49 protein-coding genes and 4 pseudogenes (1 of these 53 running past the window's edge) are annotated in these 57,671 nt (G+C 46.3%); 26 read left to right on the top strand and 27 right to left on the bottom strand.

Going from position 1 to position 57,671, the window contains the following annotated elements; all coding sequences use genetic code 11:
• Positions 1 to 1,217, bottom strand: the 5' portion of a protein-coding gene (locus M3661_RS21330; protein WP_251488372.1) for a helix-turn-helix transcriptional regulator. It extends 592 nt beyond the left edge of the window; 1,217 of the gene's 1,809 nt are visible here — the first part of the coding sequence; its start codon is at positions 1,215 to 1,217; its stop codon lies beyond the left edge, outside the window.
• Positions 1,218 to 1,374: 157 nt separating this feature from the next.
• Positions 1,375 to 2,733 carry an erythromycin esterase family protein gene (locus tag M3661_RS21325; protein WP_251488369.1) on the bottom strand — a complete coding sequence of 453 codons (1,359 nt, stop codon included), beginning with the start codon at positions 2,731 to 2,733 and terminating at the stop codon, positions 1,375 to 1,377.
• A gap of 263 nt (positions 2,734 to 2,996) precedes the next feature.
• Between M3661_RS21325 and M3661_RS21320 the strand changes: the two genes are divergently transcribed.
• From M3661_RS21320 to M3661_RS21280, 9 genes and pseudogenes are all read left to right on the top strand, one after another.
• Positions 2,997 to 3,890, top strand: coding sequence for a type II CAAX endopeptidase family protein (locus tag M3661_RS21320; RefSeq protein ID WP_251488366.1), 894 nt, complete (start codon positions 2,997 to 2,999; stop codon positions 3,888 to 3,890).
• A gap of 262 nt (positions 3,891 to 4,152) precedes the next feature.
• Positions 4,153 to 5,514 (top strand): FAD-dependent oxidoreductase, encoded by a 1,362-nt coding sequence (locus tag M3661_RS21315; protein ID WP_251488363.1) that lies wholly within the window; start codon positions 4,153 to 4,155, stop codon positions 5,512 to 5,514.
• A gap of 546 nt (positions 5,515 to 6,060) precedes the next feature.
• Positions 6,061 to 7,056: a beta-ketoacyl-ACP synthase III gene (locus M3661_RS21310; protein ID WP_251488360.1), complete on the top strand. Its 996-nt coding sequence runs from the start codon at positions 6,061 to 6,063 to the stop codon at positions 7,054 to 7,056.
• A complete protein-coding gene (locus tag M3661_RS21305) occupies positions 7,046 to 8,359 on the top strand; it encodes an ATP-grasp domain-containing protein (protein ID WP_251488358.1) in 1,314 nt (437 codons plus the stop codon). Before M3661_RS21310 ends, M3661_RS21305 begins: the two co-directional genes overlap by 11 nt.
• Positions 8,356 to 9,372, top strand: a complete 1,017-nt coding sequence (locus M3661_RS21300) for an NAD-dependent epimerase/dehydratase family protein (protein ID WP_251488356.1) — start codon at positions 8,356 to 8,358, stop codon at positions 9,370 to 9,372. Before M3661_RS21305 ends, M3661_RS21300 begins: the two co-directional genes overlap by 4 nt.
• Positions 9,363 to 10,253, top strand: a complete 891-nt coding sequence (locus M3661_RS21295) for an MBL fold metallo-hydrolase (RefSeq protein WP_251488354.1) — start codon at positions 9,363 to 9,365, stop codon at positions 10,251 to 10,253. Before M3661_RS21300 ends, M3661_RS21295 begins: the two co-directional genes overlap by 10 nt.
• Complete coding sequence (locus M3661_RS21290) at positions 10,246 to 11,565, top strand: F390 synthetase-related protein (RefSeq protein ID WP_251488352.1); 1,320 nt, start codon at positions 10,246 to 10,248, stop codon at positions 11,563 to 11,565. The genes M3661_RS21295 and M3661_RS21290 overlap by 8 nt, the downstream gene beginning before the upstream one ends.
• Complete coding sequence (locus M3661_RS21285) at positions 11,562 to 12,719, top strand: GNAT family N-acetyltransferase (RefSeq protein WP_251488350.1); 1,158 nt, start codon at positions 11,562 to 11,564, stop codon at positions 12,717 to 12,719. The genes M3661_RS21290 and M3661_RS21285 overlap by 4 nt, the downstream gene beginning before the upstream one ends.
• 25 nt (positions 12,720 to 12,744) lie before the next feature.
• Positions 12,745 to 13,525 (top strand): annotated as a pseudogene (locus M3661_RS21280) (SDR family NAD(P)-dependent oxidoreductase).
• A gap of 90 nt (positions 13,526 to 13,615) precedes the next feature.
• On the opposite strand, the gene M3661_RS21275 reads toward M3661_RS21280, so the two are convergent.
• Positions 13,616 to 14,476, bottom strand: a complete 861-nt coding sequence (locus tag M3661_RS21275) for an AraC family transcriptional regulator (protein ID WP_251488349.1) — start codon at positions 14,474 to 14,476, stop codon at positions 13,616 to 13,618.
• A 199-nt stretch (positions 14,477 to 14,675) separates the two neighbouring features.
• A complete protein-coding gene (locus tag M3661_RS21270) occupies positions 14,676 to 15,704 on the bottom strand; it encodes an alpha/beta fold hydrolase (RefSeq protein ID WP_251488346.1) in 1,029 nt (342 codons plus the stop codon).
• A gap of 553 nt (positions 15,705 to 16,257) precedes the next feature.
• Here M3661_RS21270 and M3661_RS21265 point away from each other — a divergent pair.
• Both M3661_RS21265 and M3661_RS21260 read left to right on the top strand, forming a co-directional pair.
• Positions 16,258 to 17,337: an LLM class flavin-dependent oxidoreductase gene (locus M3661_RS21265; RefSeq protein ID WP_251488344.1), complete on the top strand. Its 1,080-nt coding sequence runs from the start codon at positions 16,258 to 16,260 to the stop codon at positions 17,335 to 17,337.
• A gap of 726 nt (positions 17,338 to 18,063) precedes the next feature.
• Positions 18,064 to 18,996, top strand: a complete 933-nt coding sequence (locus tag M3661_RS21260) for an MBL fold metallo-hydrolase (protein WP_251488341.1) — start codon at positions 18,064 to 18,066, stop codon at positions 18,994 to 18,996.
• 113 nt (positions 18,997 to 19,109) lie between these two features.
• Here M3661_RS21260 and M3661_RS21255 read toward each other — a convergent pair whose 3' ends face one another.
• On the bottom strand, positions 19,110 to 19,553 hold the full coding sequence (locus tag M3661_RS21255; protein ID WP_065290004.1) for a hypothetical protein: 444 nt from the start codon (positions 19,551 to 19,553) through the stop codon (positions 19,110 to 19,112).
• Between the two features lie 205 nt (positions 19,554 to 19,758).
• On the opposite strand from M3661_RS21255, the gene M3661_RS21250 reads away from it, so the two are divergent.
• Positions 19,759 to 20,274 (top strand): RNA polymerase sigma factor, encoded by a 516-nt coding sequence (locus M3661_RS21250; RefSeq protein WP_251488338.1) that lies wholly within the window; start codon positions 19,759 to 19,761, stop codon positions 20,272 to 20,274.
• Complete coding sequence (locus tag M3661_RS21245; protein WP_251488335.1) at positions 20,255 to 21,295, top strand: hypothetical protein; 1,041 nt, start codon at positions 20,255 to 20,257, stop codon at positions 21,293 to 21,295. Before M3661_RS21250 ends, M3661_RS21245 begins: the two co-directional genes overlap by 20 nt.
• Before the next feature lie 133 nt (positions 21,296 to 21,428).
• On the opposite strand, the gene M3661_RS21240 is transcribed toward M3661_RS21245, so the two are convergent.
• Together M3661_RS21240 and M3661_RS21235 are read right to left on the bottom strand one after the other, a co-directional pair.
• Positions 21,429 to 23,024: a basic secretory protein-like protein gene (locus M3661_RS21240; RefSeq protein WP_251488332.1), complete on the bottom strand. Its 1,596-nt coding sequence runs from the start codon at positions 23,022 to 23,024 to the stop codon at positions 21,429 to 21,431.
• Between the two features lie 256 nt (positions 23,025 to 23,280).
• Entirely contained in the window at positions 23,281 to 23,802 is a 522-nt protein-coding gene (locus M3661_RS21235) for a GNAT family N-acetyltransferase (RefSeq protein ID WP_251488329.1), read from the bottom strand.
• A gap of 131 nt (positions 23,803 to 23,933) precedes the next feature.
• Between M3661_RS21235 and M3661_RS21230 the strand changes: the two genes are divergently transcribed.
• The gene (locus M3661_RS21230; protein ID WP_065290000.1) at positions 23,934 to 24,791 is read left to right on the top strand and encodes a LysR family transcriptional regulator; all 858 of its coding nucleotides are present in this window, start codon (positions 23,934 to 23,936) and stop codon (positions 24,789 to 24,791) included.
• Positions 24,792 to 24,853: 62 nt separating this feature from the next.
• Here the strand turns inward: M3661_RS21230 and M3661_RS21225 are convergent, their stop codons facing one another.
• On the bottom strand, positions 24,854 to 25,225 hold the full coding sequence (locus tag M3661_RS21225; RefSeq protein WP_065289999.1) for an iron chaperone: 372 nt from the start codon (positions 25,223 to 25,225) through the stop codon (positions 24,854 to 24,856).
• A 259-nt stretch (positions 25,226 to 25,484) separates the two neighbouring features.
• Here M3661_RS21225 and M3661_RS21220 point away from each other — a divergent pair, with 259 nt between their 5' ends.
• From M3661_RS21220 to M3661_RS21200, 5 genes are all read left to right on the top strand, one after another.
• Positions 25,485 to 25,982 carry a DinB family protein gene (locus tag M3661_RS21220; RefSeq protein ID WP_065289998.1) on the top strand — a complete coding sequence of 166 codons (498 nt, stop codon included), beginning with the start codon at positions 25,485 to 25,487 and terminating at the stop codon, positions 25,980 to 25,982.
• Between the two features lie 271 nt (positions 25,983 to 26,253).
• Entirely contained in the window at positions 26,254 to 26,484 is a 231-nt protein-coding gene (locus M3661_RS21215) for a hypothetical protein (RefSeq protein ID WP_021254037.1), read from the top strand.
• Positions 26,485 to 26,490: 6 nt separating this feature from the next.
• On the top strand, positions 26,491 to 28,098 hold the full coding sequence (gene aceB / locus M3661_RS21210; RefSeq protein ID WP_251488326.1) for a malate synthase A: 1,608 nt from the start codon (positions 26,491 to 26,493) through the stop codon (positions 28,096 to 28,098).
• Positions 28,099 to 28,117: 19 nt separating this feature from the next.
• On the top strand, positions 28,118 to 29,401 hold the full coding sequence (gene aceA / locus M3661_RS21205) for an isocitrate lyase (RefSeq protein WP_251488547.1): 1,284 nt from the start codon (positions 28,118 to 28,120) through the stop codon (positions 29,399 to 29,401).
• A gap of 636 nt (positions 29,402 to 30,037) precedes the next feature.
• Positions 30,038 to 31,327 (top strand): esterase/lipase family protein, encoded by a 1,290-nt coding sequence (locus tag M3661_RS21200; RefSeq protein ID WP_251488323.1) that lies wholly within the window; start codon positions 30,038 to 30,040, stop codon positions 31,325 to 31,327.
• Between the two features lie 296 nt (positions 31,328 to 31,623).
• Here the strand turns inward: M3661_RS21200 and mle are convergent, their stop codons facing one another.
• The 3 genes from mle to M3661_RS21185 all read right to left on the bottom strand — a co-directional run bounded on the left by mle (position 31,624) and on the right by M3661_RS21185 (position 34,510).
• Positions 31,624 to 32,478 (bottom strand): alpha/beta fold macrolide esterase, encoded by an 855-nt coding sequence (gene mle / locus M3661_RS21195; protein ID WP_065290127.1) that lies wholly within the window; start codon positions 32,476 to 32,478, stop codon positions 31,624 to 31,626.
• A 29-nt stretch (positions 32,479 to 32,507) separates the two neighbouring features.
• Entirely contained in the window at positions 32,508 to 33,953 is a 1,446-nt protein-coding gene (locus M3661_RS21190; protein WP_251488320.1) for a PQQ-dependent sugar dehydrogenase, read from the bottom strand.
• A gap of 185 nt (positions 33,954 to 34,138) precedes the next feature.
• Entirely contained in the window at positions 34,139 to 34,510 is a 372-nt protein-coding gene (locus M3661_RS21185; RefSeq protein ID WP_065289995.1) for a winged helix-turn-helix transcriptional regulator, read from the bottom strand.
• Between the two features lie 241 nt (positions 34,511 to 34,751).
• On the opposite strand from M3661_RS21185, the gene M3661_RS21180 reads away from it, so the two are divergent.
• Entirely contained in the window at positions 34,752 to 35,945 is a 1,194-nt protein-coding gene (locus tag M3661_RS21180; protein WP_251488318.1) for an MFS transporter, read from the top strand.
• Between the two features lie 24 nt (positions 35,946 to 35,969).
• Positions 35,970 to 36,356, top strand: a pseudogene (locus M3661_RS21175) (aldo/keto reductase); the annotation flags it as partial.
• Between the two features lie 131 nt (positions 36,357 to 36,487).
• On the opposite strand, the gene M3661_RS21170 reads toward M3661_RS21175, so the two are convergent.
• From M3661_RS21170 to zwf, 10 genes and pseudogenes are all read right to left on the bottom strand, one after another.
• Positions 36,488 to 36,907 (bottom strand): hypothetical protein, encoded by a 420-nt coding sequence (locus M3661_RS21170; protein ID WP_251488315.1) that lies wholly within the window; start codon positions 36,905 to 36,907, stop codon positions 36,488 to 36,490.
• 7 nt (positions 36,908 to 36,914) lie between these two features.
• Positions 36,915 to 37,202, bottom strand: a complete 288-nt coding sequence (locus M3661_RS21165) for a hypothetical protein (RefSeq protein WP_065293949.1) — start codon at positions 37,200 to 37,202, stop codon at positions 36,915 to 36,917.
• 229 nt (positions 37,203 to 37,431) lie between these two features.
• Positions 37,432 to 38,706 carry an L-lactate MFS transporter gene (locus tag M3661_RS21160; RefSeq protein ID WP_251488312.1) on the bottom strand — a complete coding sequence of 425 codons (1,275 nt, stop codon included), beginning with the start codon at positions 38,704 to 38,706 and terminating at the stop codon, positions 37,432 to 37,434.
• Positions 38,707 to 38,867: 161 nt separating this feature from the next.
• On the bottom strand, positions 38,868 to 39,614 hold the full coding sequence (locus tag M3661_RS21155; RefSeq protein WP_021259317.1) for a LytR/AlgR family response regulator transcription factor: 747 nt from the start codon (positions 39,612 to 39,614) through the stop codon (positions 38,868 to 38,870).
• Positions 39,611 to 41,254: a sensor histidine kinase gene (locus M3661_RS21150; protein ID WP_065293947.1), complete on the bottom strand. Its 1,644-nt coding sequence runs from the start codon at positions 41,252 to 41,254 to the stop codon at positions 39,611 to 39,613. Before M3661_RS21150 ends, M3661_RS21155 begins: the two co-directional genes overlap by 4 nt.
• Before the next feature lie 202 nt (positions 41,255 to 41,456).
• Positions 41,457 to 42,875, bottom strand: a complete 1,419-nt coding sequence (gene gndA, locus M3661_RS21145) for an NADP-dependent phosphogluconate dehydrogenase (RefSeq protein WP_251488309.1) — start codon at positions 42,873 to 42,875, stop codon at positions 41,457 to 41,459.
• A gap of 16 nt (positions 42,876 to 42,891) precedes the next feature.
• Positions 42,892 to 42,996 (bottom strand): annotated as a pseudogene (locus M3661_RS21140) (hypothetical protein); the annotation flags it as partial.
• A gap of 6 nt (positions 42,997 to 43,002) precedes the next feature.
• Positions 43,003 to 43,671, bottom strand: a complete 669-nt coding sequence (fsa, locus tag M3661_RS21135; RefSeq protein WP_065293945.1) for a fructose-6-phosphate aldolase — start codon at positions 43,669 to 43,671, stop codon at positions 43,003 to 43,005.
• Positions 43,672 to 43,708: 37 nt separating this feature from the next.
• Positions 43,709 to 45,703: a transketolase gene (gene tkt / locus M3661_RS21130; RefSeq protein WP_251488307.1), complete on the bottom strand. Its 1,995-nt coding sequence runs from the start codon at positions 45,701 to 45,703 to the stop codon at positions 43,709 to 43,711.
• On the bottom strand, positions 45,681 to 47,204 hold the full coding sequence (gene zwf / locus M3661_RS21125) for a glucose-6-phosphate dehydrogenase (protein ID WP_065293943.1): 1,524 nt from the start codon (positions 47,202 to 47,204) through the stop codon (positions 45,681 to 45,683). Before zwf ends, tkt begins: the two co-directional genes overlap by 23 nt.
• Before the next feature lie 126 nt (positions 47,205 to 47,330).
• On the opposite strand from zwf, the gene M3661_RS21120 reads away from it, so the two are divergent.
• A complete protein-coding gene (locus M3661_RS21120; protein ID WP_065293942.1) occupies positions 47,331 to 48,227 on the top strand; it encodes a LysR family transcriptional regulator in 897 nt (298 codons plus the stop codon).
• 95 nt (positions 48,228 to 48,322) lie between these two features.
• Positions 48,323 to 48,943 (top strand): NAD(P)-dependent oxidoreductase, encoded by a 621-nt coding sequence (locus M3661_RS21115; RefSeq protein WP_251488305.1) that lies wholly within the window; start codon positions 48,323 to 48,325, stop codon positions 48,941 to 48,943.
• Between the two features lie 343 nt (positions 48,944 to 49,286).
• On the opposite strand, the gene M3661_RS21110 is transcribed toward M3661_RS21115, so the two are convergent.
• The 4 genes from M3661_RS21110 to M3661_RS21095 form a co-directional block, all read right to left on the bottom strand.
• The gene (locus M3661_RS21110; RefSeq protein WP_138188322.1) at positions 49,287 to 50,762 is read right to left on the bottom strand and encodes an aminotransferase class I/II-fold pyridoxal phosphate-dependent enzyme; all 1,476 of its coding nucleotides are present in this window, start codon (positions 50,760 to 50,762) and stop codon (positions 49,287 to 49,289) included.
• Between the two features lie 145 nt (positions 50,763 to 50,907).
• Positions 50,908 to 52,035: a carboxynorspermidine decarboxylase gene (nspC, locus tag M3661_RS21105; RefSeq protein WP_251488303.1), complete on the bottom strand. Its 1,128-nt coding sequence runs from the start codon at positions 52,033 to 52,035 to the stop codon at positions 50,908 to 50,910.
• Position 52,036: 1 nt separating this feature from the next.
• Positions 52,037 to 53,275 (bottom strand): saccharopine dehydrogenase family protein, encoded by a 1,239-nt coding sequence (locus M3661_RS21100; protein ID WP_065293939.1) that lies wholly within the window; start codon positions 53,273 to 53,275, stop codon positions 52,037 to 52,039.
• 573 nt (positions 53,276 to 53,848) lie between these two features.
• Positions 53,849 to 54,055: a hypothetical protein gene (locus M3661_RS21095; RefSeq protein ID WP_251488302.1), complete on the bottom strand. Its 207-nt coding sequence runs from the start codon at positions 54,053 to 54,055 to the stop codon at positions 53,849 to 53,851.
• Between the two features lie 504 nt (positions 54,056 to 54,559).
• On the opposite strand from M3661_RS21095, the gene M3661_RS21090 reads away from it, so the two are divergent.
• A complete protein-coding gene (locus M3661_RS21090; RefSeq protein WP_251488300.1) occupies positions 54,560 to 54,874 on the top strand; it encodes a hypothetical protein in 315 nt (104 codons plus the stop codon).
• On the opposite strand, the gene M3661_RS21085 is transcribed toward M3661_RS21090, so the two are convergent.
• The gene (locus M3661_RS21085) at positions 54,842 to 55,108 is read right to left on the bottom strand and encodes a TnsA endonuclease C-terminal domain-containing protein (protein ID WP_251488297.1); all 267 of its coding nucleotides are present in this window, start codon (positions 55,106 to 55,108) and stop codon (positions 54,842 to 54,844) included. The genes M3661_RS21090 and M3661_RS21085 overlap by 33 nt on opposite strands.
• A gap of 47 nt (positions 55,109 to 55,155) precedes the next feature.
• Between M3661_RS21085 and M3661_RS21080 the strand changes: the two are divergent.
• Positions 55,156 to 56,347: pseudogene (locus M3661_RS21080) on the top strand (IS110 family RNA-guided transposase).
• A gap of 432 nt (positions 56,348 to 56,779) precedes the next feature.
• Complete coding sequence (locus M3661_RS21075; RefSeq protein WP_251488295.1) at positions 56,780 to 57,016, top strand: hypothetical protein; 237 nt, start codon at positions 56,780 to 56,782, stop codon at positions 57,014 to 57,016.
• A 156-nt stretch (positions 57,017 to 57,172) separates the two neighbouring features.
• Here M3661_RS21075 and M3661_RS21070 read toward each other — a convergent pair whose 3' ends face one another.
• Positions 57,173 to 57,442, bottom strand: coding sequence for a hypothetical protein (locus M3661_RS21070; RefSeq protein ID WP_251488292.1), 270 nt, complete (start codon positions 57,440 to 57,442; stop codon positions 57,173 to 57,175).
• Positions 57,443 to 57,671 lie beyond the last annotated feature (229 nt).

Here is a 57,671-nt window from a genome sequence, read left to right as displayed (position 1 = left end):
TTATCAAGTATCATGCTAAGACTATCGACAATCAACTGCTGATCGTCGACGATAACAAGCCGTATTTTGCTTTGCACAATTTCATATCTAGGCACTGTACAGAGCACGACCGTCCCTTCATCACGATGAGAGTGGACTGATAAGTGGCCTGACAACTCTAGCAAGCGCTCCTTCATCGTAGAAAGCCCAAAGCCTGGCTGCAGCTGCTCATTACCTACCCCATTATCTTGAATTTGCAAACGCAATTGATTCGCTTCGAAATGCAAATGAACCTCGATGGCCGTTGCTTGTCCGTGACGAGCCGCATTCGTCAATGCCTCTTGTAGACAACGGTACAATGTTAATTTGATCGGATTAGGCACGGCATACTCCTCACCTAATGTTCGATACTTAACTTCAATCCTTGTTGTATCTTTGAATTTGCTAACCAGCTTTTGTAGAGAAGTCGTAAAAGATGCAGGTAGGGTAGATGACGACATTTGATGCAAGTGAGTTCGAACTTCTTCTAGTCCACTGCGGGCAGAGCGCAGAAGAGCATCAATGCGTTCAGTTTGATCGCCTGTTGCCGCCTGACGCAGCGACTCCATTCCCATAATGAGTGAAGTCAACGTATGGCCGATCGTATCGTGCAGTTCCTTAGATAGTCGATTTCGCTCCTCGACTAACGTCATCTGTTCAACCTGAGTCACATGTTGTTCCAAAATCCGATTTTGCTCCTTGATCACTTGCCCTTGCCTATGCGTAAGTACCGCTAATTGAAAGGCATATCCCAAGGCAAATACAATCCCATAATGCAAAATGACGTCTACAATAATATCAATCCAACTTATTTTACTTACCCAGCCGAGAATAAACGGGATGACACCAGAAGATAGAATCGCTGTCCATCGGTAAGTAGGATTACTGCTTAGAAAGCCAATGACAAATACAATCGGGGCATATTGCCATACATTCGATATCCCATACAGATTTAAGAAAATAACAAAACTCCCCGACAACACAATTTCAGCAATCAAATACCACTGCAAATGATACTGTTGAAGCCAAAGCGGGATGAATAATGGAACAAAGGAGAGCCCCATAGCTGCCCAAAGTGGTATCGGCAATCCTCGCTCATGCAATATGCATAGACTAATCACGAGCGTGATCCACCATGAGATCCGTATACATAACATGACCCAATCTGACCACAACCATCGCTTCATCCATTCTTTCATAGGAATACCTCAATCCTTCATCAGATATCTACAAGTTACACCACATACATCCTAATTGAGAACCATTAATTTCTGAAATGATTGAACCTTCGTGCGGAGTAAGGTCTAGTATAAGAAGAAAGAGCAACCGTATCCCGATTGCTCTAGAAATGATTTCCTACTTTTGTACTTGTAACATATGGGATGGGCTTGTGTTACGAATATGGACAAGAATGTCAAACCGTTCCCGCAGGGGCACATTGAAATATGGCGGCAGGCCCGGTATTATCCGCGCCCCTAAGCTGAGGAACGGCTGCTTTTCCTTCACCCATCGCCCTGCCTCTCCCTTCAGATGGCGAGCGTCCAATAGGAACCTCTCGTAAGATACTTTTCCGAACATATCGTTCGTACTGTTTTTCTGCTGCGGTATTGCATCTGTCTTAATCTTTCCGCCGCCACTCATGTCAAACTCGTATGTTGTAAAATGTCCTTCCGTCATCGAGGTTCCTATAACGACGTATTGATCACCTACACGTTCCTTCAGGAACTCCCCAGCTGGCTTCGGATACCATTCTTTATCGATAACACCCTTAGCTACGTGAATATTATGGCCCCAGACCATCGTTTTCCCACCAAGTGTTTCTTTCGCCCATATGGCAAGGTCTGCCAAATATTGATCGTGGAGGGTGACCAAAGACGGATACTCTTCAGGAATCATCATGGTTGTATAATGCTTGATTGCCTTCGCCGTCCCTTTCACCCACGTAAGCTCATTTGAATTAGCCTTCTTCTTGTCTTTTACGGCTACTTTCTCAAGCAATTGGACAACTCTCTCCGCATTCGCTTGGAACCGGGCTTTCTCCTCATGAGTCAGCTTCATATACTCCTGCAAATTGACAGTTACCGCTGGCATATCTTTATAGTTCTGCACGACTTCAGACAGCATATCGGGATGATGCTTCTTCACATAGTTAATGACTGTATCGTAGACGTCTTTATCCAATGACTTTAGATCGAGCCCGATAAATTGAATCTTTTTCTTGTTCTTTGGATTAGCATTGTAATCCTTCATCCACTCCACCATAGTGACGATCTCATCAGTTGGATATAACAGCTTCAAAAATTGCTTGGGATCTCCTTTGCCTGTGTGGATATATTCATTTAATTTCAAACCATTCCCCCAATCCTCCTCCATCCCGAAGTTCGTAAATCCCATCTCCGTAACCAAATATTTCACGAGGCGAAATTTCATCGTAAAAAGTTCAGAACTACCGTGAGTTTCCTCCCCTAATCCTACATAATTGGCTTTCCCGATCATCTTCTTAAGCGGCTTTACATCCGCAAACGATTGAGTCGGATCAATTGTCTTCAATGGAAAAACCTGTGATTCAAAGGACTTCACAATACTATTTTGCGACGTCTGCACGGAACGAGTCACTTCTGTTGACTGAGCACCAGCATTCGAAGCTCCCCCAGCAACCAACAGCGCTGTGCTAACTACTGCAGCCATGCCACTAACCATCATTTTCTTATTCATCTTATTCCACCTCAATTGAGTTATTTGATGAGCGCAATGAACCGCAAGCAAGGCTATGCGTCAATCGCTCAACCCGATTGTCATTCATCCCATATCACTTTTCCTAGTTACTCTCTGTCACCATTTTTGATGACACATACCTCATGTCATTTCGTTACAAGCCTCACTATGAATAATGACGCCCCATTGGCCATACTGAGTTTGCGAAAGATTGAGGGCATCAATATAAAACATTTCTATGAATCGAAAGGAAGGATGTAATTTTGAAATCGCGTGGAAACAAAAACGCTTCGGATTTTGGGGAGGTGAAAGTACAACATGCCAGAAAAGGCCTTACGTTCTTTCTTGGTTTCTTATTCGTGTTGTCACTGATCATGAATACGGCTGTCATCATGTCGGGAAATATTATGCTTATTGTTGTGTACATGTTCGTACCGGCAATCGCTTCGATTCTAACCCGTCTCCTCTTGCGGGAAGGTTTTGCAGATGTATCCTTTCAGTTGGGCAGTGTAAAAGTATGGAGAGGGATCGGACTGGGCCTGCTCATTCCTATGCTCATCTGCGGAATCACCTACTCCACTGCCTGGATGAGTGGTATAGCCTCGTTCCAGCTTCCTGTGGGAGGTACCTTCGAAACGTACTATCATGCTCTTGGTCTGCAGTACTTGCCTACGCCGCTGAGCTTCGTGCTTATGGTCGTAGTGGCTGGCATTGCAGGAAGTATCATCAACCTCATCCCCGTTATGGGGGAAGAAGTCGGCTGGCGGGGATATATGTTGACACGTTTAGTTGAGGCCAAGGCTCCGCGTCCTATTTTGCTTAGCGGATTGATCTGGGCAACTTGGCATATTCCGATTGTCATATCTGGTATGTATGTGGCTGGACCATCTGTCCTTCTCTCTGTCCTAGGCATCTACCTGTGTATCATTCCGTTCAGTTATATTACCGCCCAATTGCGATTAGCCACTGGCAGCGTCTGGCCTTCTGTCATTATCCATACCTCATGGAACTCTGTAATCCAAGGTCCTTTCACTCGTGCAACAACAGGGGAGTTTTCCGATGTCTGGATCGGTGAGTCGGGTCTCCTTACGGCATTTATCATTATCATTGCAGCAATTATAGTGTCACGAACAGAAAAAGTCCGAGAGTTGACGTGACTAGAAATGAAGCTCTCTAATCATTCTCATTGACGAAAAAGAGAGTAACGAATTGGATTGATCATAAAATCCTCCTTAGCACTTAGGGGGATTTTATGTTGTGTCCAGCCGACATCTACTATTTTTGTGAAAAAAAGAACAAGTAGCTATTGACTTGTGAAATAAATCACAGTACACTGTGGTTGTGAAATAAGTCACATTTAACACATTGAAATTAAACCATTTGGTTTACCTATATTTTGCCCTTCGAGGAGGAATTACGATGAAAATTGCAGTGATTGGTTGTACGCATGCAGGAACAGCAGCAGTGGTTAATGCCGCCAAGCTATACCCCGAAGCCCAGATTACCGTTTACGAACGCAACGACAATATATCGTTCTTATCTTGCGGGATCGCATTGTATGTGGGCGGTGTCGTGAAAGAGCCGGAAGGACTCTTCTACTCCTCGCCGCAGCACTTGGCGAATTTAGGTGTCATTACTCACATGCGCCACGAGGTTCTCACCGTTGATACGGATGCGAAAACGATGCAGGTGCGCAACCTGCTGACCGGAGAAGAATTCAATGATTGCTTCGATAAGCTGATTGTCACGACGGGATCTTGGCCGATCATTCCACAGCTTCCAGGCATGGAGCTGGACAACATTCTGCTGTGCAAAAATTACGAACATGCGAACAACATCATCGACAAAGCTAAACAGGCAAACCGCATCACAGTGGTCGGTGCGGGATATATCGGTGTAGAGCTTGTGGAGGCGTTCCAGCAGAGCGGTAAGCAGGTAACGTTAATTGATAGCGAAGACCGGATTTTGAACCGTTACCTGGATGCTGATTTCAGTAGTCAAATTGAGGAAGCGTTCCGCGGCAAAGGCATCGAGCTTGCGCTTGGGCAGACCGTTCAAGCTTTTGAAGGCATGGACGGCACAGTCAATAAAGTCATCACTGACAAGGGTGAAGTAGAAACGGATATGGTCATTCTTTGTATCGGTTTCCGCCCGAATACCCAACTGCTTAAGGGTCAAGTGGATATGCTGCCAAATGGCGCGATCATCGTTGATTCATATATGCAAACCAGCAAGCAGGACGTGTTCGCCGCCGGCGACAGCTGTGCTGTGCATTACAATCCGACCGGCAGAGCTGCCTACATTCCGCTGGCTACCAATGCGGTACGGATGGGGATGCTGGTAGCCCGCAATCTGATGGGACCAACGACAAAATATGTAGGCACCCAAGGGACATCGGGCCTCAAAATATACGATATCAATCTAGCTTCGACGGGTCTTACCGAGGTTGCATGCGCAGATGAGAATATCGATGCCGAAGCAGTTACGGTAATCGACGCCTACCGGCCTGAATTTATGCCATCGGCAGAGACCGTAACTTTGAAGGTTGTGTATGAGAAAGAAAGCCGCCGCCTGTTGGGAGCGCAAATCATGTCCAAAGTTGACTTGACCCAAGCGATGAACACCTTGTCGGTATGCATTCAAAATGGGATGACCATCGACGAGTTGGCCTTCATCGACTTCTTCTTCCAGCCTCACTTTAACAAGCCTTGGAACTTTTTGAATACGGCCGGCATTGCCGCACTTCCCCAGTTCGTAGACGGAGAACTGCAGCACGCTTAAAAGCACTGCCATGAAGGGAGTGTCCCAATAGTCATTGAATATGACGAAGGATACTCCCCTTTCATGGGATTTACCTTCATGACCACCTTTGTTTCTGACATCTGTATGAAATGAAACAAGGAGGCTATTGATTCTCTATCAATAGTTTCTCCTATATGCATCACTCCTCTTATTAAACAAACACTTCGGTTAGTATCCTTTTGAGAATAGCGATAGTTTGGCTACTCTCCCCTTTTTGCCAGATCTTCTTGAGCCCAACCTTTTTTCGCTCAACAAACTACATTTTTATTACGTAACAACAGCAACACATCTGGATAGGAACGTAATGGCATTTTTAATCGTAAGGTTTTTTTACAATTTTTTTTGCAAGACAGATTATCACGCCAATGTAAAAGTACTCCGATATAATAGAAGAATCAACCGAACGAGTAAATTGATGGAACCACCAAGAGAATGTGCATTACAATAGAGGGAGCTTTTGGGTAATAAGCAAGAGCTTCACGTCATGATCGAAATAATCAACAAGAGGAACGAGGCCATGGGAGTATGGAGAGAAAAGTGAAAATTATCGGCACGGGGGTATATTTACCGAAGCAGCGCGTTACCTCGGATGAAATGGATCGGAAGCTTGGCGTACCCGCCGGGTGGTCCCTGAAAAAGTCGGAGGTTCGAGTACGATATTTTGTTGAAAATGAAACAGCCGCCGAGATGGGGGCATTCGCTGCACAAGCCGCACTGCAGGATGCGGGACTTACCTTCGCTGACATCGACTGCATCGTATGCGCAAGCGGTACAATGCAGCAGCCGATTCCATGCACAGCGGCTTTGATACAACAAGCAATGGGGAAAGGGAACTCCGGGGTGCCGTCTTTTGACATTAATTCGACCTGCCTTAGCTTCCTAGCCGCGCTCGACGTCATGTCATATCTGATTGCCGCTGGACGCTATCAGCGTATCCTCATCGTCTCGACTGAGGTTGCCTCAGTCGGCCTGAACTGGGAGCATAAAGAAAGCGCGGTTCTATTCGGCGATGGCGCCGCTGCCGTGATCGTAGGCCAAGCAGCAGCATACGAGCAATCTCGTATCGAAGCCTCATTAATAGAAACCTATAGTACCGGAGCCTCATACTCCGAGATACGTGGTGGAGGTACGGGGCTGCACGCTAAATATTACGATGATGCTCGAATGAGCGACTATATGTTCCATATGGATGGTCAGCCGATTTATAAAATGGCGTCCAAGCTGCTACCTGACTTCCTTGAACGGCTGCTTGGATCGGGAAATACGGCAATGTCGCAATTCCCGCTTATCATTCCGCACCAAGGCAGCGCTATGGCAATGCGCCTGATTAGCCGCAAGCTGGGCATTGCTCCAGAGCAGCTCATGAACATTACATCGGATCACGGCAATACGATTGCCGCCTCGATTCCGATGGGATTGCATGAGGCCATTCACCAAGGGCGGGTGCAGCGGGGAGACCGTATTCTGCTGCTTGGAACTTCTGCCGGGCTGTCATTGGGAGGGCTGGTGCTTGAATATTAGCAGTTCTAGCAGTTCTAGCAGTCCGTCCAACGATATACCGCCGGATGGGAGGCGAACTGTCCTAATTACCGGCAGCCGCGCCCCCGTCTCCTTGGAACTGGCGCGGCTATTGGGGGGTGCTGGGCACCGGATCATCATGGCAGATAGCTTGCTCGTCACAATAGGCTCGGCCTCCCGCTTTGTCACCCGCCATTACTGTTATCCGCCTCCTCGCCATGAACCAGAGCGGTTCCTAGCTATGATAGAGCGTATTGTGATAGACGAGCAGGTGGATTGCATAATTCCGACCTGCGAGGAAGTGTTCTATCTGGCACAGAGACAGCGGACATGGCCCAATGGATGCGAGCTATTTGCTCCTCTATGGGAGCTGCTTAAGCAGCTTCATCATAAGGGGAAATTCATCGAATTGGTCCGGCAAGCTGGCTTACACGCACCATCGACACAGCTGTTGACAACACGAGCGGAAGCATACGACTACATACGGACGCTTGGGGCGGATGCTGCCATACTGAAGCCGGCCTACTCGCGCTTCGCGAGCCGTGTATTATTCGTACGGGCTGACTATGCCCTGCCGGACGACATCCTAATCACCCCGGACTATCCTTGGGTCGGGCAGCAATATATTCGCGGCACATTGTACTGCACGTACAGCATTGTCCGCGATGGCGCCGTACGTGCTCATGCCTGCTACCCCTCCGAATTCACGGCGAGTGAAGGGGCAAGCATCGCCTTCAAGCATGAGGCACGGGGCGATCTGCTGGCATGGGTCCAGCGATTTGTCGCCCCGCTTCGATATACGGGGCAGATTGCGTTTGACTTTATCGTCACGCCGGAACGGAACATCTACCCTATCGAGTGCAATCCTCGCGCAACAAGCGGCGTCCATTGCTTTGCAGTATCCGATCAGTTGGACAAGGCGTTCTTCGAGATGAATGGCGGGATAAATGGCGACACAGAGGTCGGCATAGACGGCTGCACAATTAACACTGCTAATCAAGATACATATCTTGATGCAAATCTTGGCGCGCATCATGCGAGAGCCTACCCCATCGAGCCAACATCCACCCGCCCTGCCATGTTGACGCTCGCCATGCTGGCGTACGGCTGGAGGAGTCCTCGACGGGGCTATTGGCTGAGGGAGCTATGGAAAGGACGAGATGCCATCTTCCGCTGGCAGGATCCGAAGCCGTTTGTCGCGCAGGCCGTTATGCTATACCGCTTCTGGCGAGAGAGCAAAAAGCGCTCCATCTCACTAATAGAGGCCACTACATCAGATATAGAATGGAATGGTGAATCATCATGAGCCGACGAGCATTAGTGACGGGAGGAACCGGATTTCTAGGGCAGCGTTTGGCATTAAGATTGGTCGAACAAGGCTATACCGTCAGCGCCATTGGCCGCAATACGCATGTAGGCCATGAACTGGAACGGATGGGTGTCCGATTTATTCCGCTTGAATTAGGCGATACTGAGCGGATCAAGGAGATATGCCACGGTCGAGATACCGTCTTCCACTGTGCTGCACTGTCTGCTCCATGGGGCGATTATGCTGACTTCTACGCCAGCAACGTCATCGGCACACGCCATGTCGTGCAAGGATGCGTAAGCGGAGGAGCGCGGCTCGTGCATGTGTCAACGCCGAGCATTTACTGGAATTGGCGTGATCGACTGAATATTAAAGAATCCGATCCGCTGCCTTCCAAACAAGCGAATGCCTACGCCGCCACCAAGCTGCTCGCTGAGCGGGAGGTGGATCAGGCCGTAGAAGAGGCTGGGCTGCACGCCATTACGCTGCGGCCCCGCGCGATCTACGGTCCGAGTGATCGCGCTATTCTCCCGCGCCTCATAGAGGCGAACCGAGGCGGCTATATGCCGCTCATTCGCAGCGGCCGGTCGATGCTCGACGTTACATATGTCGACAACGTGGTCGATGCGCTGCTGCTAGCCGCCGAAGCTGACCCGGCTTCGCTTGGCGGCAAGTACAATATTACGAACGGCGAGCCTAGGCTGCTGAGCGATTTGCTGGCTAGGCTGTTTGCCCTGCTCGAAATGCCGTTCCGCCCCATCCCGCTCGCTTACCCGATCGCTTCGGCTGCGGCCGGGATGCTAGAGCTTAACGCCCGCTGGTTTGCCAGAGGCAAGGAGGCTAAGCTGACCCGGTATACGGTTGGACTAATCGGACGGAGTCAGACGCTCGACATTACGGCTGCACGCCAGATGTTAGGTTATAAGCCTAGAATCGGTACCGAGGAAGGCATGAAACGATTCGCTGAAGCATGGATACAGGAAGGAGGCTCGTCAGCTCCATGGACGTGAACAAAGGAGCCATAACAGAAGTTTCCGTGAACTTGATGACCGCAGGGTACTGCACGCACCGGGAATGGCTTACGATTCAAGGCGGGAGCGGCGCTTCCGTGCGCTTTCCGGCCATGTTCGCCTATATCGAGCACCCGCGACTCGGACCAGTCCTGTTCGACACCGGCTATTCCACGCGTTTCTTTCAGGCTACATCGTCCTTTCCCGCGAGGCTGTATCGGTGGACAACGCCGGTTTATATCGGCGAAGAAGAGAGTGCAGCCAATCAGCTGCGCAATCTTGGCGTAATGCCGGAGGACGTGCGGACGATTATTTTGTCGCACTTTCACGCAGATCATATCGGCGGTGTGCACGATTTCGAGAATGCCGAGTTTTATTATTTGCGCGAGGCTTATCGTCCTCTGCAGGACATGTCTCCTTTCCAAGCTACGAAAGCCGGCTTTCTGCCCGGGCTATTGCCGAATCGATTCGGTGATCGCTCCCGTCTTATCGAGGAGACGTGCAGTACCATAAGCTTGGACGAGGGATATGCGCCCTTCACAGAGGGATACGATCTGTTCGGGGACGGTAGCATCATCGGCATCGACCTATCGGGGCATGCGCTGGGTCAGCTTGGCCTGCTTCTGCGCTCTGCAGGGCAAGAATACTTCCTCTGCGCCGACGCTGCTTGGTCAACGGCAGCCTATGCATCGCATCGGCTGCCGAAGTCCATCGTCAAATTGATCAAAGCAGATTGGCAGCAATATAAGGACAACCTTAACCGATTACACCTCCTGCATCGTAGGCGACCGGATCTTCGCATCATCCCAACGCACTGCCGGGAGGCCGAACAGAGATACGTAACAAGCCCTAAGGTTCAAGGAGGTGCTCAGCGTGGATAAAGGAACGATGATCGCTGCCTGGGAATATATCCGCACAAAGTACGGACGAAGTTGGAGTAGCAGGGAAGCACTGGAGCAGTGGCAACATCGTCAAGTGATGAAGCATCTGGGGCGAATCAGGCAGTGCTCCCCCTTCCTCCGCGAACGCATGGGCGAGCTCCCCATTGAGCAATGGCGCGACATGCCAGTCATGGACAAGTCGCTGATGATGGAGCATTTCGATGCCCTTAATACCGCTGGCGTACGAAAGGAGGAAGCGTTCGCCATGGCACTGGCAGCTGAGGAGAGCCGCGACTTCACTCCTGAATGGAATGATATTACCGTCGGTATGTCCTCGGGGACGTCAGGCAATCGCGGCCTCTTCCTCGTCAGCCCACAGGAGAGCATGGCATGGGCCGGAGCGATGCTCGCCAAGGCCCTGCCTGGATCCGTACTGGCACGGGAGCGCATTGCGCTCTTCCTGCGTGCCAACAGTAACCTGTACGGGAGCGTGAGCAAGCGGCTGCTGCAATTCGCCTACTTCGACCTGCTCGACCCGTTGGAGGAGCAGGTCAAGCGACTGAACACTTACGCCCCTACCCTGCTCGTCGCACCGCCGTCTATGCTTCGCATGCTTGCAGAACAGCTGGAGCAGGGCCTGCTCGCGATACGTCCGCGAAAGATTTTTTCCGTGGCTGAAGTCCTTGATCCGCTCGATGAAGCGATAATTAGCGCGGCGTTCCAGCAGCCCGTGCACCAAATCTATCAATGCACGGAAGGCTTTCTCGGCATTACGTGCATACACGGGACGCTCCACTTGAACGAAGACCTCGTCTTCATAGAGAAAGAGTGGCTAGACAAGCGGGAACGAAAATTCACACCGATTATTACTGACTTCCGGCGTATGACCCAGCCGATCATTCGTTATCGGCTGGACGATGTCTTGACAGAGAGAAACGAGCCTTGTCCGTGCGGTTCTCCCTTCACTGCGCTGGAGCGCATCGAAGGGCGGCACGATGATATGTTCTATATGCCCTCACTAAGAGACGGCACACTTACGACTGTATTTCCCGATTTTATTCGCCGTGCAATTCTGTCCGCCTCATCGAAGATTGAACACTATGCGGCGGTGCAGTATTCGCCAACGCACATCACGGTGGCGCTGCAAGTGCCTACGCAATATCGGGCAGCATGTGAACAGGACATTATGCTCGAACTGCATAAGCTGTGTGCAATCGTTCAGTGTGCAGCGCCTGACATTCAATTTACCGAGTGGAAGCCGCAGCCTGCCGGGCACAAGCTGCGCCGGATCGAGAGGAAGTTTACGGTATGAGTATCGCAGTTCTATATGATGCAGCTAATATCGATCGGCTGCCTTGGCCGAACGATGAGGAAGGACAGGCGGCTAAGGCATGGATAGAGCCATGGATACGACATGGGCCGGAACGCGACGTGGATAATATTCAGACCCGGATGATGGTGATCGTCATCGACGACCAATATGTGCTGCCGATTACCGTTAATGAACAAGAGTACGACAACGCATATGTATGCTCGCCTTATACGCACTATGTTACTTATGCGAAGCAAGAGCTCGGCATGCTGAAGCAGCCGCTGCTGGAACGGCCGCTTGCGTGGCTGTTAAGCGGAATCGGATTCGGAATGAAGCTTGCGCGGTGCAATCGCGTCGTGCATGTGAGCAATTATCTGCTGTCTACGAATCTGTATCCACGTATGACGGCAGAGCACGTATCAGCCATCATCGCCCTGCTGCAAGCTCGGTTCCCCGATCACTCGATCGTGTTCCGTTCGTTAAATCGCCATTATTACCCGGAGCTGTGCCGCAGCTTGGAGAAGGCCGGATGCGCACTTGTGCCTAGCCGCCAAATCTATTGCTTGGATACCCGCGATTCCAGAACTCAGAATGCCAAGGCGAGATGGTTAATCAAGCGTGATGAAGGACTGCTTGCGAAGCATGAATACGAGATCGTTCGGCATGAAGAGCTGGTACCGGCCGATGTTCCCCGCATGGTTCAACTGTACAACTTGCTCTATATCGATAAATATTCACCGTGCAATCCGCAGTTTAATGAGCGCTTCTTCGAACATGCACTGGCGGCGAAGACACTGCGCTTCGTCGCTCTGCGCACATCGAGGGGACGAATAGACGGAATCATGGGTTACTTCTGCCGCAACGGTATACTGACGACGCCAATTTTCGGTTACGACACCGCACTTCCGCTGGAAACAGGCCTGTACCGCATGCTCTCTGCTGTCCTGTTCCGTGAGGTGCAGCGACTTGGCATGCAATGGAATGAGAGCTCGGGCGCAGCGCAGTTCAAACGCAACCGGGGAGCTACCGGGCATTGGGAATATTCCGCCATCATGGATCGGCATCTGCCTGTGTACCGCCGTAGCTGCTGGTCATTCATTTCCTTGGCCGCCAATCGAATCGGCGTTCCGCTAATGGAACGACATAAATTATGAGGATACAGACGAGAAAGGAGGATTCATGTTGACATCACCACATACGAAGCCGCAGCATTCTATTGCTTCTCCTTCGCGGCCAATCGCCGTCGTGACCGGTACGTCCAGCGGCTTCGGGCTCTACACGAGTGTCGCGCTGGCGAGCGCAGGATATGATGTCGTAGCGACGATGCGTAATACGGCCAAGCAAGGGAAGCTGCTTGCTGAAGCACAGACATGCGGCGTCTCCGCATACATTCATGTGCTCTGCAGGTGGATACGTCGAGGAAGTGGACATGGACGCTTGGCGCGCCCAACTGGAGACAAATTTTTTCGGCACGGTCGCCGTGACGCGCACAGCGCTGCCTATTATGCGGGAACAAGGCAGTGGAACCATCGTGAATGTGAGCAGCATTAGCGGTCGATATGCTTTTCCAGGCTATGCCCCATATGCCGCCTCCAAGTTCGCCGTCGAAGGCTTTACAGAGGCACTGCGGCTTGAGATGCTGCCATTTGGCGTATATGCCGTACTGATCGAACCCGGCTCCTACAAAACGGATATATGGGAAAAGGGATTCTCTTCTATCCAAAAACGCGAGAATTCGCCGTACAGCAAACTGCTTCAAGCGGTTCTGCAATTCTCGAAGCGAAGCTCTGAAACAGCTCCTCCTCCGCAGGAGGTGGCGCGTCACATCGTCAAGATTTCGCGCACGCCAAGACCGAAGCTACGCTATTTCATGGGTCGAGGGGCGATGCCCCTGCGCCTTATCCGTCTATTCCCGTGGAAGTGGTATGAGAAGCTCGTACTGTGGGCTTTGCGACGATAGACAAGGAGGCTGTGCCCAGTGTGCATGTTGGGCCAGCCTCCTTTATGTTTAGTTGGTGATTGATGAACCGTCAATTCTTACTCTTCGTATTTATTTCTTTATAACCGGAATCCACACTTCGCAGCGATATTCTTCGGATGTCGTATCTCCCGGTGGATACAGCTCGAAATCAGGGATTTCGGCTTGCTCATAATCTGTAGCTGGGAACCACTCCTGATAGATGCGGTTCCATACTTCTTGAATGGCACCAGGCATCGGACCAATAGAGGTAAATACGGCCCACGTCGCAGCTGGAACTTGAATAAATTCAAACCCATCTTCTGATTCCGTCCGATCCGTCTCTACTGCAATCGCGTAGTTAAAGACCTCTCCACCCTGCTGCGCGCCATAGCAAACGCCTAGAATATCTCGATTTTTTCCCAGTGCAGAAATGCTTGCGCCGGTTCCATCTGCGTAAGTATCGCGCCAAAACTTCGGAATCTCGATCGAATTTTCTCCCTCTTTCGTGGTCGTCTGGATCGACTTTCCTACAACGGTAAACGCCTCTCTCTGTACAATTCTATAATCCATTTCTTTGTCTCCCTTCAATGATAGGTGGAAGGAAATGCGCGGAAAGGCCTTCAGCTGGACACCCGAATTTCGAGCCTCGGAGGGCGAGATGCCGTGCAGCTTGCGGAACGCCTTAGAGAACGATTCTGGCGAATCGTAGCAATACTTCATCGCGACATCGATCACTTTAGAGCCACTCATTGCTAACTCTTGAGCCGCCAAGGTTAAGCGCCGTTTCCGTACATACTCAGCTACTGTCATACCAGTCAGCATATAGAACATCCGCTGAAAGTGATGGGGAGAAGAATACGCTGCCTTCGCAAGCTCCGCCATATCCAATGGCTCCAGCATCTTCGCCTCGATTACGTCGAGCGCCGACTTCATTCGGTTCAGCCATTCCATTCGCAATAGCTCCTCTCTGCATACATCATATCAAGGCTGCCTCTTGCCATCCTGTCATTCTGTGCGATCGTGTGACAGACCTATCATTTGTCCGAAACATTATCCCTGCTTATCCTCATCTATAATCAACCATACAATGCCTGAATCATCGAATTAGCATCAGCTATGAACTAAAGTTCGACTATAGCCCTGCAATCCATCATTTTGCGAACGAGTCCACCATCCATTGCGAGAACTTCTCTTTTTCTTCAAATTGCGGATAGTGAGCGGATTGATCATATGTGATAAATTCCTTTTTAGCTGCATCGATTTGATCAAAATACGTTTTGGCTGCTTTCGCAGATGTCATGTAATCGTACTGCCCCATAATGAAATAGACCGGCACTTCCAGCTTGGTAACAAATGCAGGCAATGGTTTCTTCAATGCCTGCCCTATCAATACTTCTTGTGCATTCGAGACGCTGCGATAAAAACGGATGCGATCCAGCAAGTTATACTCCGGTCCGAACAAGCCTCTATCCATGTCAGCATTCACATCAATCAATCTTGCCGCACCGCCATATTTGCGCACATAATTGCGTGGAGTTAATTGTTCTCCGCTTTGCACCTTTTCCGTTAACCCTTGCAAGTACTCCACATCGGTTGTGTTGCCGCCCAATTTTGCTTGATCAATCGTAAACTGCAATGCATCCTTTTCACTTTCCGTAACGTTAGACATCTGTCCGATGCCAATATAGGCTTTATATTTCTCAGGTGCTTGCTGTGCAGCTTGTATGCCAATATAAGTTCCGAAGGAATGGCCCGCTAATATGACCTTCTCTTGATGAAAACGAGCCGATATGTAATCTGTCAAAGCCAGTACATCTTTCACTAATAAATCAGTAGACAGATTGGAATAATCCTCTCCAAAGTGATACGACTTTCCTCCAGCTCTCTGATCGTAACGAACAACCGTGAAATGCTTTTCCAATATGTCTTGGTATTTGGTTACATAGGGGATTTCCGATACAGCCGGTCCACCGTGTAAGAAAATGACAACTGGATTATTCTTATCCTGTCCCCGTATCATCAATTCATGGCCCGTTCCATTAATTTCGACTTCCTCAAGTACGCTTATGCTGTCAGCGCCGTCTATGCTCGGAGTCCATGTGGGAAAAACCAATGCTACCCCAACTAATAAAAGAATGGTAACTCCAATATAAATGAACGCTTTTCTAATCTTTTTCACAGTTTCAGCTCCCTAGTCTTGATAGACGCTCTCATTCTAACATCGATGATCCATGCGAATGATGCTCTTCCATCATTGTAGTCGAGGAAAAATTTGAGAGAGTCGTACGATCGTCGGGATTTATACTGGACTAGGGTCGGGGAAAAGGGACAACATCGGCACCCGCTTCCCCATTCCTTATATTCCACTTCAATACGACTAGGTTAGTCTAGAATTCCGTTGAAAAGGAGTCCTTCTCCTTTTATTTTTATGATTTTTAGACGCTTCGTGTTTTAAATAAATGGTTACCCTTTCATTCTAACAATAAGCACTTCTCATAATCTAGACTCAGTCTTAGATAATCCTATAGCCATGTTCGCCATTAATGAGTCGCTATCTGTAATCAAATCATAGACGGATGGGAATGCGGATGGGCGGGCAAGATTGAAATGAGCGACTGACAGAGGTAACAGGCAACCGACAAACGGGACATCTTTTTGTTGTCTTTTCAAACTAACTATAGTTATGTTACTATATATTATAAAGCGACATCTAAATAAAGGAGGCGAACACGATGACCGATGAAGCGGTTGTTGATCTGGAAATTGGAATCAGTACGTTTTTGGAGGCTTCGACGGATCCGGTGACAGGCGAGCGCATTAGCCATACCGAGCGAATTCGTCGGTCGGTAGAAGAGATTGTTCTAGCCGATCAGGTCGGACTTGACGTCTACGGCATCGGCGAGCACCACCGGTATGAGTATGCTTCTTCGGCCCCAGCGGTCATCCTGGCGGCAGCGGCTGCACAAACGAAACATATTCGGCTGACCAGCGCCGTGACTGTCCTGTCCTCGGATGATCCGGTACGCGTCTATCAACAGTTTGCGACGCTGGATGCCATCTCGAACGGACGCGCCGAGATTATGGCGGGCCGCGGCTCGTTCATTGAATCCTTCCCGCTGTTCGGCTACAACTTGAATGATTACGATCAATTGTATGAAGAGAATCTGGAGCTTCTGCTCGCTATCCGGGAGTCAGAGAAGGTAAGCTGGCGAGGCAGTCGTCATCGTGCGGCTATTGACAATCTTGGCGTGTACCCACGGGCCGTTCAGGAACCGCTTCCCGTCTGGATTGCCACCGGCGGTAACGCAGAATCTTCCGTCCGGGCCGGCAGACTCGGCTTGCCGGTTGCTTATGCGATCATTGGCGGCATGCCGGAGCGCTTTGCGCCGCTTGTCGAGCTCTATAAGAGATCCGCGGCTAAGGCTGGACACGATGTCAACAAGCTGCAAATTGCAACCCACTCACATGGCATTGTAGCCGATACCGCCGAGAAGGCGGCAGATCTTCTGTTCCCAGGGACACAAGCCATGATGAACAAGCTCGGACGTGAGCGTGGCTGGGGAGCTCAGTACACACGCGCAACCTTCGATGAGGACAGCAAGTTGCGAGGCTGTCTCTATGTCGGCGATCCAGAGCATGTCGCTGAGAAAATCGTATTACTCCACCGCAACTTGGGCGTGACGCGCTTCTTCCTGCACTGTGACATTGGTTCAATTCCGCACCGTGATATCATGCGCTCGATTGAACTGCTCGGCACCAAGGTCGCCCCGCTCGTACGGAAGGAACTGGCTCGCAGCAAGGGTAATGCATAAGACATATTTAGAGGATCCATTTACAATCTCTCTATATTGAAATAAAAACACCTCCAAAGGCAGAAATCCATCTGCGCTTTGGAGGTGTTGCATTTTCTCTTTTATGTGACAAACCATTTCACTTCGTTCCCGAAGTTGAACTGGATTTGGTATGGCCTCGTCCCCTAATCATTATGACCATAATTAACCCGCCAAATAAAGAACAAGGAACTCCCTATTCATTTCCAATCCACATCTCTCATGAGACGAAATCAGGTAATTCATAACATTTCAAAGAATTGTCTTGACGATTTTCACTAGTTGTAACTATAATGGTTACAGCCAGTGAGTGCTACAAACAGAAACCTTCCCTACGCGATTTGCATTTTTCGCTGCTTGTCCCAACCAAGGTGCACACTTTATGTTCGAACATTTTCAATATGTAATAGTAAGTCCATTTTTTTTGGAATAGTTGTAACTATTACAGTTACAACAAGAGTCTCATTTTCCACGCCCATCGTTGACGAAGTATGCAGCCAAACATAGGGAATACAGAATGTACATGAACTCATTCGGGCATACTTTACCTACTTTGGGGATCAATTTGAACTGGTGACATTAGTGGTGAAGGTCAGATTTGGAATGCGTTTAATTGCTTAGGTGAATAAGAGGGGAAGCTTGCGCTGGATAGCATTACGTTGCGGTTTCAATAATCGTAATCAATACAAGAAAGAGGGAGATTTTAAGATGTTTCAAAAAAAATCATCTATAGGAGTTATGTTATTGCTTTGTTTCACACTAGTGCTGAGTGCTTGCGCCGGTAAAGCGAACACGACAAACAACGAGAGCAAAGAAGAACCTAAGAAGCAGGCGGCTGAACTGAAGATCACGCCATTCAATCCTGGAGAAAACGGCCTCTTCTCCGTCAGTTCAAGCCTAATTGAAGGGCCGAAAGAGGTAGTACTCGTCGATGCACAGTTCGAAAAGAGCAACGCCGAAAAGCTGGTCAAAATGATCCAAGACACTGGAAAGAAGCTGACTACGGTCTATGTAAGCCATAAGGATCCAGATTTCTACTTCGGCCTGTCGGCAATCCGCAAGGCATTTCCAGACGTAAAAATCGTTGCTACTCCGGCAACCGTGGAAGGAATTAAGGCAACCATCAAGATTAAGAATGACTTCTGGAGCCCAATCCTGAAAGAAAACGCTCCGACAGAGCTGATCGTGCCTGAAGTTCTTGACGGGGATAAGCTGACAGTCGATGGTGAAACTGTGCAGGTGGTCGGTCTTAACGGTTCTGATCCGTCTCACACCGTCCTTTGGGTTCCGTCGAAAAAAACAATCTTGGGCGGCGTACCTATCTACGAGAACCTGCATGTCTGGATGGCAGACAACCAAACCCCAGAGAGCCGTGACCACTGGCGGGAGATTTTGAAGCAGATTCTTGATCTGAAGCCGGAACGGGTTATCCCGGGCCATTACCTTGGCAAGAGCTCCGAGAATACGTCCAGCGTCACATTCACTCGTGACTATATTGCAAAATTTGAAGAAGCGGCTAAACAGTCCAAAAATTCAGCTGAGCTGATTGCAGCGATGAAGAAAGACTATCCGAACTTCAAGAATACAAGTGATCTGGAAATGGGCGCCCAAGTAATAAAAGGCGAGCGTTCATGGCCTTGATTTAACGTTTGTTTCATATAATATAAGGCCGTCATGCCGTCTTCGTTCGGAGCATTCCACCATCAGGTTAGCTCCATTGCAGCGGTATGGCGGCCCTTTTTTATGTAGTCCATTCACGAATCTGTCAGTTCAAAATACCACTCGAGGAAGGAATTAAAGCTTTTCCATTGCGAATCCAGTTTACCAGCATAAAAATCCTCCATTTGCTGACCCAATCCTAAGCCTATCACTTCGTCTGTGTTCATATTATAAAAAAAACCGTATTCCCCTTCAAAGCTATCTAACGGAATATATTCTTCAGGCAGTTTTAAAACGGCATGAGCATTCTCCATTGCTAACATATAATCCGAAGAATTGATCATAAACCAACAAATCTGATAGATTTCATATCGTCTATTATAGAAAGTCGGCCCTTCCTCTGCATGCAAATAAAACGCAGCAAAATCTGAACCCAGATCAATGCCTAAATTTACTAATGCGTTTTTATACTCCTCATCAATGTCTTCAAACCACCAGTTTTTGCTTCTGCAATAATTGACCACTTTTTCCGACAGCATCTCGATCTCCTCCGATATAAAAATAAACTATCTAAAATATTCCTCCGAGTATATCATATTCCCTTTCCTTATCGTTGTTCGCGGTTACCTAGTTGTACTTCATAAGCAAGGCAGGTACAGTCGATAAAATTGATAACTGTTAAAAATTTTATCGGAATGGGATATTTTCGAGCTCCCGATCGTGTTGTATATAGGAGGCGAAAAAATGGAAAGCAATTCTTTATTGCGTACGGATAAGGAATTGGCCGAACTCTATCAACGGCATGTAGATGTAGTTTACAGGCTGAGCTATATCTATTTGAAAAATCCCGCTGATGCAGAAGACGCTGTTCAATCTGTATTTATAAAACTTATTCAATCTCAGGTGGTATTCAATGACCATGAACACGAAAAGGCTTGGTTTTTGGTAACCACCCGAAATTACTGTAAAGACGTATTAAAGCATTGGTGGAAATCCCGGCGCGTCGATGCAAAGTCCCTACCGGAGATTTCCTCTTGGAATGGTCAGGAGGCATCTGGAAAAATGCTCGCAAGGCTGCTGTCACTTCCCGAAAAATACAAAACCGTGCTGTACCTTTATTACTACGAGACGTACTCGATAAAGGAAATATCAGAGTTGATAGGATACAAGGAAAGCACGATTCAAACACAGCTAGCCAGAGGCCGGAAGCTCCTTAAAGCGGACTTGGGAGGGAATTATCTTGAGCGACAATCAGATTAATCGGCTATTTGAGGCTCTTGCGCCGACATCGGAGCAAAAAGAGAAAATGTTTCATAACATTGTCGTACATAGCCAGAACGAAGCGAAAAGACAGAGCAGGTTTACTCCTGCGAGACGTTTAAGACCCGCGCTGCTGTGTGCCATCCTGATAGGCTGCTTGACGACAACAGCTTTGGCAGCGGCCTATATCGGGTTGGATGATGCATTTTTAAAATTCCTGAAGCCCGCAAACCAGGAGCAGGCACAATTTTTATCAAATGGCGCCTATGTCATCGATAAGCATATTAAAAACGAGAATGGCACGCTTACGATGAAACAAGTCGTCGGCGACAGTAATCGAACCTTTATCCTCATGAATTTTACTGCTCCAGAAGGTACTGTGTTAGATGCAGATGAATACCGTTTTGAAAGTACCTATCTTCGCTATGATAGGTCGGGGAAAGATAGGTTCGGATATAGTTCGGGATTCGATGTGCTAGATGACGGACATCCGGATGACAATAACATCAGCTTGATCATGAAAATCACGACTAAAAACTCATTAGCCGGACGAACATTTGATTTCGAATTCGAGAACTTGCAAATCAGAAATCCCCTCACGAAAGATTTTGAAACGATCATACCAGGAACTTGGAAAACCACAGTTAAGCTGGATTTCAAAGAATATTCCAACGTGTATCAGATCGACCAAGACATCGATATGTATGGTTATAAGGCCGTATTAAAAACGATATCCATCTCGCCAATTTCAATTACGCTAAAGCTTGAGAGTAATTCGCTAGAGGAGATTTCCAATACCCCTGACAGAGGAGTAATTGACGGTAAATCTTTGGATAACTTCCCTATCACGATAAACTATAAAGATGGCACCTCAGAGACGACAAACTTTTTTACCGGATCAGTTAGTATGGATCTTATAACTGGGCAAATGTTTACGAACAAAACTTTTAAAAATGTGATAAATGATAAGGGAATCAAATCTATTGTATTCTTTAATAAAGAATTTCCAATCAACGACTAAAATTCCCCGTCAGATCAATTCATAAAATTAACCCCCTTGACATTCAAGGGGGCATTTTTTTAATGATATGAGTTTCGCGATATTGCATTCAATCCGTCTTTGTATGTGTATTTAGCTAAGACAAATCGTGCTCCTAATTAGGAAGTGACGCTTGATACTGTGACCAAAGCGTCTGCACGTCTGTTCCGGTAATTAATTTGATTTGACGTTCTTTCCACAATCTTTTTTCGTTTTCTCCTCCAGTGTTGTAAGGGATCTGGGTCGCATTTAGTTCACGAATGAAGCCTCGTTTTTTCGTATCCTCTATCCAGCGAAGGAAATTCGCTGTCCCATGCGTCTCCCAGCTTCCTCCCTTTCTCGCGCTATAACGGTCATGGTATCCCGCTCTATAGCGCAAGCTATCGGCTATTGCCTCTACATCAAAATTACTATATTGATAAACATGACCGATTTCATGATAAAGGATTCCAATAATTTCGTCGCGCAGCGATTTGGCAGGGCTCTCTACAAACTTTTGCAGATACTGCGCACTGAAGCCTACTGTCTTCAGCGTAGCATCTCCCGATGTCCAGGCTACACCTTCAGGAGAGTCTACTATCGTAACTAATATTTTTTTGACATCTACAGGCGCATCGGCTGGACTCTTGTATAACATCTCATGTACTTTACGTGCGACTGCCAATATTTCTTTTTCTGCATTGGGAAGAGCTTTCTTGAATATTTTACCTATGCCCTTTGAATCAAGGATCTGTACTTCGATTTTCGGGTTGATGGCATGTCCGATATCATTCGAACGCGAGAATTCGACCTCACCCAATTGCATAGAGTTTCCGCTATGATTTTTCATATTGCTGAGTCTATAGTATTGATAAGCTGCGGTATTGTTATCTAGGAGATAATACATACGCTGATGTCGAACCTTGAAAATCTCATTGCTTTTCTTGTCTATACTAGTCCAGTTCTTATTATCGTTCGATCCTTGAAGAACCCAACTTTTAGGGTCGCGTTCAGGTCTATCATCAGCTGCCGTAAGCGAGTAACCATCGATCGTCACCGACTTGCCGAAATCGAATGTGAGCCATGCGGTATTATCTTTTGTTAACCATTTTGTAACGCTAGTCCCGTCCACCAGATTCTCTTTGGTATTGTTAGGCTTATTTTCTCCGCTGGCCGCAACCTCAGGCTTGGTCGTACTCCATTCCTTTGAGCTCCCATCATATAGCTTGATTTCGGATACCTGCAGCATTCCGCTTCCATTTTGATTATGAAAGTTATCGAATTTCACAAATTTATACGCTGTCTTATTGGAAAATGAATAGGTCTTCATTTGATGCCGAGAGGTGAAGCTTTGATTCTGCTGCACGTCCAGTTGGGTCCAGCTTGTCCCGTCATTGGAGCCTTTTAACACCCAGCTTTTTGGGTCTCTATATGGCTCGTCCTCCGCAGAAGTAATCGAGTATGAGGTTACGACTTTCGCGTCAGGAAACTCGTATTGCAGCCATGCCGGGCTGTTGAACGTCAACCATTTTGAAAAAATATCTTGATCGAATGCCTTATCCTTACCTTGATGTGGCGCGTACTCTCCGCTGGCCGTTGCCTTCCCGCCTAAAGCCAAATTCGTTGGGATTTTGATTGAAGTTTGTTCCGCTGCCGCTGCCTGAATATGTACACTGTTGCTGAAGCCTGCCCCTAAGGTAGCAGCTAAAATAAGAATGCCAAATCTCTTCATGCTTCGCCATCTCCTCTTTACTTTGCTTTGGAATTGGACCGAAATGAGATGGTTATAATTGCTAATTATACATCAAAAACACATACTGGTAAAATATACAATTCAGTCATCCGTATTACCAAACCTATTCCATTTCACGTGATGCTACTATCATGAACAAAATAAAAAGAGAGCATAAAATAACCCCCTTGGCATTCAAGGGGGGGAATATTGTTATCTATAGAGATAAATCCGCCGCTTATTTCTTCGTCCATACTTAGGCATTCAGTTCAAGTAGCTTGTAATAAAGAACCGTCGCATCGAGATTTCCATTTGCCGATCTCGCATAGGATGGGATTATTCCCGCCTGTTGATATCCGATAGAACGATACAATAGGTTTGACGGGTCTCCTTCTCGCGTATCGAGTACGAGCAACGTGCGGCCATCGTTCCATGCTGCTGCTTCCACTGTACGCATAAGTGCACGACCAACTCCCGTTCTCCTAGCTTGTGGCCGCGTCATCAATTTTGCAATTTCCGCGCGATGATTACCATTCGGTTTACCGCAGAAATGGAGCTGCACAGTACCTACCACATGTTCATGCTGCACAGCAATCCATAACTTTATGTCCGGATTCAAGAGGTTAGCCCAATAATCCCGAGCCTCACGATGCAAGATCGGTGGTAAGAAGCCAATTGAAGCTCCGTCTTCTACAACTTGTACGAGAAGGTCTGCAAGCTCCTCGATATAATCGTCAATATTGTTCACTAGTTCAATATGTAACAACGCATCTTTCATTATTTATGGCCTCCTATACCAAGTATTCTTTGCAATAAATATCTTGTAATAGAAGTATAGTTTGCCTAGAATGATTTGTATAACAAATCTTAAGCGTTGCAGTAATAAATAAATCGAATCGAGGAACGCGAATGGATCCTTCTCATTTGGAAGCGTTTATTGCAGTTTGTCAAACGCTCAACTTTACCATCGCTGCCAAACATCTGCACATCTCCCAATCCGCTGTGACGGCGAGAATTCGGGCGTTGGAACAATCTACTGGCAAGCGTCTGTTTGATCGCGACAATCGATCCGTGAGGCTGACGCGATCTGGTACCACTTTTCTCCCCTACGCTGAACGTATGCTCCAGCTCATTCAAGAAAGCAAATTGTCACTGTCCGAACAATATCGGGAACATATCGTGGTGAGTGGCCCTGGCTCCGTATGGCACTACCGATACTTGAATCGGATTCTCGACTTCAGAGATAAGAATCCGCATGTCGCGGTCAAATTTTTGAGCTATATCGACCCGAGTTATATGATTCGTGATTTGCTGCTTGATGGGACTGTCAACCTTGCAATCAAGCTGGATCCACCCGACCATCAAAGCATTTCGAAACGGTTGCTTTTCGAAGACGAAATAATCCTTGTATCTGCTGATGGATCGGCTGAGCTCCGAGAACCCAATTTTTCCGCGCCGACTTATTGCCACATCGATTGGGGCAAGCCTTTCACGGGATGGTTCGCCTCCCTTGTTGAGCCAAGTTTTATTCCGGCTCTTCAAACAGACCATTCGTCCATTATGCTCACGATGCTATTGAGCAATTCTGTTTTCGGTTTTTTGCCGAAATCGATGGCTGATCCGTATCTCCAGTCGAATAGGCTGTATCAAATCCCTCTGCCTGTCGAGTTACCAATTATCAAGGGCTACGCCTGTTTTTTAACTGAGAAGTGCGAGCAACCCCACATCCGGCTGGCGTTGGAACTGCTCGGGGCCGATACAACTTGATTTTGACTTGGAGCTAAAAAAAGGACGCTCCCTCGCCTTCGCTTGGGTTGCGTCCTCTTCCTTTATTTTCGCCAAAAGGTTGAGCAGTTTGCCTTATCCAAAATATTGAACGCAATCATTTTCTCAAGTAATGAGAAAGGAACCGGACTACTCCACGGAATACGAAACAACTGCTTCGTCTGTTCATAGCCAGCCTGCTCAATTTCATCAGAAAAATGAATAATCCCAGCCCTTTCGGGGCCAACAGCTAAATGATTTTTGGATACACTAAAACCAATAATAAATGTACCATGATCGGTAAACATAGGCTGATTCCACGCGATTTTGGGCCTTAAATTCGGAAATTTCTGAATGATCCAAGCCAAAACCTCTTCTGTTCGATCACGATGCTGTGGGTGCTCAATCTTCTCTAAAAATTCCGCAAAAACTTCCATGTCACTCTCTCCTAAAATGAAAACTTATTTTTACATAACATTATTGTCACTGTACACCAATTCCTATCCTTCAATGCTTTAGTGGCGTCCATTTATCAACTGTAGGGATTATTGTTCTATTACACTAGAAACGCTCTGCTGGATAATCATATCCAACAAGTTTTGATGTTGCAAATGTATGTCAAAATGCTTTCAGGGGATCTTTTCCATTCGACTGGTTGTATAGTATTCTAGCCATAGAAGGAGTGAGGAAAAATCCATGGTAAAACAATTAATCGTCGGAGATGCCTTGCAAGAACTGGCCATTACGCGCCGCATACTGGAGCGCTTACCCGAAGAGCATTTGACGTGGAAGCCGCATGTGAAATCGATGTCGTTAGGCGGGCTAGCCACGCACCTGATTAACCTGCTGAATTGGCAAATCGCAATTTTTCGTTACCCGGAATTCGATCTTTCAACCGTGCCGAATCGTCGAGAAGCTTTGGAAAAACGTGAAGACGTGCTGAAGGAATTCGATGCAAATGTCGTGGAGCTTGAAAGGTTGTTAGCTGAATGTGACGAGAACGCGCTTGGCCAGGAATGGACTTTGCGAAACGGTGACCATATCATCCTGCGCCAGCCGCGGGCGATCGCGCTTCGCACATTCGGAATAAGCCACATGATCCATCATCGAGCACAGCTCGGGGTTTATTTGCGGTTACTCGATATTCCGCTGCCAGGCCTCTATGGTCCCTCGGCCGATGAGGAAGGAAAATAAATAAAAAATATACCAAAAGGTCGCAGAGAATCGGCAAACCGCCGGGTACTCTGCGACCTTTTTTTGAGAATAGAATTTTTGCCGGGCAGGTGGAAATAAAAAATATTTTTTGCAGCAAAAAGCCGCACCCCTATTGGGATTGACCTTTGTTTATGGAAAATTTTCTTAAAAAAGGGGGTTTTCATTCTCAGAAGCTCTGTTATAATACAGATCAACGAACGATAAATCTGTATTATAACAGATAAATTTAATGACTCAGGAGGCGTTTGGAATGGACTGCTACTACTGTCATGGCAATGGAGAAATGGAATGTTTGGAATGCGAAGGACACGGAAAACAGGAGAGCGGCCACCAATGTGGCTCATGCCAAGGGCATGGCATCACGCCTTGCCTGCGCTGCAACGGAAGCGGCAGCCTGGATTACGAATTCAATGAACAAGACTCGATCACGAATATTTTGCAAGCCGCCTATTTGAGTCCGGCTTTCAGCAGAGGGAGGTAATTAGTCATGTCCAAAATGCCCGCTAACAATTGCAAGGAAATTGTTGTACTCGGTCACATGCCTGAACCGTACGCCGAGATTTTGACGCCTGGGGCACTCGAGTTCCTCGGAAAGCTCCATGAACGGTTCAATGCCCGCAGATTAGAGCTTCTCTCTGACCGTGCCGAGCGCCAACGCCGACTGGATGCCGGCGAACTCCCCGACTTCCTGCCGGAGACGAGGCACATTCGGGACGGTGAGTGGAGCGTCGCCCCTGTGCCTTCCGATCTCCAAGACCGACGGGTGGAAATAACTGGCCCCTCCGGGGATGCAAAAATGGTCATCAATGCGCTCAATTCCGGCGCCAAAGGCTTCATGGCCGACTTCGAAGATGCCAATTCCCCGACATGGGACAATTCGATCCGCGGCCAAATCAATATGCGCGATGCCATCCGCCGCACGATCACCTTTACGAGCCCAGAGGGCAAAGCCTACCGCCTGAACGAACAAACCGCTTACCTGTTAATTCGTCCTCGCGGCTGGCATTTGGAGGAGAAACACATTCGCATAGGCGAAGAAAATGCCTCAGGCAGCCTTGTCGACTTCGGACTCTATTTCTACCACAATGCTCGTACCCTCATCGAGAATCAATCCGGACCTTATTTCTATCTTCCCAAGCTGGAGTCCCATCAAGAAGCAAAACTATGGAACGATGTATTCGTGTTTGCCCAACAAGAGCTGGGCATCCCTCAAGGAACGATTAAAGCAACCGTGCTCATCGAGACGATTCTGGCCACATTTGAGGCAGATGAAATTTTATACGAGCTGCGGGAGCATAGCGCTGGCTTGAACTGCGGTCGTTGGGACTATATCTTCAGCTTCATTAAACGGCTGAACCGTCATAGACATGCGCTGCTCCCCGATCGTTCACAGGTCACGATGACCGTGCCTTTCATGCGGGCGTACACGCAGTACGTCATCCGTACCTGTCACAAACGCGATGCGCATGCCATGGGCGGCATGGCAGCCCAAATTCCAATTCGGAATGACGCCGAGGCTAACGCGAAGGCAATGGAGCAAGTGCGCGCCGATAAGCAACGCGAAGCAAATGACGGCCATGATGGAACTTGGGTCGCCCATCCTGGACTCGTTCCGATCGCCATGGAAATATTCAATGAACAGATGAAGGGGCCGAACCAGCTTCAGAAAAAGCGCGAAGATGTCCGTGTCACGGCAAGCGACCTGCTCGCTTTACCAGAAGGCACAATTACCGAGCAGGGACTGCGGACGAATATCAGTGTCGGTCTGCAATATATCGAAGCATGGCTGCGGGGATTCGGCGCCGTACCGATCTTCAATCTTATGGAGGATGCAGCAACGGCTGAGATATCGCGCACTCAGGTGTGGCAATGGATTCGTCATCCGGAAGGCCGGCTTACGAATGGAAACGACATCACGCTTGAGCTTGTGTTGAAGCTGACGGAAGAAGAAATGTCCAAGATTGAAGAGTCAATCGGCCAAGATGACTTCGCGGGCCGCAGATTCACTGAGGCGAAGCAATTGTTCGTAAATTTGATTAGCGAAGAAACTTGCAGCGAGTTTTTGACGGTGATGGGCTATGAATTGCTGGGATGAAATCATTGAATATGAGGAGATGGCTGCCGTGACGGATAAGCATACGATTCAACAATTGGAGACGAAATGGAAAGGAGAACGGTGGGAAGGCGTAACGCGTACCTATTCTGCCGATGAAGTGATCCGGCTTCGCGGTTCTGTCCAGGTGGAGCATACGTTAGCCCAGATGGGAGCCGAACGGCTCTGGCATCTGCTGCATACCGAAGAATTCGTGCCCGCGCTTGGAGCATTGACGGGGAATCAAGCCGTGCAGCAGGTAAAAGCTGGCCTGCCCGCCATATACTTAAGCGGATGGCAGGTAGCCGCAGACGCTAACCTGTCGGGTCATATGTATCCCGATCAGAGCTTATATCCGGCCAACAGTGTGCCGCAGGTCGTGAAGCGGATTAATCAAGCCCTCCAGCGGGCCGACCAAATCCAACATGCGGAAGGCAAAAACGAAACCTACTTTTTTGCCCCGATCGTGGCAGATGCCGAAGCAGGATTCGGAGGGTCGCTCAATGTATTCGAGCTCATGAAGGCGATGATTGAAGCAGGAGCCGCAGGCGTACACTTCGAAGATCAACTATCTTCGGAGAAAAAGTGCGGGCATCTCGGCGGCAAGGTGCTCCTGCCTACGCAGCAAGCCATTCGTCATTTGATTGCAGCCCGCTTGGCTGCCGACGTTATGGGTACGGACACCTTGATTATCGCACGTACTGACGCCAATGCGGCCCAACTGCTGACGAGCGATGTCGATCCGTACGATCGGCCATTCCTGACAGGACAGCGTTCTCCGGAGGGCTTCTATTATACGCGTGCTGGGATTGAACAAGCGATTGCACGCGGTCTCGCCTATGCACCATATGCAGATCTCGTCTGGTGCGAGACGTCCGAGCCGAATATCGATGAAGCACGGCTATTTGCCGAGGCGATCCATGCCAAATATCCAGGCAAGCTGCTCGCTTATAATTGCTCGCCTTCCTTCAACTGGAAGAAGAAGCTGGACGATGAGGCAATCGCAGGCTTCCAGCACGAGCTTGGACGTATGGGATACAAGTTCCAGTTCGTGACGCTAGCCGGTTTCCACGCACTCAATTACAGCATGTTCGAGCTGGCGCAAGGCTACAAGGAGCGCGGCATGGCCGCCTACTCCGACCTGCAGCAGGCTGAATTCGCCTTGGAACAGCTCGGCTATGAAGCGGTTAAGCATCAGCGCGAGGTCGGCACAGGCTACTTCGACGAGGTGGCACAAGCGATTTCGGGCGGTATTTCATCTACAACCGCCTACACAGACTCGACGGAGGCAGAGCAGTTCACGTAAGGGGAACCGTTTCAAACCCATTTTTGAACATAGAGCTAAATTAACTAAACGCCCCAGTTTGGAAATCACTCCCCTTTGCTGCCCGCTGCTCTGCAACCTCACCTTCGCTGCTATAAGCAGCTTTCGTAACACGAAGCTCGCTACGGAAGCGCAAAACCTCAGTTCCACCGCAACCTCCCCGGAGCATACAAGGATGGAGCCGTCTCACAGGTCATTGAACAATGGCATAGAGATGGCTCCATTTTTTCATTCAGCAGCCCCTTTCCCAAATGCATTTGTACCGTTTCCCTATCGTTGCTAGTGGATTCAGCCCATTCTTTACTCCCTTTTATATCTGCTTCTTTCGCACTCCTCGCTAATCAACTCTCCAAAACTATCACTGGATGACAAATGCTTCAAAAAGCTATTTACTAGCAAATATTTAATTTACATAGTTGTAAATAATAGGTTTATATGGTAAATGTAAATGTATAACATCATGCTAGCTGTCCCCCTCAACACGCCATTCCGTCAACACACCACAAAAATCTCCTTTTGTATCTTCATGAATCCAGCAATGCTAGAACAGAAAGAATAGAATAATTTTGAGAGCAACTGTATTTGAAAGCGATTACAAAATTAGATAGGAGGCATTTTATGATCCGTAAACTGTCAAGCTGCATTTTGCTACTCTTTATTCTTTTTTACTCTATTCTTCCTAACAACTTGCCGTCTGTTCACGCGCAGGCCGACGATGCCATTGTCAACAATGCCATTGCTAACAATGACTTCCCTATCGTGCTGGTTCATGGATTTGGAGGCTGGGGAAGAGACGAAATGTTTTCGTTTAAATACTGGGGCGGATTGGGCGATATTCAAGAACAATTAAGGAAACACGGTCATTCCGTATATACAGCTGCGATAGGGACGGTATCGAGCAATTGGGATCGTGCCTGTGAGTTGTATGCACAAATTAAAGGGGGAACCGTAGATTACGGTCAAGCCCACTCGGAACTGTATGGTCACGAGCGATATGGCAGATCGTATGAAGGGATGTATCCATCATGGGGAGAGATCGACCCGAATACGGGGCGTCCGAAGCAAATTCATGTAATTGGACACAGCATGGGAGGACAAACCGCACGCATGCTGATTCATCTAATGGAAAAAGGAGATGCTGCTGAACGTGCTGTCACCGATGCATCTGATCTATCCCCGTTGTTCAGTGATCAACCACTTCCGTATGTTAGCAGCCTCGTTTCCCTCGCCGCGCCGCATGATGGCACCAGCTTCACGCATTTTGTAGAGGGAGTCATACCCTTCATCCACCAGCTGATTGGCTTGATTGCCGCAGCTTCTGGCAATGCAGAGCACCCCCTATATGATTTCAAATTGGATCAATGGGGATTGAAGCGAATGCCCGATGATTCCTTTTTCGATTATTTCCAACGGGTAATTAACAGTAAATTTTGGAGAATATCAAAAGACAGCTCACTGTGGGATTTAAGTCCTGACGGGGCCAAACAGTTCAACGAGCAAATACAGGCAAATCCGAGCGTCTATTATTCCTCGATCGCCACCAACAAATCATATCGTATCCCGCTATCGGGATGGCATGCGCCAAAGCTGATGATGAATCCGTTATTGCTGCCGCCGAGCTATTTTGTCGGTTCCTTTTCGTACGATTCCCCAGGGCATGTAGTCATTGATGAGGAATGGTGGCCAAATGATGGGCTGGTAAATACGATTTCCATGGACGGCCCGAAAAACGGATCAAACGATCAAATCATTACTTACCAAGGAAAGCCGCAGATTGGAAAATGGAACTACTTAGGACTCATGGATTCCTGGGATCATCTCGATATCGTTGGATTGGGCCTAAAAAATACGGGAGATTTTTTTCTCGACTTAGCGGATATGCTGACCGACCTGCCTCCGGCAGGCTGATGAAACAGATGTCTATAGGAAATAAAGTGTTACATTGACTTCAATATAAAACCAGCGGCAGTCTCCAACTGAAAAATACAGTCTTAGGCTGCCGCTATTGCTTTTTATCACTTAAAAATTCCCATAATGTAAAATCAGTCAGCAGGCTCTTGAAGCAGCGACGTTCAGTTCCCCAACCTCTAAAAAAAAGAGTGCCCTAATGAAACAAAAGGACACTCTAAAAGGCACTATCTAGTTACAAACCATGTGTTGCGCTCTATTATTTCGTAAGTTAACAATTTGACTGCCATTCACGATCACGCCAACAATGTATGGTTCGATATTGCTTTAATAATCGTACCCCAATCGTCTAAGTGTACTTCATGCCCCATTCCCTCAACCGTCAACAAGGATGCATTTGGTATTTCATTAGCAAGTGCAACACCATGTTCCAAGGGAAGAATTGTATCACCCGTGCCGTGAATAACCAAAACAGGTACATGGATTTCCTTTAACTTTCCTTCGTATGCATCGTCACCTTTCAGTAGTCCATGATTCAACATACTGACTAGATAATTCGCTCGTTTGATCTCGCGTTTTACTTGCTTATACGCTCTATGCTCATCGAAGCGATGCTTGGTACCGCACATCAGTCGAGAGCCGTTAACCAAGTATGTTGCAACCGCCTCCTCATCCAACCAATCCAGTGTTGCTGCATCTGCATGATGAGCAAGAATCTTCTCATCCATTGGAGGCAACCCCCTGTCGATATCATCAGATCCAAAGATTGTTGAGGCAATCAAAGTTATCGTTAGAACTCTTTGCGGATGTTTTACTGCGATGATCTGTGCAATCATGCCACCTAGTGATAATCCCACGATGTGCGCTTGGTCAATCCCATATGAATCAAGCACCCCGACTGCATCATCAGCCATATCCACCACCGTATATTGGGATTCCCCAGTTGGATAAATAATTGAACGTCCCACATCTCGGTTATCAAATCGAATCACATAACGGCCCGAGTCAGCCAAACCTTGGCAGAACTCATCGTCCCAATAGATCATCGAACACATGCCTCCCATAATCAGCAAGACAGGTGGATGATTCGGATTGCCGAAACTCTCTGTGCATATCTCAACGCCATTGATTTTCCATAGCTTTTCACTCATGAGATAACTCTCCATTTCATTCGAATTCGTTAATGCAACCATAGTGGAACAATCTCAAACACAGTTCCTTGGTGCTGATCAGCCACTTTTACAGAGCCATAAACCCCTAAATAGAGTCTAGATTGACTCAGATTCGTTCCCAAACTAACATAATAAGCGGATTGAGACCCAAAATCATAATCCGTTTCAATAACACTAAAATCGCTTAGTTTACAATCCGTTCTTACCCTGGTATATGCTAAAACTCCTCTAACTGGAGGGGGAGATCCTTCATTTCTGGCGAGATCGGTAAACACAACACTTCCCGTTAAACCGGGGATTGCATTCCCCATATATGGCTGGACTCCAGTAAGGGCAGTTCCTCCAAACTTATCGGTTCGGGGATCTTTATGAAAATAACTAACGAGAGGCGCAAGACGCCGCACTGAAGTTGTGATTGCTTCATCGTAATAAGAAATTGCCTTCTCATCCAAAGCCGGATCTGCAGAACAGCCTGTAATGAACGAAGTAGGAAAAGCGCCTTCCCACCCTCGCCAGCCAAAGTTAATAAATCCTTCTTGGTCAAGTACAGAATTCGTCAAAGTCGAAGAAGCTCGAACAAGCTGAGTAACCGGTATGGGTTTATAATGAATGAATGCAAAAATCGACTCTACAAGATCCTGTCCGACACTTCCTACGTATTTGATGTACTGATTATAAGATAACCTTTGAAATGCAATGCCTGGCAGATTGCGGCCCCCTTTGGCCATTACCGTAAGTGTTTCCTGAATAGACACAGGCAGCTCATTAAAACGTGTAACTACGGGCGGATTATCGATAAATGTAGGTTTGGAAATATCAATTTCAATGATTTTACCCGCGATTTCCATATCCGTTTGGCTTAAATTAAATGGATCATAGCCTGATCCGCCATCTCCGGTTGTCAAAATGAGTTTTCCTGTTTCAGGTGAGAAGTTTAAGCTATTGACGCCATTATGATTTAAAAATGGTCTTCTTATATTCAGTAATGTCCGCCGTTTTTGAGGTTGTCCATTCGCATGTAGAATCCATTCCTCAATGGTATCAATATGATCATAATGCGTTTCTCGCTTTATCCACTTTAAGTTTAAGGTTTTAGGATCACACGGGTTCGGCTTAAAAGATTCAAATTCACCTGGAAGAGATCCTGGACCTTGGGTTCCAGCCACTGAATAATGGAGATAAAACAGACCATTAAAATAAAAATCAGGATGAAAAGCTAGCCCTATCAATCCCCGTTCATCATACCCACCATTAGAGGCACCTAATGTTATGATTCGTGAGCGAATATCTAAAAAGGTTCTTATATCCCCGTCCCCTATGTAAAAGATCTCACCTACTTGAGTTGCAATAAATAATCTTTCAATTGATTCACCCGGAAGGATCGCTGTTTTCAAAACAGTGGGCATATTTAACTTGCTTACAATGGGCCGTAAGCCAACCTTAACTTTCATCAAATAACGGAGCACCCCTTCTTATTTTTTATATGAATATGATTCGATCTGTTCTACTAGTACCGAATTAGGGCCTGAAGGTCGGTATACAAAAAGGGCTCTGCCTCCATTGCGGAGCAAAGCCCTTCTCATTTATTGGCTCTTACACATATGTCCTCTATCTACATAACCAAACTCCGTATATCCCCTTACTTAAGCTGTTCATTCAACACACTATCTTCTAAAACAGCAAACTTATCTCCATATACTCTCGTTAAATGCTTTTCACCCCATGCACATAGTGCACTTAGAATCCCTTCTAAGCTCTGTCCATATTCACTAAGCTCGTATTCCACTCTTGGTGGAACTTGATTGTACACGATTCGATTGATGACCCCATCCTCTTCAAGCTCGCGCAGCTGTTGGGTAAGCATTTTTTGTGTGATATTTGGCATGAGGCGCTTTAATTCGCTTGTTCGTTTTTTTCCATGAGTCAGATGACAAAGAATTACACACTTCCACTTCCCACCTATGACTTCTAATGTCGCCTCAACAGAGATATTGTATTTCTTTTTTTGCATCTTGGTTCTCCTCCTTCTTATAGGCACTAAAAAGTACCTATGTTACTTTTAGGTTTCTATACAACTTAAAAGTGCGTACTTTTCTTTATGGATGATATATCTCATAATAACATTTGCCGGCCGATGAATACCATACTTTCTTAAAAATCAATATAACATTTTGAGACGGATGCATTTCAAAATTTATTATTCGCTGGAAAGAAAGTTCCCATTTATATAACAGGTAAAAGGAGGAGATAATATGGAACTAAGTAAAAAGCAAAGCATGTTAGCATTGCTTGCTTTAGCAGTAAGTGCTTTTGCAATCGGGACAACTGAATTCATCAGTGTCGGGTTGCTGCCGCTTATTGCAAATGATTTACGTATTCCCGTAACCACGGCCGGATTAACGGTGTCTTTATATGCGTTAGGCGTAACGTTTGGAGCTCCGATTTTGACATCTCTAACATCAAGTATGTCACGCAAGACATTATTACAATGGATCATGATTGTCTTTATTATTGGTAATACTGTTGCTGCATTCTCAACGACAATTGGGTTATTGCTAGTAGCACGTGTGATCTCCGCATTTTCACATGGGGTCTTCATGTCAATAGGATCGACAATTGCTGCCGATTTAGTTCCCGAAAATCGCAGAGCTAGTGCGATTTCCATTATGTTTACAGGTCTTACCGTAGCTACGGTAACAGGTGTTCCATTCGGAACCTTTATTGGACAGCAGCTAGGTTGGAGAACAGCCTTTATTACCATTGTTATCATTGGTGTTATTGCCTTACTTGCAAATCGCATTCTTGTTCCATCTAATTTGCGTAAAGGAGTAAAAACTTCTTTTCGTGATCAGCTTAAACTAGTGACAAATAGTCGATTATTGCTTTTGTTCATCATTACAGCTTTAGGGTATGGCGGAACATTTGTCGTGTTTACCTACTTATCACCATTGCTTCAAGACATCACTGGGTTTAAAGAAGGAACCGTAGCTGTCATTTTGTTAGCTTACGGTATCGCGATTGCGATTGGGAATATGATTGGAGGTAAGTTATCGAATCAAAACCCAATTGGTGCATTGTTCTATATGTTTATCGTACAAGCAGTTGTCTTATTTATTTTGATGTTTACAGCACCATTTAAAGTTGCTGGATTGATAACGATTCTATTGATGGGACTGTTGGCTTTTATGAATGTGCCGGGCTTACAAGTATATGTTGTGATGCTGGCCGAGCGCTTTGTTCCTAGTGCGGTTGATGTGGCATCGGCAATCAATATTGCTGCATTTAATGCCGGAATTGCGGTAGGTTCCTTTGTAGGCGGTCTTGTGACAGACTCGATAGGGCTTATCCATACGACTTGGATTGGAGCACTTATGGTAGTAGTCGCTACAATTTTAACTGGATTTAGCAGAGCTATGGAACGAAAAGATCAAGCAAGCAAAATATAAAAAGATGTGGAGGTTTTAATTATGATGGCAAAAAATTTGCAAGATTCAACAACTTTGAATAATGGCGTGAAGATGCCTTGGTTTGGACTTGGAGTTTTCAAAGTCGAAGAAGGCCCTGAATTGGTGAACGCAGTAAAAACAGCGATTCAACATGGATACCGCAGTGTAGATACAGCAGCGATCTATGGCAATGAAGAAGGTGTTGGCCAAGGGATCCGAGAAGGCTTGAAGGAAGCGGGCATTTCAAGAGAAGAGCTATTTGTCACTTCTAAGGTTTGGAACGCGGATTTGGGATATGAATCGACGATTGCTGCTTATGAGACAAGCTTACAAGAATTGATGAAGGACGCTGAAATTAAGCCGATGATCAACCAAGTAGAATACCATCCACGATTGACTCAAAAATTTTTAATGGAAAAGAACTAGGATCGAGTTCTCCGCGTGTAGAGAAAGAATACCTCTTTCTCTACACTTTTTTTATGTTGATCAATAAAACAGCGACAGTCTAACTCTTTATTTTCTGCTGACAGTAGCGTTCACGCTTAAGGCGTAAGAGAAAAGGAATAAAATTTCCCTTCCTTATTGATCTTGCCCACGATTGTAGGCTGTTTATCTTTCTTGAATGTGTATTCATTCAATTTAACGGTAACTTTATATCCGGCCAAATTGACATTGAATATAGATTTAACTTTACCGCTTGCTGCAGAAATCGCTTGTTTTGGAGTATATTTGGGTTTGGCAAAGGATTTGGAAAAATCTTTGTCGCTCGTCCAATCCGTATAAATCGTGTCGACTTTCAACACTTGATTTGTTATTGCGTCAATCTTGACGCTATGATGATCGTAATAATCTTCAAAATGCCAAAAATAGCTGCCGGCGACTTCATCCTTTACCCGCTCCGCGTGAACAAGATTTACTTTTTCTCTACTTAATTGGTTAATTGCGCTAGCTGCTTTATTCAACAATTTTTTATCTACTTGGGCTGAGGAATAGCTTTGCAGCAGGCTGGGACAACTCTCCTTCTAGAACAATATTGTCACTAGCATTCGCCATTACTTTGAGATCCGATTTCATCTCATTGCCTTTTGCAATATCCCCTAGAGCTGCTTTGACCTTCTCTAGAACAGTTGAGTCGAGCTGTGATTTAGCCGAGCTTTCAGTAACTTCTGTGTGAGTTTCTGCCTGTACAGGCCCATTAAAAAAGCTGCATGTCAATAAAGCCGCCATAACGGTGAGTAGAGCGATTCTTCCTCGCATTTAGACCCTTCCTTCATCATGAAAAATGTAACTTCATTTTTTTGATTCATTTCCTTGGTAAAAGGTTGCACCTTTACTGACATTAGAATAGTGAACATCATTCCAATAAATCTCCTTATTCAACAAAAAACAGGCGTCTTTTACACCGCTTACTGTGCAAAAAACACCTGTTTGATTATCTAACACTCTTTTGAGTGGCCTTTCCTATCAATCTGAGGTTCCACTGCAATTATCCCACATTGTAACGTGGTTTTAGCACTTCTTGGTTCACTACTTGTTTCTTCTCTTGGTTCTTCTTCGACTGATTACGTTGGCTAGGCACAGAGATAAAGATCGCAATCAAGAAAGAGATCATACACAAGACCGCAATAACGGTAAAGGTAATATGAAAACCACCGAACAAAGCACTAAGGAACGAACCAGCCAAGGCACCTAACCCGAATCCTTGATATATGATTCCATAGTTCTTACTCTGGTTCTTCAAGCCGAAATAGTCAGCCACAATCGCCGGGAAGACAGTGATATTGCCGCCAAAGCAGAATGCGATCACCGCGACACAGGTGAAGAAGATGCCCAGATTCAGAGGTACAAAGTTCAAGGCCATGACGGACAATGCCGTCGCAAAAAGCGCTCCCGCTACAACTTTCATACGTCCTACTTTATCAGACAATGCGCCGAGAATGATCCGGCCGGCCGTATTGAAAATCGCCACCATAGCTACCGCATTCGCTGCTGTGCTGACATCAAGACCGGCAAGCTGTACACCGATGTCTTTGACGATACCAATCAGGTACAATCCACTCATACAAGCAGTGAATAAAATAATGAAGAGCATATACGCTTCTTTCGTACGCAGCATTTCCTTGACTGTGTAATTCCGCCCACTCTGCGACCCCGTATTTGCGTTCGCAGGTGTTTCCGTAATTACGGCTTCTTTGATTAAGAACGAACCGGCAATCACCATCACCATAACGATCAATCCCCAGACCAGAAATGCATAGGAGACACCCATCGTATTGATGAAGTTGGCATTGATATATTTAAAAACCAAGCTGCCTGTCCCAAAGGCTCCCACCGAGATTCCGGATATTAACCCTTTGCGTTCAGGAAACCATTTTATTAAATTCGATAGCGATGTAATATATGCTGTACCATCCGCAAAACCAACAACCACGCCAGCCAGCAAGTACAACATCCACAACGATGAAACCTGTGAGCTAGCGATTAGCCCTGCACCGAGAACAGCACCTGCAATCATTGTCATACGCCGAATTCCGATACGATCCTGAATCTTACCAGCGAACAGTGTCGAGAAAGCCAGTGCAAAACTAGTGATGGAAAATGTAATCGATACGGAGCTAAGCTCCCATCCAAACTTGTCAGCTAACGGCTGATTAAATAAACTCCACGTATATATGGTTCCTAATCCCATTTGTACAATGATTGTTCCAAGGACGATCATCCATCGGTTTACTTGCGACCCAGTTGCTTGATGCGTTCTCATGATAGATCCCTCTTTCCATTCTGCTATGATCAAGAGTTGTGTTTTATCTGTAGGGAAGTGAAAGCTCTTACGCTTTGCTTTTACACCCTTATCTTACAAGATAAAACGCTTACTTGAGCCATGAGCGACATGAAATGACGGGATTGCGGAATGAACTGCATTTATATATGCATCAACTGCCTAAATTCTTTGACTTTACTTCTGCTGACGGGTACTTTGGCATCCATATCACGTAGACGCAGCAGGTAGGTATTATTGAACCACGGAACGATTTCATGGATTTGAGACAAATTGACAGTATAGGAACGATGACAACGATAGAATCGATCTTGTGGCAGCATAGCATGAAAGTCCGATATACTCATCGGCATCGTGTAGGTACCGCTCTTCGTGAATACGTTGGTCACCTTCTCTTGCGCTTCCGCATAGTAGATGTCATCGCTATCCGTTACGATATACTTATCATTTTTCAACAAATTAATGCGTTTCTCCTCAGATCTTTGCCTGCTGTCCGCAGGATTTGAAGTTCCTCCTTGCTGCACATCCCGTTCGAAGGCGGTCTCCAGCTTACGTAACATCGCGGCAATCCGGTTCTCATCGTAGGGTTTCAAGATATAATCAAAAGCTTCCAGTTCAAAAGCTTGGGCTGCATGTTCCTTATACGCTGTTGTAAAAATAACATACGGTTTATGTGCGAACTTGCTGATATTCGTCGCTAGCAGCATCCCATCCAAGGATGGAATGTTAATATCGAGAAAAATCGCATCGACTTCCTTCTCCTGCAGAAATTTGAGCACATCAAGGCCATCTTCGAATCGCTCCACGATTTCAATGCGGCTATGTTTGGTAATCAAATACTCCAGCTCTTCACTGGCCAAAACTTCATCTTCCACAATTATCGCTCTCATCGTGTCTCCTTCTGTATGTCAAAAAAGATATTCGTTCCTTGATCTAGCCGCTCCATTGTAACACCATGCCCGAAAATGAGCTTCACACGCTTGTACACATTGAACAGACCAATATGATTCGGTGGAACGCGCTCCTCTATCACCTGTTTGATGATATCTTCACGGATACCCACGCCAGTATCCCGCACGCCAATCCGAATGTACTCTTCTGTATCTTTGACATAGATAGTGACCGTTCCAGGTCCTCTCTCCTTCAATATGCCGTGGACAATCGCATTCTCCACTAACGGTTGAATGATGAGACTCGGAATCTTCACGGCGACTTCATCCACATCATAAACGACATGCAGCCGATTTCCGAAGCGTGCTTTTTCAATCTCTACGTAATTGCGAACCTGTTCCAGCTCCTTATGGATATCGATCAATTCATCCGTTAGCTCCAAATTATAACGTAAATATCCGGATAAATTGACGATCAGTTCCCTCGCTTGATCCGGTCTAGTTCGGATCGAGGATCCAATTGCATTTAGCGCATTGAACAAAAAATGAGGCTGAATGGTTGTCTGCAGCGCTTTGAGCTCCGCTTTATTCGCCATCTCCTTAATCTCTTCCACACGGGAAACTTCCATTAATGTCGAGATGATCTGGGACAAACCGACGGCCATAGTCTGCAGCGGATAGGTAATTTTATGCGCTTTCCGATAATAAATCTTCAAGGTCCCCGTCACTTCTTCCCGCTCTTTCAGCGGAATAATAAGCAAGGATTGAATGCCGGGCATCGCATCGTCCAACGCATGGTTGCTTATCATGAACTCCCCGCTCCGTATCGTCTGTTTGGTCATATCGCTTATGATCTCATGCCGAAGTTGATAGCGGTCTTCCCCAAAACCGACATAAGCGAGAACGCTCGAGGCATCCGTAATCGCCACCGCATCGGCTTGAATGTCTTCTTTAATAATGGAACAAATCTTGTGCAAGGATTCGGTATTGATGGAGCGGAAATAGGGCAATGCCTTATTTGCAATGTCCAACGCCAACTTCGCTTGCTGCGCAGCGATTCCTTCCCGCTCACTTTCTACATTCTGAATCAACAAAATGATCAATCCCACATTCAATTGCCCGAGAATCATCGGTGTTGCAATTCTGGATACAATCTCATTGCCTAATGTAGTAGGCTGCGCCATGAAAATGATCAACAGCATCGTTAAAGCCTCGCAAGCCATCCCGGCAAGAATCCCGATAAACCAACGTTTTTCTTTTGGTGTGCGAAGATGAATATACCCAGATACCAGCCCCGCAATAATACTCGTGATGAGACATGGAATCGAGGTTACCCCACCGATATCGATCAAATAACGATGGATTCCGGACACCACGCCCACGACTAGACCGACCCAAGGCCCAAACAAGATGCCCCCTGCCGTAATTACGATGATCCGTACGTTGACGAGCGAGCCTTCCACATCGATGCCTGAGTAGGTACCGAATAGTGCAAAGGTACAGAACAGAAGCGTAACGACAGCGAACTCCTTCGTGGTCAGCGATTCCTTTTGCAGAATCTGCTTAAAGCTCGGAATACGAGTTAAGAAAAACAAAATAATGAGCAGTAATGCTGCCCGCTCAAAGAGCTGAAGCAGCATCGTGAAATCTCCGTTTATTGGAAACTACCTCCCGTTATCTCAAGCTGTTGTTTGTTTATTTTATCAAAGTTTGCTCTGTTTTCACGTTCCAAATCCATACATAAAAAAAGAGCGTGTTTTGAAAAGATTGATCAAAACACGCTCTTAACATATTCTATTGAATTATTCATTTATATAAGGTTCGAAAAATGGCATCACAATATTATTCATTATTTTCCATCCACTGAAAGTGAAAGCTTCCCTTTTGATCAAGCCGCTCGAACGTATGCGCCCCAAAATAATCCCTCTGTGCCTGCAGCAAATTAGCCGGCAGTCTCTCCGTCCGATAGCTGTCATAATAAGCTAAAGCGGAAGCGAAAGCAGGAACCGGAATTCCTCTAGTTACGGCAATCGATACGACTTTTCTCCAGGCTTCCTGATAGTTAGCAATAATCCCACTGAAGTATTCGTCCAACAACAAGTTTTTCAATTCTGGGTTCCGGTCGTATGCATCCTTAATATTTTGTAAGAACCTTGCGCGGATAATACATCCCCCGCGGAAGATCATGGCGATGCCTCCATAGTTCAAATTCCAATTGTACGCGTCGGAGGCAGCTCTCATTTGCGCAAAGCCTTGCGCATACGAAGCGATTTTGCTGGCATACAAAGCTTTGCGAACGGCCTCGATGAATTCATTGGGATCGCCGTCGTAGCTTGACGCCGCGGGGCCTTTCAGCTGCTTGCTTGCGGCCACGCGTTCTTCTTTCATTGCAGAGATAAATCGTGCAAACACGGATTCGGTAATAATGGACAATGGAACTCCCAGATCCAATGCGCTTTGGCTCGTCCATTTTCCTGTTCCTTTCTGTCCTGCCGAATCAAGGATGACATCCACCATTGGCATGCCGGTCTCCGGATCGTTCTTTGCGAAAATATCGGCTGTAATTTCGATCAAATAACTATCCAGTTCGCCTTTGTTCCATTCAGAGAAAATGTCATGCAACTGCTCGGTATTTACGTTCAATACATCTTTGAGCAGATGATACGCTTCGCCGATGAGCTGCATATCACCGTATTCGATGCCGTTGTGAACCATTTTGACATAATGGCCGGCGCCGTCTTCTCCGATATAAGTCGAGCAGGGATCGCCGTCCACTTTGGCTGAAATGGCGGTCAAGATTGGCTCGACCAGTTCATACGCCTCTTTTTGCCCGCCTGGCATAATCGCGGGTCCGTTCAGCGCCCCCTCTTCGCCGCCCGAGACACCCGCTCCAATAAAACGGAATCCCTTAGCTTGCAGCTCTTTATTTCTTCTTTGCGTATCAGGGAAATAGGCGTTTCCGCCGTCGATGAGAATATCCCCCTGACTCAGGTAAGGAACAAGCTGATTGATGGTATCGTCTGTCGGTTGTCCCGCTTTGACCATGATCAGAATTTTCCGCGGCGTCTCGAGCGATTGGACGAATTCTTCGACACTGTACGTGCCGACGAAATTCTTGCCTTTCGCCTCCTCCAGAAGCTCATTCGTTTTCTCTGGCGAACGATTGTATACTGCAACTGAGAACCCTTTGCTTTCTATATTTAAGGCTAGGTTTTTCCCCATGACGGCCAAGCCTACTACGCCGATTTGCTGTTTTTTCATTGCAATTCCCTCCCTGTCATTTCTCTCTCTTTGTAGATAAACGTTTGATAAGCTCGGCTTTTTGCGCTTCGAAACCAGGCTTACCCAGCAGCGCAAACATATTGATCTTGTATATTTTAAGCGTAACTTAAAGCTTAGCTGTTTTTTTCCAATCGGCAGCGAATTTATCCATACCTTGATCCGTCAACGGATGCTTGGAAATTTGTTCGATCACCGCAAATGGAATCGTGGCAATATGCGCGCCTGCCATTGCTACGCGTGTCACGTGATCTGGATGGCGGACGGATGCCGCGATAATTTGCGTGTCCAGGTTATGCACTCGGAACAACTCAGCAACTTTCGTGACGAGCTGGACGCCGTCTTCCGATATATCATCCAAGCGGCCAAGGAACGGCGAGACATAGGTAGCACCTGCACGAGCGGCCAGTAAAGCTTGGTTCACAGTGAAAATCAGCGTCACGTTCGTTTTCACGCCTTTGTCGCTCAAGTAGCGGCAAGCTTCAAGTCCGGCGAGCGTCATCGGAAGCTTGATCGTGATGTTTTTGTCATTATTGTTGATTTTGATTAGTTCGTCCGCTTGCGCGATCATGTCTTCAGCTGTCACCGCATCAGGCGTTACTTCAGCGGAGACCGATTCAACTCCGGGTACTTCCCGCAAAATCTCGGCGATTCGATCTTCAAATTTCACACCTTCCTTAGCAACCAACGACGGATTCGTCGTAACACCGGATAAAATACCGATTTTATATGCTTTTTTGATGTCTTCCACATTTGCAGTATCGATAAAGAATTTCATAGGTAAGTACCTCCATTGTTTTATTTGTAATTTATTATTACTTCAGTAGTTCCTTCGTAAGGCGAACCACTTCATTTACGGAGAAACCAAAGTACTCCATAACCTCTGTACCAGATCCAGAAGCGCCGAATGTATCAATCGACAGTACTTTTCCGCCTGGTCCCGTGTAACGATCCCAGCCTAACGAAATGCCGGCTTCAATGGCTACCCGCTTCGTAACGGAATTAGGAAGAACACGCTGCTTATACGCTTCGGGCTGACGATCGAACAGCTCTCTGCTTGGCATGGCAACGACGCGTACGGAGATGTTGTCCCGTTCCAGCTCCGCTTCGGCGTTCATGGCCAGAGAAACCTCGGATCCGGTTCCGATTAGGATGACATCCGGCTGACCGCCCGTTTCGCTCAAGACATAAGCGCCTTTGGCTACCCCTTCAACATTGGCCTTGGTCGCTTCATATACAGGAAGATTTTGTCTACTTAGCACCAAGGCTACCGGGCCTTCATTTTGCTGCAGAGCATACGCCCATGCACTCGACGTTTCATTAGCATCGGTCGGACGAATGACCGTAAGTCCCGGAATGGTGCGCAGCGCAGCCAAGTGCTCGACGGGTTCATGCGTAGGTCCATCTTCCCCAACGGCAATGGAATCATGGGTAAATACATAAATCACAGGCAGCTTTTGCAGTGCAGCCAAACGAATAGACGGGCGCAAATAATCGCTGAATACGAAGAAGGTGCTTACGAATGGTTTTACACCTCCATGCAGGGCCATGCCATTGCCCGCTGCACCCATAGCATGCTCACGAACGCCAAAGTAGATATTCCGTCCCGAGTAAGACTCCACGGCAAACTTTTGCTCTCCTTTGATGTCCGTCATCGTCGAATGCGATAAATCCGCACTTCCTCCAAAAATCGAAGGAACGGTTTTTACGTAATGATTTATGGCTTCACCGCTTGCTACACGGGTAGAAATCGTTTTGGAAGCGTCGAACGTAAGGATGTCAGCAGCCTCAATTGACACGGAACCATCAATGACTTGCTCGAGCTCCTTACCCTGCACAGGATATTGCGCTTTATAGGCAGTGACCAATTTGTTCCACTCTTCTTCTTTGGCCTCGCCCTTACGTTTCAGCTGCTCGAAATGCGCATTGACTTCTTCTGGAACGGTGAACTCTTCCTCATACTGCCAGCCGTAAACTTCCTTGGTCGCCTTCGCTTCTTCTTTGCCGAGCGGATTGCCGTGTACTTTGTTCGTTCCCGCAAACTTGCTGCCGTAACCGATAATCGTCCGAATTTCGATAAGCGTCGGCTGGGCACCGTTTTGCTTGGCAGCGGCGATCGCTTCGGCAATCCGGGAAATGTCATTGCCGTCCTCGACCCGAATATATTCCCAATTGGCCGATTCCGCTCTTTTTTGCATATTTTCACCGAAGGAAAGGTTGGTCGCTCCGTCCAACGAGATGTCGTTGGAATCATACAATACGATTAATTTCCCGAGCTTCATATGTCCTGCCATGGACATCGCCTCGTAAGAGATCCCTTCCATCAAGCAGCCGTCTCCCACAAGCGCATACGTATAATGATCGATTACTGGGAATCCGTCTTGATTGAATTTCGAGGCCAAATGAGCTTCGGCCATCGCCATTCCAACTGCCATCGCTAACCCTTGTCCCAGTGGCCCAGTTGTCGCTTCTACGCCATCCGTGTGCCCATATTCGGGATGCCCCGGCGTTTTGCTGTGCAGCTTGCGAAACTGTTTTAAATCATCAAGCGACACCTGATATCCAGACAAATGCAGCAGGCTGTAGAGCAAGGCTGATCCGTGACCCGCAGACAGAACGAAGCGGTCGCGGTTAAACCATTTGGCATGGCCGGGATTGTGATTTAACAGTCTGGACCAAAGAGCGTATGCCATCGGCGCCGCTCCCATCGGCAGTCCTGGATGACCTGAATTGGCACTGTTGATAGCATCGATAGACAATGTTCGGATCGTATCGACAGCTAATTGATCAATGGTTTCCTTGGTAAGCATATTGTTCTCCTTCTTCCGTTTTAATATGTTGTTCTGGCTTGTCATCGAACCACCAATGGTAGCCGTCCTTCGCCAATAATGCATCGGACTCGGCAGGACCGTAAGTGCCCGCTTCATACCGATGAAGCGGAACCAGATTCTCCTCGAATGCTTCCAAGATCGGTTGAACCCATTGCCACGACAATTCAACTTCCTCCCAATGTGCGAAGAACGTAGGATCTCCTTGCAAAGCATCGTAAATCAAATTTTCATAAGCCTCGGGAACATCGCCCTTGCTCTCATGAAAATTCATTTGAAGGGGCTTGAACTCCCCTTTATGCAAAGGATCCCTTGTATTTAATTGCAGCGTAATGCCTTCGTTCGGACTAATTTCAAATACCAGAAGGTTAGGCGATTGTCTTTCAGTACTTGCCTGTGAGGACATCTTTAACAGTTCCTTGAACTCAATCACAATCCGCGTTGATTTCTCTTTCATTCGCTTGCCTGTCCGGATATAAAAAGGAACGCCGCGCCAAAAGAAATCATTGATCTGCAATTTAGCGGCAATAAACGTATCGTTCATCGAAGTAGAAGCGATCCCTGGTTCCGAGATATAGCCGATTACCGGCTTACCTTGAACGGTTCCTGCTTTGTACTGCCCGCGGATAATGCTCGCGCCCACTTCCTCTTTTTGCAGCGGCTCGAGAGCTTCCATCACCTTTTTCTTCTTAAAGCGCACCATTTCCGAGTCGCTGTTGATTGGAAGATGACTCGTCAGCATCATCAGTAATTGCAGCATATGGTTTTGGAACATGTCTCTTACGGCACCTACATGATCGTAATAACCTGCTCTTTCTTCTACGCCGACGGTCTCGTTTGCTGTAATTTGCACGTTGGCAATGTAACGATTCGTCCATAAGGCATTAAGAACCGGATTCTGCTGCAAAATCTCAAGCTTCTGGATCAGTGGCTTGCCGAGATAGTGGTCGATTCGGTAAATTTCATGATCCGAAAAAGCTTTGCTCAGCTTCTGATTTAAATCACGAGCAGATTTCAAATCATGGCCGAAAGGCTTCTCGATCACGAGACGCTTCCAGCCATTCGCGGAACCGAGCCCGCTTTCCTTAATGCTCGCTGTAATCGTTTCAAAAAATTCAGGTCCGACAGATAAATAAAACAGGCGATTCGGCGGAATATGCAGCTCTTCTTCCCTCTGTTCAATCAGTTGCAGCAGCTTCCTATAATCTTCTTTGCGATCTATATCAAGAACGCTGTAACGGAATGCGCTCAAGAAATCTTTGATTAACGCAGAATTGTTCGCTTCGCGTCTGGAAAAAGTACGGATAGACTGCTCAACATTTGCCTGAAACGATTCATCAGACAATTCTCTTCTCCCAAGACCAAATAAGGAGAATGATTGCGGCAGCTTCCGATCGATATACAAGTTGTAAAGGGCAGGGTATATTTTTCTTTTGGCTAAATCCCCTGTCGCTCCAAACAAAACAAAAGTGGTCGGCTCCATGTTTCTCTCTCCTTCAAGCAGCGCTCTCTTAATCAAGCTCTGGTTTCTATTTCGTAGTTCCACTATAATACGAATATCATCTATACAAGTAATAAATATATTTCACAGGAGCTATAGACCACATCTATGAGTATAAATTACGAATTGTACAAAGTATTTTATTGGGCTGCGAAGACAGGCAGCTTGACTCAGGCTGCCAAGGCCTTATTTCTAACCCAACCTAGCGTCAGCCACGCCATCAAACAGCTTGAAAACAGCTTCGGCGTCACTTTGTTTTACCGGAATTCCAAGGGCGTTGGGCTGACGAGAGAGGGCGCCATCCTGTATTCCTATATTGAGCAGTCACAGATCTTAATATCGCTGGCCGAAGAAAAAATGGAAGCACTTAAAAATCTGGACAGCGGCGAGCTACGGATTGGCGGAAGCGATTCGCTGTTCAAGCATTATTTGCTCCCGTACTTGGAGGACTTTCATGAGAGGCATCCCGGGATCAGACTTCACCTGAATCATGGAACTACGCCGGAAATCATTTCCTTCTTAAAAGAAGGGAAAATTGATTTAGGCGTCATCCGTATGCCTATCGTCGATACCCAACTTGAAGTGAGGGAGACTTTTCAGCTGCAGGAATGCTTCGTAGCGGGGACACGTTATGCCGAGCTCAAGAATGCGGTTTTAACGCTGGATATGCTGCTCCAGTATCCAATTATCCTATTCTCGCGTAATAGCAGAGCACGAATGACCATTACGGAATTATTTCAAAGCTACGGCTATAAGCTCGCACCTAAAATTGAGGTCGGAAGCGTGGATCTTCTCATCGAGTTTGCTCGGAAAGGACTCGGAATTTCATACGTGACGAGAGAATTTGTGTCGAAAGAGCTGGAAGAGGGCACCCTCTTCGAGATTCAATTGGACGTGCGGCTGCCGCCATCTCACGTGGGGATTATGATTATGCGCAACATGCCGCTTTCCATGGCAGCATGCGGGTTTATCGAGATGATTCAAACGTGTCCGCTGTCAAAGTAGGCACATTCAGATGCTGCTTTGCAAGATCTTCACCAACTGGCCCATCATGGCGTGAACCAACAGTAGAGAGAAATAGAGATCAAGGAGAAGGAAAAATGAAAATATGTATATTGGGATCAACAGGGAGAGTTGGATCAGAGCTACTGAAACTAGCATTACACGATTCGCATGATATTACAGTCTTAGTGCGTGATCAGAATAAGCTTGCAGTTTCGCATAGGAATCTACAGATCATCGAGGGAAATGTATTAGATGAACATGATGTAAAAAAGGCGTTAAAGGAAGTTGATATCGTTATAAGTGCTCTTGGAACAGATGGGAATGGCACGTTGTCGAAAAGTATGCAAACCATTATTAAAAATATGAAAAAAGAGGGGATAAGCCGAATCGTTACAATTGGAACAGCGGGGATTTTACAAGCCCGCATAAATCCGAAGATCTATCGGTTCCAATCGGAAGAATCAAAAAGAAGAAGTACCACAGCTGCCGAAGATCATTTAGCTGCTTATCAAGCCTTAAAAAATAGTGGGCTATGCTGGACGATTATTTGTCCTACCCATTTAATCGATGGCGAAAAAACGGGCATGTACCGAACAGAGGTAGATGTGCTGCCATTGAACGGATCGAAAATCACGGTGGGCGATACTGCTCATTTTGCCTGGTCTTTGATAAATAAAGAAGCATATGAGAATAGCCGTGTCGGCATCGCTTATTAAAAAACCATCCCTGAAAAGGGAAGCCTGTTTTCACCACTACTACATTAATTTCTTATGACACCATTAATCTTAATCCTTGATAAAAAAACACGCTCTTAACATATTCTATTGGATCATTCTATTGAAAACTCACTTGGAAATCTGTAATGGAAAGTGGTACAGTATCGCAACTCTTACCACTCCGCGCCTCAACAATACAAGTCCTTGCCCCTTCGGGGTGGCCGATGTATAGCTTCGAAGGAGGGCCGAGACGGACTATATCGCCCGTCTGCCCTTCAATCAAAATGGCCAGATTTGCATAGACGGCGCTTCGTGGTGCGCTCGACGCGTAAGGTATGCAGATTTAGGAGATCGGGTCGGTTTCCACGATCACCTTGACATTTTGGATGTACCGATCCTCCGGTCCTTTCACCGGAAGCCCCACATCCACATGATCGACAATGTAATCGATGTTGTCCTGGGAGATCACTTCGCCCGGCAGCAGGATTGGAATACCCGGCGGATAGACATATATGAACTCGGCAATGATTCGACCGGCTGATTCCTTGAACGGAATGACTTCGGTATCTCCGTAAAATGCATCCCTTGGAATCAGGGAGAGATGAGGAATTTCCGGGATCTTCACGATTAGCTCATTTGCAGTGTTCACGTTGTAATACGTTCCAGCTAGCTCACGGAGAGCTGTAAGCAGTACCGACACCGTTTCCTCATTGTCGCCCGGGGTTACCAGGCAGAGGATGTTGTACATATCGCTGAGCTCGACCTCAATGTTATAATGCTCACGCAGCCAGTTTTCCGCTTCAAAGCCTGTAATGCCCAGATGGCGGACATGGATGGTGAGTTTGGTCGGATCATAATCAAAGGTGGCCTCGTCCCCAAGGATTTCTTCCCCGAAGCAGTACAGACCTTCCATTTCATTAATGCTGCGGCGGGCTTTTTGGGCAAGATCAATCGTTCTTTGCGCCATGTCATGGCCGTTAATCGCTAGATTGCGTCTGGATGTATCCAATGATGCAAGCAGCACGTATGAAGTAGAAGTTGTTGTCAGCATACTGATGATTGTCTGCACGCGCTGAGGATTCACATAGCCGTTTTTTGTATTCAGGTTGAGAACCGAGCTTTGTGTCATAGAACCCCCAAGCTTATGCACACTAGTTGCGGCCATATCCGCACCGGCTTCCATAGCGGACATCGGCAGATCCTCATGGAAATGGATAAGTACCCCATGCGCTTCGTCTACGAGCACTGGAACATGGCGGCTGTGGGCAAGATCGACGATTTCCTTCAGATTGGCGCATACGCCGAAGTATGTCGGGTTAATAACCAGAACCGCTTTGGCATCCGGATGGCGATCCAGTGCACGCTGTACGGATTTGGTTGTAATGCCGTGATCGATTCCAAGATTCTCGTCGCGAACCGGAGATATGAATACTGGCTTCGCTCCGGAGAAAATGATGGCCGACATGATCGATTTGTGCACATTGCGTGGGACGATAATTTTGTCCCCAGGCGAGCATGTAGACAAAATCATGGTCATAATGGCACCACTCGTCCCCTGTACGCTGAAATAAGTATAATCTGAGCCAAATGCGTCGGCTGCAAGCTTTTGCGCTTCTTCAATAACACCGGTAGGCTGATGGAGATCATCCAGCGGCGCAATGTTAATCAAATCTATGGATAGGGCATTATCGCCTATAAACTCTCTGAACTCACTGTCAGTTCCTACGCCCTTTTTATGACCGGGAATATGAAATTGTACGGGATTGCTCGCCGCATGTTCTTTCAGAGCTGTAAATAGCGGCGTGTTACGGTGGTCCATTTTATGCTGTCACAACCTTTCTAAGCAGTTCCGGCTGGAAATCTTTCCTTTTTACGCCGAATAGCAGATACATGTCCTTTTGGCCGACTTCAGCCAAGTTATATTCACGCTTAATTCCCATCGGAGTTAAGGCTTTGGTTATTCATTAAGCTAGTCTCATCTTAAAATCCTGATAACCAAACTCGCGCACGACGCGACAATTCCCATCCTTCTCCTGCACGGCGATGGCCGGCAGCGGCATGCCGTTGAAGGTATTGGTTTTGACCATGGAGTAGATCGCCATATCTTCAAATACTAATCTGTCGCCGCTCTTGAGAGGCTGATCGAAGGAATAGTCTCCGATGACATCGCCCGTAAGGCAGGTCGGACCACCTAGTCGGTAAGCGTATGGCTTCTCCCCGAATTCGCCCGAACCGACCAGAGGTGGACGATAAGGCATTTCCAGAACATCCGGCATATGACAAGTAGCCGATGTGTCCACGATTGCAATCTCGATGCCGTTGCGATGGATATCCAACACGGAGGTGACCATATAGCCCGCGTTAAGCGCGATGGCTTCTCCGGGTTCGAGGTATACTTCCAAGCCGTATTTATTTTGCATTCGCGTTATGCAAGCTTCGAGCTTCCGGATATCGTAGTCTTCTCTCGTGATATGGTGACCGCCGCCGAAATTGATCCATTCCATTTGCGGCAGCCAAGGTTCGAACTTGTCTTCAACCGCATTCAGCGTGGTCTCCAAATCGTCCGAGTTCTGTTGGCAAAGGGTATGAAAGTGCAACCCCGAAACGCCTTCCAGCAGTTCCGGCTGGAAATCCTCCCGTTTAACGCCAAATCTTGATCCCGGCGAACAAGGATCATAGATCTCATGCCCCACTTGCGTTGAACATTCCGGATTGATACGAAGGCCAATTTTTCTGCCAGCAGCAAGAGCCTTCGCTTTATACTTTTCCAACTGGGAGAAGGAATTGAAGATGATGTGGTCGCAAATGGAAATAATCTCATCGATCTCATCTTCACGGTAAGCAGGGGCAAAGACATGATTTTCTTTGCCCATTTCTTCGTGACCCAGTCGTGCTTCGAATAATCCGCTCGCAGTCGTACCGCTTAAGTATTTTCCGATGAGCGGATACATCGCAGTCATGGAAAAAGCCTTTTGCGCCAGTACAATTTTGGCTCCCGTACGCTGCATGACGCCGTTCAATATTTTCAGGTTTTTCTCGATTAGTGCTTCATCGACTACAAAACAGGGTGTCGGTAAATCCTCGAACCGCATCTTAACGAACGAGCTCCGGCTCTTTAGCTTCCTCAGGCAAGGCGTCAACCAGCACAGGGTTGAAGTCTTCTACCCATGGAAGTCCCCATTTGTTCAGCTCTTCCATGAATGGATCCGGATTGAACTCTTCGACATTGTATACGCCCGGTTTGTTCCATTTGCCGGTGAGGATCATCGCCGCGCCGATCATGGCAGGAACGCCGGTTGTATAGGAGATAGCTTGGGAACCCACTTCTTTATAGCACTCTTGGTGGTCGCAAACATTGTAGACATAGTACGTCTTGTCTCGGCCATCTTTTTTCCCTTTGAAGATACAGCCGATGTTCGTTTTGCCCACTGTACGAGGTCCAAGAGAGGACGGATCCGGAAGTACAGCCTTCAGGAATTGAAGCGGAATGATTTGTTTCCCTTCGTATTCGATTGGTTCGATGGAGGTCATTCCAACGTTTTCAAGCGCCTTCAAATGCATGAGATAACTTTGGCCGAAAGTCATGAAGAAACGGATGCGTTTCAGACCAGGGATGTTTTGCGCAAGAGACTCGAGCTCTTCATGGTACAGCAGATACATGTCCTTTTGGCCGACTTCTGCAAAGTTATATTCACGCTTAATTTCCATCGGTTTTGTTTCGATCCATTCCCCGTTTTCCCAGTAGCGGCCATTGGCAGACACTTCGCGGATATTGATTTCCGGGTTGAAGTTGGTTGCGAAAGGATAACCGTGATCCCCGCCGTTGCAATCCAGAATGTCGATATATTCGATTTCGTCAAAGTAGTGTTTCAACGCATAAGCCGAGAATACGCCGGTTACGCCAGGGTCGAATCCGCTGCCGAGCAGTGCTGTAATTCCTGCTTTTTCGAAGCGTTCCCGATATTCCCACTGCCATTTGTATTCGAATTTCGCCGTATCTTCCGGCTCATAGTTTGCCGTATCCATATAATGTGTTCTGGTAGCCAGGCAGGCATCCATGATCGTCAAATCCTGGTAAGGCAGAGCCAAGTTCATGACGATATCCGGTTTGACTTCGTTAATCAGAGCGATCAGCTCTTCAACGTTATTGGCATCGACCTGTGCGGTTGTAATTTTAGTTTTGCCGCCGTCCAGTTTTGCTTTCAGATCATCGCATTTGGACTTCGTACGGCTGGCGATGCAGATTTCTTCGAAGACCTCGCTGTTTTGAACGCATTTATGAACTGCTACAGATGCTACGCCACCGGCGCCAATGATTAGTGCTTTTCCCATTTTTCAATCTCCTCATCGAATTAAATTTTCTTCACTTCACTGTAAAAACGGCAACAAAAAAAGCAAGCGTAACACGCACCATGCGCATCACACTTGCTTGATATATTCAAAAATAAGATATTCCCAATAAACATGACAGAACAAACTCCTAGCGTGCTTATCAGTCACCCCTAGGACTCATCGTTTCATGGAAGAGCTCTTAATATTCAAATATATTTTGTTAGGATCAGAGTCTATATAGCAAATAACACTATTGCCACTCTTATTGACCGTTTCACAAGTTGTGTGCGTATGCACTGGTTGTAAAGTAACCAACTTATAAAATTTGAGCTTTTAACTCAATCAATAAGGCAACGAAAAGTTGCCAGTCGGCATTTGACCCGGCTGTCCGTATGGCCTTAACTTCCAGAGAGGAAGTGGTCAAAGTTTATCTGCTTGGAAAGATCCTAAATATATATTGAATATTCGCTTTCCAAAATTAATGCTTCTTCATAATAGCAGGATCGGAATTATTGAGCAAGAAGAAATTTAAAAAAAAATCAAACCGTCTTTCCTGCATACGTTGACAATTAATTATGGACATATGTGCATAAATTGGACTGAATCTATGTTTTGGATATCTTGCTGCCCGGTGCCAAGTGAAAAGACAGTGGTACTTGGCAGCCAGCTTCGCCAGTCCACACTGCACTTTATGACGGTTACGCTGGTACAAATTTCCCATGCAAATAAGTCTGCCACTACGCCATCAACCGCTCCAATCCCCGAAATCCAACGCCCCACAAGGATCCCAGCCCCTTCCCGCTAATATGGATGCGAAAAAGGTAGGTGTTGCTTTGAAATAAAGTTTGATTAAAAATACCCCATTTACCTATATTATCCGCAAATAAAAAGAATCCATTTTAATAAAAGATTGATCAAAACGGATTCATGCTTCGGCCACGCTCATTGAAGAATAAGCGGTTATTAGGCAGCTTTCAGGTGAAAAATGTTTACCCTAATAAGGATGAATCCGGATTCCGTGGGATTCAGGCTTACTAAGGAAGAAGCTAGAAAGATTGCTACCCAGTTATTAATAACAGCTGAGGTCTATCGATGAAATCTTTTACAAGAATCACGCAAGACCAATCGAGTTTGGTTGCTCGATATACTCGATATAATGGAGGTAAAAAGAATAATGAAGATGTTCAAGCATAGGATCACCGGGCAGTATGAAGATATATAACATTTTTTTCCTTAATAAATAAACAAATTAAGTAGAATATAATTATCAGGAGGTGATAAAACATGAACAATGAAAAGCAAAGAGATCCCCACCACCACACTGACCCGACAGAGGGAAAATATTGTACAAATGAGGGAGAAAGAGTTTGTACTACTGGTGACTATTATTTAGTATGTGAAAATAATCATTGGAAAGCTGTACATGAATATTGTGAAAGCGATTGTGAAAAGCAATTAAGAGAACCCCATCAAACATACCCCGAGGGACAATATTGTGGGGTTGAAGGGGAAACAATTTGTTCTCGTGGCCATACGTATGAATATGAAGATAATCATTGGCATGGTTTAGATGAAAAATGCGTATTTCTCCTCCTCTAAATTACCTTCATCAATACACTTAATATCAATTGTTTGCTCTAAATCAATCGGATTTTGCATATCAATGACTACGATTTTTCTAGCAAGTAAGTGATAAAATAGTGTAACGCCACTTCCAAAAGGTAAGTGTATATCTGTATCAAACTCATTAGTAATTTCACGGATACTTCGTGAATTATTCAATAGGCGATTCATAAGAGACATGGATAAATCCTCAATATTTTGGTCACCCATTTCTTGATATACATCATAGCTGCGAGTATCAAAAACGGGCGTGCGGTATGGATGTTCATAAAGACAATATTACTGCATGCATCATGACACCTGAAGGAAAGGAGATTCAAACTTTTTCGACTAAAACAATGTTTCTTCTTCAATTAGTGGACTGGATTAAGAAGCACGGCTGTACTCATGTCGCCATGGAAAGCACGAGTGTTTATTGGAAACCTATCGTAAATTTAATTGAGGCTGAAGAGATCGAATTTCTGGTTGTTAATGCCCAACATATGAAAGCTGTGCCTGGACGTAAGACCGATGTTAAAGATGCTGAATGGATTTGCCAACTCCTTCGCCACGGACTCATTAAATCTAGTTTCATTCCAGATCGTAATCAACGTGAGTTAAGAGAGCTTGTTCGCTATCGTCGGAGCATTATCGAAGAACGTGCTAGGCAGCATAATCGGATCCAAAAAGTTCTGGAAGGAGTTAATATCAAACTGGGCTCTGTGGTTTCGGATATTATGGGGGTTTCATCCAAAAACATGCTTCGTGCCATTGCTGATGGCGCAGACGATCCTGAAGAACTGGCCAACATGGCCCAACGCTCACTAAAACGAAAGAAAGATGAACTCGAACTGGCCCACCAAGGTTACACAAGCCCCCATCAACGACTCATGTTAAAGACTATTCTAACCCACATTGATTTTTTATCGGAACAAATTGATAGGCTGGATCAAGAAGTAGCCCAGCGAGTAAGTTCTTATCAAGAAGATATTGAGCGGCTGGATTCCATTCCTGGCATATCAACACGGATGGCCGAACAATCCTAGCAGAAATGGCACGGATATTAAAAATCAATTTCCAAGCGCAGCCCATATGTGTTCTTGGGCGGGACTTGTTCCAGGGCATAACGAAAGTGCGGGCAAAAGGGGATCATCTAAAACCAAAAAGGGAAACAAAAATTTGAGGTCAGGATTAACGGAATCCGCTCATTCCGTCAAAGGTTCCAAGAACTATCTTGGTGCACTGTTTAGGCGTACAGTAGCACGAAAAGGAAGAAAACGAGCAGGAATTGTAGTCGCTCATGCCATGTTACGGATCTCGTATTACCTCCTATCTCGCAAAGGAATGTATGTTGATCTTGGCGAAGACTACTTTGATTAACAAAGACAACAATCAATTGTTCGACATGCTCTGCGTAGACTTGAAGGATTAGGGTACTTCGTTACTATCACAGAATCTGAGGCCTCCTAATCCAAATAAACTCCAATAAATAGCAATCTACGCGCTCTCCTCTTTAAAAAAACGATCGAGCTGCGTCTTCTTTAGTGCTGCCTTTTTCCATACGCTATGAATTTTCATAGTAGTTTAAGTACATTTCTTCACAATTTCCAAAGTGATATTATCATAAATTTCCAATTGTATGGAGAAAATAGAGTATTGGACTGGAAACTATGATTTATTAAGATTCTTGACTAAGAAAAGAGTCAGACTTTAAAAAGTAAGTTATAGATTGCACCTTCGGGGAGTCATCGAAGAGACTTAAACCAGAAAATAAAGTGTTAGACTGAGTGCTGCAGGGCATGCATGGCCATCGCCGTCACCGGCGTACCACCCGCCAGCCCGGCAGCTCGGCTGCATCCAGAAGGGCCAGAAGCACGAGTTCCTGATGGATAAGCCGTTACAGTGAATCTTAATAAACCAAGCTGTTATGATAGCAAAACGTTTATTTCTAAAAGCACATTGCTTATAGCAAACACTAATGAGTTTGATTTAACAGAAGGTAGAGTATATGTAACTACTAGAAACCAAGGTGAAGGTACTTTTGCAGATTGCATATTTTTCTTGAATATCAAAGGCATTGAAGAAGACTATTCCTCAGAATACTTTTGTCTATATGAAGATGAAACAGTTTCAATTTAAAATACATTGAACAATACGACATAGAATACTAACGATGAAATCGAATTTTCAATGAGGTGATTAAAGTAAGAGATAACACAAGGGCGTTTAAAGATAATTAGAACCAAAGATAGATGCAAATAGAGTTGGGATAAGATTGATGATTAGTTGGACATCTTACAGTAAAAATAGAAACAGACCGCCACAGTGGACGGTCAGCTCTGAATTAGATGACTCTAATATACCATGTCCAGTAATGAACGCCATCCTTATATCCGTAAATTCATAGCTGTCACTAAAACCAACGATAATTGAATTACCTTTTTTCAAGTCTCTGTATGTAACTCCTGCTGCTTCAACAGATGTTGCTGGTGTTAAGGCGACTCCAACAATTGTGCTCAAAGCCAGTGATGTGCAAAGAAGAATTTTTTGAATTGGTTTTTTCAAGAAAATAACCTCCTTTTACTGGTATCCGTGCATTACCACTCTAACATACTGCAAAAAGGAAATCAATGGAAATGTATCCAAAAATGGTGTCTTTCATTCTTAAGTCTATCCTGAAAATACTGATCCCCAGAAAACCTAAAAAAGGCAATAAGAAAGTGACCCTTCATCTAACAAAAAATGGAAAGGGAAAATCAGCTTTATATCCTCTGAATAAACAATCAAGAAGCCG

The sequence above is a fragment of the Paenibacillus sp. MER 180 genome, from assembly GCF_023713665.1.
Classification (GTDB): domain Bacteria; phylum Bacillota; class Bacilli; order Paenibacillales; family Paenibacillaceae; genus Paenibacillus_B; species Paenibacillus_B suaedae.
The sequence above is the reverse complement of the archived record's forward strand: the minus strand, read 5'-3'. Positions and strand labels throughout refer to the sequence as shown.

Coding starts and splice junctions, on each gene's coding strand:
- M3661_RS21295 (WP_251488354.1), top strand. CDS start 9,363: ATGGACGTGAACAAAGGAGCCATAACAGAAGTTTCCGTGAACTTGATG.
- M3661_RS21260 (WP_251488341.1), top strand. CDS start 18,064: ATGTTTCAAAAAAAATCATCTATAGGAGTTATGTTATTGCTTTGTTTC.
- M3661_RS21230 (WP_065290000.1), top strand. CDS start 23,934: ATGGATCCTTCTCATTTGGAAGCGTTTATTGCAGTTTGTCAAACGCTC.
- M3661_RS21255 (WP_065290004.1), bottom strand. CDS start 19,553: ATGCTGTCGGAAAAAGTGGTCAATTATTGCAGAAGCAAAAACTGGTGG.
- fsa (WP_065293945.1), bottom strand. CDS start 43,671: ATGAAATTCTTTATCGATACTGCAAATGTGGAAGACATCAAAAAAGCA.
- M3661_RS21100 (WP_065293939.1), bottom strand. CDS start 53,275: ATGGGAAAAGCACTAATCATTGGCGCCGGTGGCGTAGCATCTGTAGCA.
- M3661_RS21200 (WP_251488323.1), top strand. CDS start 30,038: ATGATCCGTAAACTGTCAAGCTGCATTTTGCTACTCTTTATTCTTTTT.
- M3661_RS21085 (WP_251488297.1), bottom strand. CDS start 55,108: ATGGGTGACCAAAATATTGAGGATTTATCCATGTCTCTTATGAATCGC.
- M3661_RS21165 (WP_065293949.1), bottom strand. CDS start 37,202: ATGCGAGGAAGAATCGCTCTACTCACCGTTATGGCGGCTTTATTGACA.
- zwf (WP_065293943.1), bottom strand. CDS start 47,204: ATGGAGCCGACCACTTTTGTTTTGTTTGGAGCGACAGGGGATTTAGCC.
- nspC (WP_251488303.1), bottom strand. CDS start 52,035: ATGCGGTTCGAGGATTTACCGACACCCTGTTTTGTAGTCGATGAAGCA.
- M3661_RS21110 (WP_138188322.1), bottom strand. CDS start 50,762: ATGGACCACCGTAACACGCCGCTATTTACAGCTCTGAAAGAACATGCG.
- M3661_RS21235 (WP_251488329.1), bottom strand. CDS start 23,802: ATGAAAGATGCGTTGTTACATATTGAACTAGTGAACAATATTGACGAT.
- gndA (WP_251488309.1), bottom strand. CDS start 42,875: ATGAAAAAACAGCAAATCGGCGTAGTAGGCTTGGCCGTCATGGGGAAA.
- M3661_RS21315 (WP_251488363.1), top strand. CDS start 4,153: ATGAAAATTGCAGTGATTGGTTGTACGCATGCAGGAACAGCAGCAGTG.
- M3661_RS21240 (WP_251488332.1), bottom strand. CDS start 23,024: ATGAAGAGATTTGGCATTCTTATTTTAGCTGCTACCTTAGGGGCAGGC.
- M3661_RS21120 (WP_065293942.1), top strand. CDS start 47,331: ATGAGTATAAATTACGAATTGTACAAAGTATTTTATTGGGCTGCGAAG.
- M3661_RS21325 (WP_251488369.1), bottom strand. CDS start 2,733: ATGAATAAGAAAATGATGGTTAGTGGCATGGCTGCAGTAGTTAGCACA.
- M3661_RS21225 (WP_065289999.1), bottom strand. CDS start 25,225: ATGGAAGTTTTTGCGGAATTTTTAGAGAAGATTGAGCACCCACAGCAT.
- M3661_RS21220 (WP_065289998.1), top strand. CDS start 25,485: ATGGTAAAACAATTAATCGTCGGAGATGCCTTGCAAGAACTGGCCATT.
- M3661_RS21285 (WP_251488350.1), top strand. CDS start 11,562: ATGAGTATCGCAGTTCTATATGATGCAGCTAATATCGATCGGCTGCCT.
- aceB (WP_251488326.1), top strand. CDS start 26,491: ATGTCCAAAATGCCCGCTAACAATTGCAAGGAAATTGTTGTACTCGGT.
- tkt (WP_251488307.1), bottom strand. CDS start 45,703: ATGCTTACCAAGGAAACCATTGATCAATTAGCTGTCGATACGATCCGA.
- mle (WP_065290127.1), bottom strand. CDS start 32,478: ATGAGTGAAAAGCTATGGAAAATCAATGGCGTTGAGATATGCACAGAG.
- M3661_RS21090 (WP_251488300.1), top strand. CDS start 54,560: ATGAACAATGAAAAGCAAAGAGATCCCCACCACCACACTGACCCGACA.
- M3661_RS21150 (WP_065293947.1), bottom strand. CDS start 41,254: ATGCTGCTTCAGCTCTTTGAGCGGGCAGCATTACTGCTCATTATTTTG.
- M3661_RS21115 (WP_251488305.1), top strand. CDS start 48,323: ATGAAAATATGTATATTGGGATCAACAGGGAGAGTTGGATCAGAGCTA.
- aceA (WP_251488547.1), top strand. CDS start 28,118: ATGGCTGCCGTGACGGATAAGCATACGATTCAACAATTGGAGACGAAA.
- M3661_RS21265 (WP_251488344.1), top strand. CDS start 16,258: ATGACCGATGAAGCGGTTGTTGATCTGGAAATTGGAATCAGTACGTTT.
- M3661_RS21180 (WP_251488318.1), top strand. CDS start 34,752: ATGGAACTAAGTAAAAAGCAAAGCATGTTAGCATTGCTTGCTTTAGCA.
- M3661_RS21310 (WP_251488360.1), top strand. CDS start 6,061: ATGGAGAGAAAAGTGAAAATTATCGGCACGGGGGTATATTTACCGAAG.
- M3661_RS21300 (WP_251488356.1), top strand. CDS start 8,356: ATGAGCCGACGAGCATTAGTGACGGGAGGAACCGGATTTCTAGGGCAG.
- M3661_RS21275 (WP_251488349.1), bottom strand. CDS start 14,476: ATGGAATGGCTGAACCGAATGAAGTCGGCGCTCGACGTAATCGAGGCG.
- M3661_RS21185 (WP_065289995.1), bottom strand. CDS start 34,510: ATGCAAAAAAAGAAATACAATATCTCTGTTGAGGCGACATTAGAAGTC.
- M3661_RS21160 (WP_251488312.1), bottom strand. CDS start 38,706: ATGAGAACGCATCAAGCAACTGGGTCGCAAGTAAACCGATGGATGATC.
- M3661_RS21250 (WP_251488338.1), top strand. CDS start 19,759: ATGGAAAGCAATTCTTTATTGCGTACGGATAAGGAATTGGCCGAACTC.
- M3661_RS21215 (WP_021254037.1), top strand. CDS start 26,254: ATGGACTGCTACTACTGTCATGGCAATGGAGAAATGGAATGTTTGGAA.
- M3661_RS21155 (WP_021259317.1), bottom strand. CDS start 39,614: ATGAGAGCGATAATTGTGGAAGATGAAGTTTTGGCCAGTGAAGAGCTG.